This window comes from Chloroflexota bacterium (genome assembly GCA_020850535.1).
Taxonomy (GTDB): Bacteria; Chloroflexota; UBA6077; order UBA6077; family JACCZL01; genus JADZEM01.
The window spans coordinates 1-57,671 of record JADZEM010000063.1 but is presented as its reverse complement, the minus strand read 5'-3'; the positions used below and the strand labels follow the sequence as shown (position 1 = coordinate 57,671).

General features: G+C 67.2%; 29 protein-coding genes (1 of these 29 running past the window's edge). 20 read left to right on the top strand and 9 right to left on the bottom strand.

Features of this window, described 5'->3' with window-relative positions:
- The 5 genes from IT306_09480 to IT306_09460 all read left to right on the top strand — a co-directional run.
- Positions 1-1,107: the end of a type I polyketide synthase gene (locus IT306_09480; GenBank protein MCC7368643.1), read on the top strand. The gene continues 5,559 nt to the left of window position 1, outside the view; 1,107 of the gene's 6,666 nt are visible here — the last part of the coding sequence; the start codon falls outside the window, past its left edge; it ends in the stop codon at positions 1,105-1,107.
- Positions 1,108-1,117: 10 nt separating this feature from the next.
- Positions 1,118-5,581: an acyltransferase domain-containing protein gene (locus IT306_09475; protein ID MCC7368642.1), complete on the top strand. Its 4,464-nt coding sequence runs from the start codon at positions 1,118-1,120 to the stop codon at positions 5,579-5,581.
- Positions 5,582-5,661: 80 nt separating this feature from the next.
- Positions 5,662-13,578 (top strand): SDR family NAD(P)-dependent oxidoreductase, encoded by a 7,917-nt coding sequence (locus IT306_09470; GenBank protein MCC7368641.1) that lies wholly within the window; start codon positions 5,662-5,664, stop codon positions 13,576-13,578.
- Positions 13,575-20,441, top strand: a complete 6,867-nt coding sequence (locus IT306_09465) for an SDR family NAD(P)-dependent oxidoreductase (protein ID MCC7368640.1) — start codon at positions 13,575-13,577, stop codon at positions 20,439-20,441. Before IT306_09470 ends, IT306_09465 begins: the two co-directional genes overlap by 4 nt.
- Positions 20,442-20,539: 98 nt before the next feature.
- A complete protein-coding gene (locus IT306_09460; protein MCC7368639.1) occupies positions 20,540-21,346 on the top strand; it encodes a DMT family transporter in 807 nt (268 codons plus the stop codon).
- A gap of 42 nt (positions 21,347-21,388) precedes the next feature.
- Here the strand turns inward: IT306_09460 and IT306_09455 are convergent, their stop codons facing one another.
- Positions 21,389-22,378, bottom strand: coding sequence for a thioesterase (locus IT306_09455; protein MCC7368638.1), 990 nt, complete (start codon positions 22,376-22,378; stop codon positions 21,389-21,391).
- Here IT306_09455 and IT306_09450 point away from each other — a divergent pair.
- From IT306_09450 to IT306_09430, 5 genes are all read left to right on the top strand, one after another.
- Positions 22,377-29,027, top strand: coding sequence for a type I polyketide synthase (locus tag IT306_09450; GenBank protein ID MCC7368637.1), 6,651 nt, complete (start codon positions 22,377-22,379; stop codon positions 29,025-29,027). The genes IT306_09455 and IT306_09450 overlap by 2 nt on opposite strands.
- A gap of 32 nt (positions 29,028-29,059) precedes the next feature.
- Complete coding sequence (locus tag IT306_09445) at positions 29,060-32,473, top strand: amino acid adenylation domain-containing protein (GenBank protein MCC7368636.1); 3,414 nt, start codon at positions 29,060-29,062, stop codon at positions 32,471-32,473.
- A 71-nt stretch (positions 32,474-32,544) separates the two neighbouring features.
- Entirely contained in the window at positions 32,545-33,384 is an 840-nt protein-coding gene (locus IT306_09440; GenBank protein MCC7368635.1) for an alpha/beta fold hydrolase, read from the top strand.
- Entirely contained in the window at positions 33,375-34,364 is a 990-nt protein-coding gene (locus IT306_09435) for an alpha/beta fold hydrolase (GenBank protein MCC7368634.1), read from the top strand. The genes IT306_09440 and IT306_09435 overlap by 10 nt, the downstream gene beginning before the upstream one ends.
- A gap of 193 nt (positions 34,365-34,557) precedes the next feature.
- Complete coding sequence (locus IT306_09430) at positions 34,558-35,409, top strand: hypothetical protein (protein MCC7368633.1); 852 nt, start codon at positions 34,558-34,560, stop codon at positions 35,407-35,409.
- Positions 35,410-35,537: 128 nt separating this feature from the next.
- Here IT306_09430 and IT306_09425 read toward each other — a convergent pair whose 3' ends face one another.
- From IT306_09425 to IT306_09415, 3 genes are all read right to left on the bottom strand, one after another.
- Positions 35,538-35,816 carry a hypothetical protein gene (locus tag IT306_09425; protein MCC7368632.1) on the bottom strand — a complete coding sequence of 93 codons (279 nt, stop codon included), beginning with the start codon at positions 35,814-35,816 and terminating at the stop codon, positions 35,538-35,540.
- A gap of 92 nt (positions 35,817-35,908) precedes the next feature.
- Positions 35,909-36,985: an Ldh family oxidoreductase gene (locus IT306_09420; protein ID MCC7368631.1), complete on the bottom strand. Its 1,077-nt coding sequence runs from the start codon at positions 36,983-36,985 to the stop codon at positions 35,909-35,911.
- Between the two features lie 37 nt (positions 36,986-37,022).
- Positions 37,023-38,165: a mandelate racemase/muconate lactonizing enzyme family protein gene (locus IT306_09415; protein MCC7368630.1), complete on the bottom strand. Its 1,143-nt coding sequence runs from the start codon at positions 38,163-38,165 to the stop codon at positions 37,023-37,025.
- A gap of 224 nt (positions 38,166-38,389) precedes the next feature.
- On the opposite strand from IT306_09415, the gene IT306_09410 reads away from it, so the two are divergent.
- The 5 genes from IT306_09410 to IT306_09390 all read left to right on the top strand — a co-directional run bounded on the left by IT306_09410 (position 38,390) and on the right by IT306_09390 (position 44,073).
- A complete protein-coding gene (locus IT306_09410) occupies positions 38,390-39,067 on the top strand; it encodes a Crp/Fnr family transcriptional regulator (protein MCC7368629.1) in 678 nt (225 codons plus the stop codon).
- Positions 39,068-39,248: 181 nt separating this feature from the next.
- Positions 39,249-40,166, top strand: a complete 918-nt coding sequence (locus IT306_09405; GenBank protein ID MCC7368628.1) for an ABC transporter permease — start codon at positions 39,249-39,251, stop codon at positions 40,164-40,166.
- A gap of 91 nt (positions 40,167-40,257) precedes the next feature.
- Entirely contained in the window at positions 40,258-41,130 is an 873-nt protein-coding gene (locus IT306_09400; protein ID MCC7368627.1) for an ABC transporter permease, read from the top strand.
- Positions 41,131-41,279: 149 nt separating this feature from the next.
- Positions 41,280-42,971: a hypothetical protein gene (locus IT306_09395; protein MCC7368626.1), complete on the top strand. Its 1,692-nt coding sequence runs from the start codon at positions 41,280-41,282 to the stop codon at positions 42,969-42,971.
- A gap of 85 nt (positions 42,972-43,056) precedes the next feature.
- Positions 43,057-44,073, top strand: coding sequence for a 2-hydroxyacid dehydrogenase (locus IT306_09390; GenBank protein ID MCC7368625.1), 1,017 nt, complete (start codon positions 43,057-43,059; stop codon positions 44,071-44,073).
- Positions 44,074-44,093: 20 nt separating this feature from the next.
- Here the strand turns inward: IT306_09390 and IT306_09385 are convergent, their stop codons facing one another.
- Positions 44,094-45,038 (bottom strand): radical SAM protein, encoded by a 945-nt coding sequence (locus IT306_09385; GenBank protein MCC7368624.1) that lies wholly within the window; start codon positions 45,036-45,038, stop codon positions 44,094-44,096.
- A 534-nt stretch (positions 45,039-45,572) separates the two neighbouring features.
- Between IT306_09385 and IT306_09380 the strand changes: the two genes are divergently transcribed.
- A complete protein-coding gene (locus IT306_09380) occupies positions 45,573-46,298 on the top strand; it encodes a nicotinamide mononucleotide transporter (GenBank protein MCC7368623.1) in 726 nt (241 codons plus the stop codon).
- Entirely contained in the window at positions 46,295-47,311 is a 1,017-nt protein-coding gene (locus tag IT306_09375; protein ID MCC7368622.1) for an AAA family ATPase, read from the top strand. The genes IT306_09380 and IT306_09375 overlap by 4 nt, the downstream gene beginning before the upstream one ends.
- 213 nt (positions 47,312-47,524) lie before the next feature.
- On the opposite strand, the gene IT306_09370 is transcribed toward IT306_09375, so the two are convergent.
- From IT306_09370 to IT306_09360, 3 genes are all read right to left on the bottom strand, one after another.
- Entirely contained in the window at positions 47,525-49,210 is a 1,686-nt protein-coding gene (locus IT306_09370) for an MFS transporter (GenBank protein MCC7368621.1), read from the bottom strand.
- A gap of 335 nt (positions 49,211-49,545) precedes the next feature.
- The gene (locus tag IT306_09365) at positions 49,546-49,929 is read right to left on the bottom strand and encodes a response regulator (protein MCC7368620.1); all 384 of its coding nucleotides are present in this window, start codon (positions 49,927-49,929) and stop codon (positions 49,546-49,548) included.
- A gap of 59 nt (positions 49,930-49,988) precedes the next feature.
- The gene (locus IT306_09360) at positions 49,989-52,019 is read right to left on the bottom strand and encodes an esterase-like activity of phytase family protein (protein MCC7368619.1); all 2,031 of its coding nucleotides are present in this window, start codon (positions 52,017-52,019) and stop codon (positions 49,989-49,991) included.
- Between the two features lie 263 nt (positions 52,020-52,282).
- Between IT306_09360 and IT306_09355 the strand changes: the two genes are divergently transcribed.
- The 3 genes from IT306_09355 to IT306_09345 all read left to right on the top strand — a co-directional run bounded on the left by IT306_09355 (position 52,283) and on the right by IT306_09345 (position 55,467).
- On the top strand, positions 52,283-53,242 hold the full coding sequence (locus IT306_09355; GenBank protein ID MCC7368618.1) for an ABC transporter permease: 960 nt from the start codon (positions 52,283-52,285) through the stop codon (positions 53,240-53,242).
- A 55-nt stretch (positions 53,243-53,297) separates the two neighbouring features.
- Entirely contained in the window at positions 53,298-54,194 is an 897-nt protein-coding gene (locus tag IT306_09350) for an ABC transporter permease (protein MCC7368617.1), read from the top strand.
- 367 nt (positions 54,195-54,561) lie between these two features.
- Positions 54,562-55,467 (top strand): NAD(P)-dependent oxidoreductase, encoded by a 906-nt coding sequence (locus IT306_09345; GenBank protein MCC7368616.1) that lies wholly within the window; start codon positions 54,562-54,564, stop codon positions 55,465-55,467.
- A gap of 168 nt (positions 55,468-55,635) precedes the next feature.
- Here IT306_09345 and IT306_09340 read toward each other — a convergent pair whose 3' ends face one another.
- Positions 55,636-57,462 (bottom strand): hypothetical protein, encoded by a 1,827-nt coding sequence (locus tag IT306_09340; protein MCC7368615.1) that lies wholly within the window; start codon positions 57,460-57,462, stop codon positions 55,636-55,638.
- Between the last annotated feature and the right edge of the window lie 209 nt (positions 57,463-57,671).

Below are 57,671 nucleotides of genomic sequence, written 5' to 3'. Positions count from 1 at the left end.
GGGCGGCGCACCCCGTCGGAGCACGCGGCCAAGGAGATCGCGGCGCTGCAAAACGCTGGCAGCCGCGTCCTGGTCTGCCAGGCTGACGTGGCAGCGTTGGATCAACTTGCCGAGGTCTTCGCGCTGATCGACCAGACCGGCCTGCCGCTTCGCGGTGTGATCCACGCGGCCGGTGTCCTCGACGATGGCGTGCTGCAAGAGCAAACCTGGGAACGCTTCGCACAGGTGCTTGCACCAAAGCTCAGCGGGACGGTGAACCTGCACACGTTCACGCGTGAGCGTGATCTGGACTTCTTTGTCCTCTGCTCGGCCGGCGCGGCGTTGACTGGCGCGGCCGGGCAGAGCAGCTACGTCGCGGCAAACGCTTTCCTTGACGGGTTTGCACACTGGCGGCAGCGTCAGGGGCTTCCAGCGCTCAGCATCAACTGGGGGCCGTGGGCGGAGACGGGGATGACGGCGTCTCTCCGTTCGCAAGACCGGCAGCGCCTATCCGATGCCGGGCTGCTCAGCTTTTCAACTGCGGACGGCCTCGCAGCGCTTGAGCAGTCGCTCACGCTCGACGTGCCACAGATCGCCGCGCTGCCGCTGAACCAGCGCGCACTGAGCGAACTCGCCGCGCACGGCGGCGTGCCAACGCTCTTCCAGGACCTGGCGCAGTCCAACCCTGCTCAAGAGTCAAAGGCCATGCCCCCGGGTGTGCAGCAGCGGATCGCCGATGCGCCGCCGAGCCAGCGCCGCTCCCTCGTGCAGGTGTTCGTACGCGAGCATGTAGGGCGGGTCATGAACTTCGACCCCTCGCTCATAGTCGATCCGACCCGCCCGCTGTCAGAGCTCGGGCTTGACTCGCTGATGGCCGTCGAGCTGAGAAACAGTCTGGCTGCCGGCCTGGGACTGGCGCTCTCCCCGACGCTGCTCTTCGAGTGCCCAACCATCGACGCGCTGGTTGGACACCTGCTGACGGACCACCTGGACGGTGCGGCGGAGCTCCCGAAGACGCCTTCGTCCGCGGACGCATCTGCGCGAACGAAGGCTGTGCATGAACTGGCGCAGCTCTCCGACCAGGAGGCTGAGCAGGTGCTGCTGGCCGAGCTTGGCCTGGCTGGATAGGAACGGAAGCGTGCAACCGATCATCGACAGCGCCGACCAGTTGACTCCGATGAAGCGTGCGATCCTGGAGATTCGCGAGCTGCGTGCCCGTCTTGGCAAGATCGAGCAACAGCGCACCGAGCCGATCGCCATCGTCGGCGCGGGCCTACGTCTTCCGGGTGGCGTCCACGATCTCGAATCGTACTGGGATCTGCTGCGGTCTGGCCGGGACGCCATCACCGAGGTTCCTCCCACTCGCTGGGACATCGACCAGTGGTACGACGCCGACCCTGTCACGCCCGGACGGATGTACACGCGCCACGGCGGGTTTCTCGATGCGGTGGACGTGTTCTCGCCATCGTTCTTTGGGATCAACGGGCGCGAGGCCGCGAGCATGGACCCACAGCAGCGTCTGCTGTTGGAGGTGGCCTGGGAGGCGCTGGAGCACGCCGGGCAGTCAGCCGAGCGCCTGAGCGGGGCCAGGGCCGGCGTCTTCATCGGCCTCGGCAACAGCGACTATGGACGGATGCTCGCGCGCGATCCGGGGCGTCTCGACGTGTACTTCGCGACGGGCAATGCACCGAGCGTGGCGGCCGGCCGCATCGCGTATCTGCTCGGCCTCGAGGGGCCAGCCGTTACCGTCGATACCGCCTGCTCGTCCTCGCTGACCGCGGTGCACCTGGCCTGTCAGAGCCTTCGCGCTCGCGAGTGTGACCTGGTTCTGGCCGGCGGCGTGAACCTGATCCTCTCACCAGAGATCAACGTCACCTTCTCGAAGGCACAGATGATGGCGGTGGATGGGCGGTGTAAGACCTTCGATGCCCGTGCCGACGGCTACGTGCGCGGAGAAGGGTGCGGCGTCGTTGTCCTGAAGCGCCTCTCAGACGCGCTGGCGAATCGTGACCGCATCCTTGCTGTTGTTCGGGGATCAGCGATCAACCAGGATGGCCGGAGCAACGGTCTGACAGCGCCGAACGGACCATCGCAGGTGTCGGTCATCCGCGAGGCGCTCGCGGATGCTGGCGTCGCTCCCGAGCATGTTGGGTACGTGGAGACGCATGGCACGGGCACCTCGCTCGGCGATCCCATCGAGGTGCAGGCGCTTGGCGAGGTGCTCTGCCGGGGGCGATCCGCCGATCAGGTGCTCATGCTGGGGGCGGCGAAGACGAACATCGGTCATCTCGAGGCTGCGGCGGGCGTCGCCGGCCTGCTGAAGGCCGTGCTCGTGCTGCGGCATGGCGAGATTCCGCCGAATCTGCACTTTTCGACGCCGAATCCCTTGATTCCATGGGAACAGTTCCCGCTGGCCGTGCCGACGACCCATCAGCACTGGCCAGCCGGACCATCTGGCCGTATTGCGTCGGTCAGCGCGTTCGGATTCAGCGGCACGAACACCCATGTCGTGCTGGCGGCTGCGCCAGACAGCGGCCTCGACCCTGCCGATCGGGAGCGTCCGCTCCATATCTTGCCACTCTCCGCGAAGTCCGACACCGCACTCCAGGCGCTCGTGGAGCGCTACCGGCACACCCTGTCGCCCGGCGCGGTCGAAGCCACGCCAGCGCGCCTGGCAGATATCTGCTTCACGGCGGCCACCGGGCGCAGTCACTTCGAGCACCGGCTCGCGGTGAGCGGCTCCAGCGCCGGTGAGATCAACGCGCGGCTGACCGCATTCACCGCCGGCCAGGAACTACCGGGCATGGCGCGCGGGACGACCGCACGGCCGGAACCGCCCTCCGTTGCATTCCTGTTCACCGGGCACGGCGCCCAGTACGTTCAGATGGGGTATCACCTGTTCGAGACGCAGCCGACGTTTCGGGCCGCTCTCGAACGCTGTGATGCGGTGCTTCAGCCGATCCTCGGGCGGTCTCTGTTCGAGATCCTGTACCCGTCAGACGGCGATGGCTCCTGGTTGGATCAGATGGCGTACGGTCAGCCGGCGCTGTTCGCGCTGCAGTACGCACTGTCCGAGCTATGGCGCTCGTGGGGTGTCGAGCCGACCGTCGTCGTGGGTCACAGCATTGGCGAGTACGCTGCCGCTTGCGTGGTGGGCTTGTTCTCGCTGGAGGATGGGCTTCGGTTAACGGCTGCTCGCGGCCGACTTCTCCAGTCAATCCCCCAGCACGGCGCCATGGCTGCTGTCTTCGCCGACGAAGGTCTCGTGACGACTGCGATTGCGCGGCACCGGGGGCAGGTGACGATTGCAGCCGTGAATGCGAGTGACAGTACCGTGATCTCAGGGCCGGTGGCGGCGCTGGACGCTGTTCTCACCGATCTCAGGTCGGCCGGAATCGAGGTGCGCCGCCTGCGCATCGCACAGGCCTCGCATTCGCCGCTCGTGGATCCGGTGGTGGACGACCTCGTGCGCGCTGCGGCCGATGTGGCCTTTCGCCCGCCACGTCTCGCGCTCGTCTCGAGCATGACTGGGCAACTGGTTTCGGAACGAGAAGCCGGCCGTCCGGACTACTGGGGACAACATCTCCGTCAGCCAGTCCGATTCGCCGACGCCTACCGAACCGTCCTGGCGCAACGGTGTGACGCATTCATTGAGATCGGCCCGCACCCGGTGCTCATCGGTACGGTTCAGCGAGCCGACCATGAGGCTCGCGGTGTGTGGGCGCCGTCGCTGCGCCGTGGCCGGGCAGACTGGGAGCAACTGCTCGAGAGCGTCGGGGCGCTCTACGTCAACGGTGTGTCACTCGACTGGGAAGGCTTCGACAGAGACTACCCCCGTCGTCGTACGTCCGCGCCCACCTATCCCTGGGATCGGCAGCGGTACTGGGCAGACTGGATCGTCGACGCCGGCCAGCATCGAACTGAGGCGACAGACGAGCCTCCCGTGGCAGGCGCTGCGTGGACTGCGACTGTCTCCGCTGCTGAGCGACAGGCGGGACTGGCCCCGCTTGATCTGCATGTGGACCGCTTCAGTGAGATCTGGGCGCGGATGGATCGGCTGGCGACCGCGTACGTGGTGCAGGCACTGCGTTCGTTCGGCCTGTTCAGCCGGGTGGGCGAGTCGCTCACGCTCGACGAGGTGATGGCGCAATGTCGCGCAGCCCCGACGTACCGGTCGCTCATCGAGCGGTGGCTTGGTCACCTTGTCGAGGATGGGCTGGTGGTGGAGGTCGAGGCGCACTATCGCTGTCTTCAGCCCTTGCCGGCGCCGCCGTTGAGCGACCTCGATCGGGAGGCCGCCGCCGTCCTGGCCGACGCGCCACAGGTTCTCGACTGGATGCGCCGCTGTGGACAAAGCCTTGCCGCTGTCATCTCCGGGGCCGAGAGTTCACTTGAGACCCTCTTCCCCGCTGGCTCCTGCGAGACGGTTGACTTCATCTATCAGCAGTGGTCGCTGGCGCGATACTTCAACGGCATCGTCCGCTCCGTAGTGGAGAGCAGGCCTCGCCGGAACAGCGGCGGGATGCTCCGAGTCTTTGAGATCGGCGCCGGCACGGGTGGCACGACGGCGTCGCTGCTGCCCGCGCTTGATGGCTGGACGGCGGAGTACCAGTTCACCGACGTCTCGGACTTCTTCCTGACGCGTGCCCAGGAGCGGTTCGCCGCATACGGGTTTGTGCAGTACGGACGCTACGATCTTGAGTGTGTGCCAGCCGAGCAGGGGTACGCGAGTGGCAGCTACGATGTGGTGGTCGGCGCCAACGTGGTGCATGCGGCGCGCGATCTCGACGCGGCTCTGGCGCATGCGCGTGACCTGCTAAGTCCTGGTGGCCTGCTGGTTCTTTACGAGACCACCACCCATCCGCGCTGGATGGACGTGACAACTGGCCTGATCGAAGGCTGGCAGCGATTCGAGGATGCGTGGCGCGGTAACCATCCGCTGCTGACTGCCGAACGCTGGGACACTGCGCTCAGGACCGCCGGTTTCGACGAGGTTCTTGCGCTTCCTCGCTCGACCTCGCCGGCTGCGATCTTGGGGCAGCACGTCATCCTGGCGAGGTGTCCATCTGCAGCCCGAGATCGTCTGCAACCTCCTGCGTCGTCCGTGCCAGGCCCCCTCACTGCGCGTGTCGAGCCACCCCCAACGGGATCTGCCGCGAGCCAGGCGGAATCAGCCGTATCAGGCGGGCTGCAGCGCCTCAGGGAGATGCTGCCTGACGAGCGCCATGAGCAGCTCGTCACGACAGTGCGTGCCCAGGTGTTGCAGACACTACGGCTCGAACCGAGCCAGCCGCTCGACCGGCATCTCGGGTTGATGGAACTCGGGCTCGATTCGCTGATGGCTATTGAGCTGCGCGATCGGCTGACGCGCATGCTCGGCCTGGAGCGCAGGCTGCCGGCCACCCTCGTCTTCGACTTTCCCACAATCGATGCGATTGCATCGTATCTGGGAGGCGCTCTGGCGGCGCCGCACGCCGCGCCGGTCCCGCAACAAGGAGCCGCCGACAGATCGGCCAGTATGGCGGCCGGTCGGACCGACGTCGGCTCGCTTTCCGACGACGAGGTCGAGGCGTTGCTGCTGGCAAAGCTTGAGAACCTCTAGACCACTGCATCCGTACAACGCAGCAACCACCATGTGAGACGGTGTTTCTGCGAGACCTCGCCCCACCAGGAGCAGCTTGCATGCACCAAGGACAGCCGGGCCTGCCCACCGACGGACAGCCGGAGTTGGCGCTGTCACCGTTGAAGCGCGCCTTCCTCGCCATTGAGGACCTTCAGGCTCGCCTCGCTCAGGCCGAGCGGGCGCGGCACGACCCGATTGCGGTGATCGGGATCGGGTGCCGGCTGCCTGGCGGCGTCATGGGGCCAGCGGAGTATTGGCGGCTGCTCTGCGATGGGGTCGACGCAGTCACTGAGATCCCCGCCGACCGCTGGGATGTCGATGCCTACTATGACGCCAACCCCGATGCCCCGGGCAAGATGAGCACTCGGTGGGGCGGCTTCATCTCGAACGTGGACCGCTTCGACGCTGGCTTCTTCGGTATCGCCCCCCGCGAGGCCGCGCTGATGGACCCACAGCAGCGCCTGCTTCTCGAAGTGACGTGGGAGGCGCTCGAGCATGCTGGTCTGGCGCCCGATCGACTGTCTGGAAGCAAGACGGGTGTCTTCTTCGGTCTGACCGGGGTGGACTACGCCCGCCTGTATCACCAGAGCCATGGCCACGAGGGGCTCAACGCCTACTACGCCTCCGGCATGGCCGAAAGTGTCGCGGCAGGACGCGTTTCGTACGTGCTCGGGCTGCAAGGGCCTGGCCTCGCGGTTGACACCGCCTGCTCATCGTCCCTTGTCGCGGTTCACCTCGCCTGCCAGAGCTTGCGGTCCGGCGAGAGTGCCATGGCGCTCGCGGGTGGCGTCAGCCTGATGCTTTCGCCGGAGAACGGGATCACGTTCTCCAGGTATCACATGTTGGCGTCAGATGGCCGCTGCAAGGCGTTTGATGCTGCCGCGGACGGCTTCGGGCGGGGCGAGGGTTGTGGCATTGTCGTGCTGAAGCGGCTCGCGGACGCTGTCCGAGATGGAAACCGGGTCCTGGCAGTGATCCGTGGCTCGGCGTTGAATCAGGACGGGGCCAGCAGCGGCCTGACGGCCCCCAACGGCCCGTCACAGGTAGCGGTCATTCGACAGGCGCTTGCGGATGGTGGTGTCTCACCGCATCAGGTCGGGTACGTCGAAGCGCATGGGACTGGCACGGCGCTGGGCGACCCCATCGAGGCCGGTGCCCTCGGCGACGTGTTTGGGCCTGGACGCGCGTATGACAACCCGTTGCGTGTCGGGTCGGCGAAGACGAATCTCGGGCATCTCGAAGCAGCGGCCGGCATCACAGGTCTGATCAAGACGGTGCTGATGCTGCAGCATGGTGAGCTGCCGGCCACCCTCCACTTCAACACACCCAGCCCCCATATTGCCTGGGACGAGGCGCGGATCGCCGTCCAGACGGGCCACGACGTCTGGACGCCAGGTGGATCGCCGCGTATTGCTGGCGTCAGCTCGTTCGGCTTCAGTGGAACGAATGCCCACGTGGTGCTGGAAGAAGCACCGGCCCCACGGGACGCCTCCTCGGCGCCGGTGCGGCCCGTTCAGGTGATGGCGCTCTCTGCGCGGGACGGCGCGGCGCTCCGTGCGCTCGTGGCGCAGGTTGCGTCCGTTGTCGAGGCCGCTCCGGACAGCGGGCTCGGCGATCTCTGTTACACGGCGAATACTGGGCGGGCCCATCTGCGCGAGCGGCTCGCCGTCGTCGGTACGAGCCGCTCAGAGCTTGGCTCGGGGCTGCGCGCGTATCTCAACGGCCATGACAGCCCGGTGCTGACGTCGGGCCGGAGCGAGATGGCTGACCCGCCGAGGGTCGCGTTCCTGTTTACCGGACAAGGAGCGCAATACGCCGGCATGGGCTGGCAGCTCTACCAGTCTGAGCCTACGTTCCGGGCGACGCTCGATCAGTGTGCCGACGCGCTGGCCGGCGAGCTCGACCGTCCGCTGCTCACACTCCTGACGCCGGGCGATCCTGCCGGCGCGCTGCTCGATCGGACGGCCTACGCCCAGCCGGCCCTGTTCGCGGTTGAGTACGCGCTGGCCCGGCTCTGGGAAAGCTGGGGGATCAAGCCGGGCGCCCTGCTGGGGCACAGTCTCGGGGAGTATGTGGCCGCCTGCCTGGCTGGCGTGTTCACCCTCGACGATGGGCTGCGCCTGGTCGCGGAGCGCGGACGGTTGATGCAGGCGTTGCCGGCGGGCGGAACGATGGCTGCTGTGTTCGCGCCGGTGTCCCAGGTCGAACCGCTGGTGGCGGTTGCGGCCGATCACCTTGCCATCGCGGCAATGAACGGGCCGGAACACGTGGTGCTGTCTGGCGACCGTGAGGCCGTCCAGGCGGTTGTGTGCCAACTCGAAGCGAACGGAATCCGCACGCGCCCGCTGGCGACGTCTCACGCGTTCCATTCGCCGCTGCTCGATCCGATGCTCGACGCGCTCGAACGCCGAGTTGGCGAGATCGCGCTCGCTGCGCCCCAGATCCGGATGGTCTCAAACCTGACTGGACTACTGGCGAAGGGGGAACTGCTGCGGCCGGCGTACTGGCGGGAGCACGCTCGCCAGCCAGTTCGGTTCGCGGATGGAGTGGCGACACTGCTGCACGAGGGCTATCGCACCTTCGTCGAGATCGGACCGCATCCGGTGTTGGCGGGCATGACGACGGCCATCGGCGGTGAGATCGCGCTCACCGCCCTGCCGTCGCTGCGGCGTGGTCGCGATGCATGGCAGCAGATACTGCAGAGTCTCGGTCGTCTCTACACGCTCGGCGTCAATGTCGACTGGGCCGGCTTCGACCGCGGTCGCGCTCGCCGCATCGTGGACTTCCCGACGTACCCATTTCAGCGGGAACGTCACTGGTTGCCAGCCGCCCAGCCGCGCCCGGCTGTGCACTCCCCTCATGCTGGAACGCATCCGCTGCTCGGTGGGAAGTTGCGCTCTGCGCTGACGACGCGCCAATTTGAGGCTGAGCTCGCGTGTGAGACGCTGCCGTATCTTCGAGATCATCATGTTGGCGGACTTCCGATTCTCCCGGCCGCGGGCTTTATTGAGTTGGTACGGGCTGCCGCCGACGCCGCCTTCGGTGCGGGAGCGCACCTGGTGCGGGATCTGGCGATTCCACGCCGCCTGACCTGCACCCCGGGCGAGGTCCGCGTCGTACAAACGCTCATCGAGCCGGATGGTCAAGACCAAGCGGTCGTCCGCGTGTACGGTTCGACTGACGAAGACGACGGCTGGCAGCTTCAGGCCACCGCCAGCGTCGTGCGATCGGTCTCCACGAACGATGAGCGTGCGAGGCGCTACCGTGCCACGCCTGCCGAGATCCAGCGCGGTCTGCCGCAGTCGCTCGACCCGGCCGATCACTACGCCCGACTTGGAGCGCGCCGCATCGATCTGGGTGCGAGCCTCCAGGGCGTGCGGCAGCTCTGGTACGGCGATGGCGCGGCGCTTGGCCTCCTGGAGCTACCCACAGCGGCCAAGCACGGGGGTGCGTACGGAGTCCACCCTGCATTGTTGGATGCTGCATTGCAGGTTCTTGCCGCGGCGGTCTCCGATCCACAGACGGCGTATCTGCCGCTGGGGCTTCAACGATTCCAATTGCACTGCGAGCCGGGCGCACGAATCTGGTGTCATGCGCGCCTGCGGGACGGCAGCCAGGGCGCCGTGGCCTCTCGATCTCAGGAGCTGCTGCTGGCCGACCTGGAATTGATGGATGACGATGGCCGCCTGGTGGCAGAGATCGGCGAGCTTCAGTTGCGACGCGTGCACCTGGAGAAGCTTGAGGGACCGGCGTCTGACGATCGTCGAGATCTCTACTACGAGGTGCAATGGCAAGTCGGTGGCCGTGACGTAGCTCCGGACGACGGCGTGCGTGCCGCGCCGCCGGTCATCGAGCTACCCAGGATCGCCTCGGGTGTCGATCTGCGTGCACCAGCCGTGCGCGAAGCATGTGTCCTGGCGCGCTTCGAGCCGTTCGTGCTGCGCCTGGAACAGGTCAGCTTCGAGTACATCCTTCAAGCGCTGTCCGCGCTTGGCTGGAAGGCGCGCGAAGGTGACCGTTTTGCCACGGACGCGCTGGCGACGCAACTACGGATCGACGGGCGTTACGGTCAACTACTCGAACGGTTCTTGGCGATCCTCGAAGAAGAAGGCGTCGTTCGGCGTGACGGCGATGGCTGGTGTGTGCTCCGGGCTCCCCAAACACCTGATGACCCCACACGGGCCTGTGAGGCCCTGCTCTCCGAGTTTCCCGAGACGTCCAGCCAGATCGCGCTGACGCGTCGGTGCGGCAGCCAGCTTGCCGGCATTCTGCGTGGCGAGATCGACCCGCTTCAGGTGCTGTTCCCGGGCGGCTCGCTCGATCTCGCCGAGAGCCTGTACCTGAATTCGCCCTCGGCCGTGGCCTACAACTCGCTGGTGCAGGAAGCGGTGACGCGGTTCGTCAACCAGTCGCCCGTCGACCGTACGATCCGGATTCTGGAGGTCGGCGCCGGCACGGGTGGGACGACGGCGCACCTGCTTCCTCACCTGCCTGCCGACCGGACCGAGTACGCCTTTACGGACGTTTCGCCGCACTTCCTGAGCCGGGCGCGTGAGAAGTTTCGGGCCTATCCGCAGGTGCGATACGAGAGCCTGGATCTTGAGCGCGATCCCGAGGAGCAGGGTTTTCAGCCCGGCCAGTTTGACGTGATCGTCTCGGCAAACGCCGTCCACGCCACCGCCGACCTGGCCCGCAGTCTGGGATGCATCCACCGTCTTCTGCGGCCGGGGGGGCTGCTTGCGCTCCTCGAAGTTACAGAGCGACAGCGCTGGATCGATATCACCTTCGGTCTGACCGATGGTTGGTGGCGATTCACTGACCGGCATCTACGATCCGACTATCCATTGCTTGATCGCGCACAGTGGCATGCTGCGCTCGGAGCGGCCGGTTTCGAGGAGGCGGTGGCGCTGCCCAGGCCAGCCGCGTCCGGTCCGTTTGACCGGGCGGACGGTGCGCCGCGGCAGGCGCTGCTGCTGGCGCAGAAGCTGCTGGACGCTCGGCGCGCGCCGGCATCATCGAAGGGGGAGCCGGGTGCCTGGATCATCCTGGCCGATCGGGGCGGCGTCGGCGATGCCCTGGCCGCGGCGTTGCGGTCCGATGGACATCGGGTAACCGTTGTCGTGCCTGGAGCTTCCTACGGCGCGCACGGCGGGCAGCGGGTTGAAGTTGCCCCGGCGGCGCCCGCTGACTTTCGCCGGCTGCTGGCCGATATCCGCGTGTCACACGGGCCGTCGCTCGCGGGCGTGGTGCACCTCTGGAGCCTCGACAGCGCCGCGGATGAGCGGAGCAGCGAAGCCGACCTCGATCGGGCGATTGCACATTCCTCCCGGAGCGCTCTCCATCTTGTACAGGAGCTCAGCGCGGCTGGGTTTGCCCAGGTTCCACGCCTCTGGCTCGTGACCCGAAACGCCCAGGCTGTCCCACAGGTGGAGGATGAACGGCCTGTTGTTCATGTCAGCCAGTCGCCGTTGTGGGGACTGGGATGGACGATTTCACTTGAGCACCCAGAGCTTCGCGCCATCCGTATTGACCTGGACGATTCCCCGTCGAGGCAGTGTGCTGAGGTGCTCCTTGACGAGGTGACTCGCCCCGACGAAGAGGATCAGGTGGCCTGGCGCGCTGGCCGTCGGCTGGTGGCGCGTCTGACACGTCGCGAACCACCGGCATCGGAGCTGCGGACACGCGAGCGGCCGAACGACACGCCAGTGCGTCTCGGCTTCAGCGCACGCGGAACCATCGACAATCTTCGGCTCGCGCCGGCGGCGCGGCGGCAGCCCGATGCGGGTGAGATCGAAATCGAAGTCCTGGGGACTGGTCTGAACTTCAAGGACGTGCTCAACGTGCTCGGCATGTACCCGGGCGACCCTGGGCCGCTCGGTGGCGAGTGCTCTGGGTTCGTTGTCGCGGTTGGCGCGGGCGTCGAGGGGCTGATACCGGGCGACGCCGTTGTGGCGTTGGCGCCTGGGGCTTTCGGCACGTTTGTGACGGCCCCGGCGAGCATGGTCGCGCGGAAGCCGGACAATCTCACGTTCGCGGAGGCGGCCGGCTTCCTGATCCCCTTCATCACTGCCCAGTTTGCCCTGAGCCATCTTGGCCACATGCGGGCCGGCGAGCGAGTGCTGATCCACGCGGCGGCCGGGGGCGTCGGGCTGGCTGCCGTCCGACTGGCGCTGCAAGCCGGTGTGGAGATCTTCGCCACGGCGGGCAGTGTGGAAAAGCGGGGGTATCTCAGGGCACTGGGAGTCCGACACGTGTTCGACTCACGGTCGCTCGGATTTGCGCACGAAATCCGCGAGGCTACGGACGGTCAGGGCGTGGATCTGGTGCTCAACGCTCTGACCGGCGAGGCAATCCCGCTCAGCCTGTCGTTGTTGCGCGACGGCGGCCGGTTTCTGGAGCTCGGCAAGCAAGAGCAGGTAGCCGCCGAGCAACTACGCCAGCTTGGGCGGCGCATCGAGTACTTCATCATCGATTGGGGTGAGACAGCGCGTGAGCAGCCGCACGTGATCCGCGCGATGCTCGTCGATCTGCTGCGCGCGGCGGAGCAGGGAGCCCTGACGCCACTGCCGACCCAGACTTTCCCGCTCGATCAGGCCGTGGACGCCTTCCGCTTCATGGCGCAAGCCAGGCACATCGGAAAGATCGTCCTGAGTCAGGGCGCAGGCGCTGCGGCAGCGGGAGCGGCAATCCGCGCAGACGCCACCTACCTGATCACGGGGGGCCTGCGGGGACTGGGACTGGAGGTCGCACAGCTCCTGGTCGCACGGGGCGCTCAGCGCCTTGTGCTCATGGGGAGAAGCCTGCCTACGGACAGCGCTCGGGCAGAGATCGCGCGGCTGGCGCGGGCCGGGGCCGAGATCGTGGTGGTCCAGGGCGATGTCTCCTGTGAGGCCGATGTTGAGCGCGCGCTCACGCTCGCGCACACCCCCACGCGACCGCTGCGCGGCGTCGTGCATTCGGCCGGCGTGCTGCATGATGGCGTGCTGGGTCAGCAGACCTGGGAGCGGTTCCAGCACGTGCTCAGCCCGAAGGTGGGCGGGAGCTGGCTCCTGCATACCGCAACGCGGTCACGGCCGCTCGACTTCTTCGTGCTGTTCTCGTCGGCGGCCTCGCTGGTAGGGTCCGCCGGACAGGGCAATCATGTCGCTGCCAACGCCTTTCTGGACGCCCTGGCGCATCATCGTCACGGTCTGGGGCTACCGGCGACCAGCGTCAACTGGGGTGGCTGGTCGGAGGTCGGGGCGGCAGCCGGCACTGATGTGCGTGAGCGCCTTGCCGAGCGTGGCGTCGGGACTATCTCGCCGGGCGAGGGGCTGACGGCTTTCGAGCGTCTGCTCGCGGACGGAGCGGCGCAGGTTGGTGTGCTGCCGGTCGATTGGCCGCGATTCCTTGAGCGGTATGGAAGCCAGCCGCGGCCCCCGTTCTTTCGTCGAGTTCAGGCAGTCCAGATGCCAGTCGCCGTGGCCGATACGGCACCGGCGCCATCGAGCGATCTTCACGACCGCCTTGCAGCGGCGGCGCCGGAGCGCCGACGGCGTGTGCTGCTTGCCTACGTGCAGGAGCAGTGCGCTCGCATCCTGGGACTGCGGCCTGAGCAAGTCGGCGAGCGTGTGCCGCTCCATGAACTTGGGTTGGACTCTCTGATGGCCGTCGAGCTGCGCAACGTTCTGGCCCATGGGCTTGGTGAGGATCGTGCGCTCCCCGCCACCCTCGTTTTCGATCACCCGACCAGCGAGGCGCTGACGGACTACCTCGCGGCCAGCATCCCGCTCCTGCAGATGGCCGCCTCCCGGCTGCCGGACGCTTCGACGCTGCCCGGTCGTGAGTTCCTTCTCGGCGACGATCTGCCGAGCGACACCGGTTCTGATGTGGACGATGGACGGGCGATAGAGGTCTTGCTCGCGGCGCTCGAAGACCTCTCCGAGGACGAGGTCGAACGTCTGGGCGTGAAGCGGATGCTGGAGCGCGACCGATGAGTAGTCTGTACGAGCGGTTGACCAGGCTTTCGCCGAACCGTCTGGCGCTTCTGGTGCTGGACCTTCAGGCCAAGCTGGGGGCTGGCAAGCCGAGCCAGCCGGAGCCGATCGCGGTGATCGGCCTCGGCTGCCGGTTCCCCGGGGGCGTGCACGGTCCGGCGCAATTCTGGGATCTCCTGGCCGAAGGGCGGGACGCCATCGAAGAGACGCCACGCTCGCGCTGGGATGCCGATGCACTTTTCGATCCGAATCCGGACGCGCCGGGAAAGGTGGCGAGCCGGTGGGGTGGCTTCCTGACGAACGTGGACCGGTTCGACGCCGAGTTCTTCGGGATGTCGCCACGCGAGGCGCGTAGCCTCGATCCGCAGCAGCGGCTCACCCTCGAAGTCGGGTGGGAGGCGCTCGAGCACGCCGGGTATGCGCCCGACCGGCTGCATGGCTCCGCGACGGGTGTCTTCCTGGGCATCTGCAATGGCGACTACGGCCGGACGCTCCTTTCCCAGGAGCCTGAGTTGCTCGATACCTACGCAGCGACCGGGAACGCCTACAGTGTCGCCTCGGGCCGGCTGTCGTACGTACTCGGGTTGCAAGGGCCGAGTATCTCCGTTGACACGGCCTGCTCGTCGTCACTGGTCGCGGTCCACCTGGCCGTGCAGGGACTCCGTTCCGGTGACTGTCGGATGGCCCTGGCCGGCGGCGTGAACGCCATCCTATCCCCTGCGACGACCATCGCGCTCTCGCGCGCGCACATGATGTCCTCAGATGGCCGCTGTAAGGCGTTTGACGCGGCAGCGGATGGCTTTGTGCGCTCAGAGGGATGCGGCTTCGTGGTGCTCAAGCGCCTGGCCGACGCCGAGTCTGAGGGCGACACGATCCTGGCGGTGATCCGGGGCTCGGCGACGAACCAGGATGGCCGCAGTAACGGCATCACGGCACCGAACGGCCCATCGCAGGTGGCGGTCATCCGACAGGCGCTGGCAGACGCTGGCGTCGAACCATCTGACGTGAGCTATGTCGAGGCGCACGGGACCGGGACCGCGCTGGGCGACCCCATCGAAGTGCAGGCGCTCGGGGCAGCCATCGGCAGTGGCCTCCCGCAAGACCGGCCGCTGCTGATCGGGTCGGTCAAGACCAATCTGGGGCATCTGGAGTCCGCCGCCGGCATCGCCGGGTTGATCAAGGTGATCCTCTCGCTTCAGCAGGGGGTGTTGCCGCGCCAACTACACTTCCAGACGCCCAGCCCGCACGTCGACTGGGATCGTCTCGGCATCAGCGTCGTCGATCGGCTGACGCAGTGGCCGAACCACCCGCGGGGACGACGTATCGCCGGGGTCAGCTCGTTCGGATTCAGCGGTACGAACGCCCACATCGTGGTTGAGGCGGCCCCCGCATCGGATGTCCGGGTCAACCGTGTCGAGCGTCCGCGCCATCTCGTGAGCCTCTCGGCCAGAACCCAGCCAGCACTGCGGACGATGGCCGAGCAGTTGCACACATTTCTCGAGCGCAATCCAGACGTTGCGCTGGCAGATCTCGCGCACACTGCCAACGCCGGGCGATCAGACTTCGATCATCGAGCGGCCATCGTGGCAGCCTCGCACGCAGGCGTCCGTGACGCGCTGGCGGCGCTGCACACGGGAACCCCGTCGGACGGGCTGATCGTCGGGCATCCCTCTGGGAACATGCCTCCGGATGTGGCCTTCCTGTTCACGGCTCAAGGTGCGCAGTATCGAGACATGGGGCGACGTCTGTACGAGACGCAGCCCACGTTTCGTCGTGCGCTGGACCTGTGCGCGACGCTCCTGGAGCCACATCTGGACCGGCCGCTGCTCTCCATTATCTGGACCGCTGACGAGGAGTCAATGGACGCGGCGGCCGGTCTGCTCGATCAGACCATGTACACCCAGCCGGCCCTCTTTGCCGTCCAGTACGCACTGACCGAGCTCTGGAGAAGCTGGGGAATCAGGCCATCAGCCGTGCTCGGCCACAGCGCAGGCGAACTGGTAGCGGCATGCGTGGCTGGGGCACTCAGCCTTGAAGACGGGCTGCGTCTGGTTGCTGAGCGAGGACATCTGATGCAGACGCTGACCCCGCCAGGCGCCATGGCATCGGTGCGCACCGATGAGCAAACAGTCCGGCGCGCGCTGGCTGGCATCGGCGGCAAGGTTTCGGTCGCCGCGGTCAACGGCCTGGAGAACGTCACCATTGCCGGCGAGCGTGGTGCGCTTCGCTCGGCGCTGGCGGTGTTGCAGGCTCAAGGGCTCGAGGTGCGGGAGCTTGCCATCTCGATTGCTTCGCATTCGCCGTTGATGGATCCCATGCTCGATGCCTTCGAGCGCGCCGCGGCGAGCGTCACCTGGCAGGAACCGGGGATCGATGTCGTCTCGGGCATGACCGGCGATATGGTCCGAGAGGAGCTCGGGACGCCGTCGTACTGGCGGCGGCACGCTCGTGAGGCGGTCCAGTTTGCGCGGGCGCTCCAGACGCTCCGGGCGCAAGGGTACCGACACTTCGTCGAGATCGGACCCGCGCCGGTGTTGACCGGCCTGGGCCAGCAGGTGTTCTCCGGGGACTTCGGCGTCTGGCTCCCGTCTCTTCGGCGGGGCATCGATGACTGGGAGCAGTTGCTCACGTCACTGGGCGCGCTGTACGCGGAAGGGGTTGCCGTCGACTGGGCCGGCTTTGACCGTGACTATGAGCTACGGAAGATCGCGCTGCCCACGTATCCGTTCCAGCGCGAACGCTACTGGATCGAGACATCCGCGGCGCCGGCCGAGCGCACACAGCCGGCCTCATCCCGCGATGAGCATCCGCTCCTGGGAGGGCGGCTACGCTCACCGGCCATCAGCGGCGCCGTGTTTGAACGCGCCATGCGCGCAGACAGCCCGTGGTTCCTGGCGGATCATCGCGTGTTCGATGCAGTCATCCTGCCATCCCCGGCCTTTGTCGAGATGGCGCTGGCGGCGGGGGCGTCTGAGTACGGCTCGACGATGTTGCAGCTAGAGAACTTCACGATCCGCGAGCCACTGATCCTTTCGGATGAAGCGCCCCGGCTCGTGCAGACGGTGCTCCAGCAGATGCCTGACGGGGCCACGGCCTGTGCGGTGTACAGCCGGGATGATGGCAGCGACACCTGGCAGCTTCATACTGACGTGCGCATCAGCCGAGCCGCTGGCGACCTGCACAGTGCGTCCGTTCCGCCCCCGACGCCACTCGAAGAGATTCAGTCGCGGTGTCAGGAGGAGATCGACGGCCCCACCTACTATGAGCGGCTCGCAGGACTCGGCCTCGCGTTTGGTCCGGCCTTCCGTGGTATCCAGCGAATCTGGCGAGGCGAGGGTGAGGCGCTGGCCGATATCACCCTGCCGGAGTCACTGGAGGGTGAGGCCGGCGCATACTGGCTCCATCCGGCCGTGCTCGACGCCTGTCTTCAGGCGATGGGCGCTGCCATTCCCACCACGACGACGGAGGACGCGTACCTCCTGGTCAGTTTCGACCGGCTCCGCGTCCTGGGCCGGCCGAGCCGGCAACTTCGCAGCCATATTCAGCTGCGGCCGACGACGCTCGCCGGTGGTGATGCTTTCATAGCCGACGCCTGGTTGTACGATGTCGGCCGAGGCACAGTCGCCATCGTCGAAGGGCTTGCGATCCGCCGGGCGAGCCGCGCGGCGCTGCTGCATGCCTCCAGCGGCGCATGGAAAGCGTGGCTGCATCAGCTGCGTTGGGAGCCGGCGGACGCCGCTGCCGTTGACGGTGCGCTTGAGCCGCTGGCTACCTGGCTCCCATCCCGTGAGCGCCTCGATGCGAGGCTGGAGGAAGTTGCCACCGTTGCCTCGGCAGACGGCGCCCTCGCCGAGTTCCTCGCGGCGATGCCTCGGCTTGAGGCGGTGGCCGTCCAGTACGCCCGTCAGGCGATCCAGGCGCTCGGGCAGCGGCGGCTCCCGGCCGACGATGCGCCTGAGATGACGGCGCAAGCGCTTGGGGTGGCGCCCCGTCACCGACGCCTCTTCCACCGCATGCTCGGCTGGCTTCGCCAGGATCGTCACGCGCCCACGTCGGCCACGATGCCCGCAGGGAGTGTCGATGGTCACGCTGAGCCCGGCCCGGCTGGTGACGCGGCGCGCGCCGTTGAGGCCGACTTCCCATGCGTGGCGTCTGAGGCACGGCTGCTGATCCGTTGCGGCGAGCGTCTCGCCGATGTGCTACGGGGCGATGTCGATCCGCTGCACCTGCTCTTCCCAGATGGCTCCTCCGAACTTGTGCAGCCACTGTACGAATCCTCGCCGTCCGCACAGTTCAGTCACCGTCTGCTTCGCGCGTGCCTCGAAACCTCCCTCGGTGGGCTGCCGGCGGATCGACGGCTTCGCGTACTGGAGATCGGCGCTGGCACCGGCGCGACGACAGCGAGCCTGCTCTCGGTCCTTCCAGTGGATCGGACCGAGTACGTGTTCACCGATATCTCGCCGACGCTGCTGGCTCAGGCTGAGGCACGATTCTCCGAAGCGCCGTGCGTGCGCTTCCAGCGTCTTGACGCCGAGCGTGATCCTGAGCCGCAGGGGTTTGCAGCGGAGTCGTTCGACATCATCATCGCCGCGAATGTGCTCCATGCGACGGAGGATCTCGGGCGCACGCTGGGGCACGCAAAGCATCTGCTCGCCCCGGGTGGGCTGCTGCTGGTCCTCGAAGCAACGATGCCGTTGCACTGGGTGGACCTGACCTTTGGCCTCACTGAAGGATGGTGGAAGTTCGCTGACCATGATCGGCGGCCAGACCATCCGCTCTTGGCGCCAGATCGCTGGCTCGACACGCTCGCGGACGCCGGGTTCGTCGAAGCCCTGGCGCTTCCGCACGGCCCATCCCTCGGCATCGGGGTCGGACAGACGGTGCTCCTGGCGCAGCGACCGCCCGCCGAAAACCTTCCCATCGCACCGGCCACGCCAAAGCCGCACTGGACGATCTTTGCCGACGACAGCGGTGTGGGTGACACGCTGGCCGCCCTGATCGCCACGCGCGGCGAGTCGTGCCGGATCGTCGTTCGAGGAGCGCAGTACGCCGAGCTAGCTCCCGGCCGCGTACAGATTGATCCGTCCTCGAAAGCGGACTATGCGCGTGCGCTCAACGCGACGGGTCTGCCTGCTGGACAAGCGCGCCGCGTGGTGCATCTGTGGAGCCTTGATATCGCTCCTGGCGACCATGTTGACGAGCAGACGCGTACGTCGGCGAACGATCTCGGATGCGCGAGCGCGCTGCTGCTGACGCAGGCACTGGTTCAAATGGCCGGTACCAGCACGTCGTCTCTCTGGCTCGTGACCCGAGAGGCGCAGCCGCTCACGGTCCACGACGGCGAGGCCATCGGACTCGCGGTGGCGCAGGCTCCACTGTGGGGTTTCGGCCGGGTGATCGCGCTCGAACATCCCGACATCTGGGGCGGGCTGCTCGACCTCAGCGGCAAGGACTCGATGCAGACGTCCGCACGGGCGGTCTACGAGACGCTCGTGTTGGCGAGCGACGAGGACCAGATCGCCATTCGGGGCGGCCGACGGCTGGTGGCGCGGCTGACGCCGGACAGCGTGCAGGCCGGGCAGCCACTCCGTTGGGACGCACAGGCAAGCTATCTCATCACGGGTGGGCCTGGCGGCCTGGGCCTCAAGTTGGCCGGTTGGATGGCCGATCAAGGCGCACGCCACCTCGTGCTGCAATCTCGAACTGGTCTTCCGGAGCGCTCGGACTGGGCGGACCTGGACCCGACGAGTCGAGCGCATGCGCAGGTCGAGGCGATCCGCGTGATCGAAGCGCGGGGGGCCTCGGTGACCGTCGTCAAGGGGGATGTCGCCGACCGGGCGCATATGGTGGCGCTGTTCGACCGCTTCGGCAGCGATCTTCCACCGCTGCGCGGCGTCATCCACGCGGCGGCAGCGCTTGATCTCAGCGCGGTCCGCGATCTCACCGTGGACGCCCTGTCGCGAATGCTCCGACCAAAGGTGACAGGCGCCTGGCTGCTGCACGAGCTGACCGGCGCCCTGGATCTCGACTTCTTCGTCCTGTTCTCATCCACGGCCTCGTTGTTGGGCGTCAACGGCATGGCGCACTACGCGGCAGCGAACGAATTCCTGAATGTGTTCGCTCACTATCGTCGAGCACAGGGGTATCCAGCGCTCAGCGTCTGCTGGGGGACCTGGGAGGAGATGCGGGCGACGACTGCCGAGCAGCGGTCGAGCTATGGGTCTGTTGGGCTGCGTCCAATGCCGACCTCCGCGGCGCTGTCCGCGCTGGGGGGATTGCTCTCCGATCCTGCCCGCTGCCAGGCGACGGTCGCGTCCATCGACTGGAGCGTGTTGAAGCCGGTCTATGAGGCCCGCCGAAGGCGGCCCCTCCTGGCGCACTTGACCGTGGACAAGCGCGCCGCTCGGGAGGCGCCAGCATCCGCCGTATCGACGTTGCTCGATCGACTCGTTGGGGCCCCAGAGTCCGAACGGCGCCCGCTCGCACTCGCGTTTGTCGCACGCACCGTGGGGCGGGTGCTGCGTATCGATCTGACGCGGGAGATCGATCCGAACCGGGGGCTTTTTGACCTCGGCATGGATTCGCTCATGGCGGTGGAGCTGCGCGCGCGCCTGGAGGAAGCCGTCGGTCAGCCTCTGCCGACGAGCCTCACGTTCAACTACCCGAACATCTCCGCGCTGACGGATGTCCTGCTCACGAAGGTCGCACACCTGCTGCCGCAGGCAGACGCCGGCGGGTCTGGCGAGGAGATGCACGCGAAAGACGCTGAGACCACGTCCATGCATGCCGAGACGGATCCGTACGATCTCTCCGAGCATGAGCTTGCCGAACTCCTGTCGGCCAGACTGGCGCGCATGCCATGAGTCTCCCCGCGATGTCAGCGGTGACAGCCGACCAGCCTGCGGGCGTGTCTCCCGATTCGCGGCGGCTCTGGCTCGCGCGCGGCGCCATGTGTCTTGCCATGGCGATCTGGGCGTTCATTGAGGTCGGCGCGGCGCAGGCGCTGGCAGGCTACTCCGGCTTTGAGGTTGTCTGGGCTCGGTACGGCACACACCTGGCCCTCATGCTCGTGGTGTTCGCCCCACGAAGGCGGACAGCGTTGGTGCGAACGTCCAGATTGTGGCTGCAACTTGGACGTGGCGCCCTGATGCTTGGGATGCCAGCCTGCTTCCTGTTCGCCGCCAGGCTGCTGCCCCCGAACGACATTCTCGCTGTCTTCTGGATCTCGCCGTTGCTGGTCGTGTTGTTCGGGGGGCTGGTGCTTGGAGAACGGGTGCAGCCGGGCCAGTATCTGTGCGCCGCGATCGCATTTGTCGGTGTCGTCCTCATCCTGCAGCCCGCGTCTCACCTCTTCTGGCGGCCGCTGCTGCTGGCGCTCGGCATGGCGCTCTCGTTCGGCGTGTATGTGATCTGCACCCGCATCCTGCGTAACGAAGCCCCGACGACCAACCTCTTCTACACGGCGGCGGTTGTGTTTGTGGTGCTCAGCGCGGTGCTTCCGTTCTTCTGGCGCGCGCCAGACTTCGACGCACTGATCGCCATGATGGGGGTCGGCAGCATGGGATTCGTCCTGCTCTGGATGCTCGACTATGCCCTGAGCGTCGCGCCGGCCAGCACGGTGGCGCCACTCGCATTCACGCAGCCGCTCTGGTTTGTGCTGCTCGGCCTACTGACCGGCCGGACACCCAACCTGTTCGTGGCGGTTGGGGCATTGACGGTTGCGGCCGGAATCGGGGGCTACGTGGTGATGGAGATGAGACGAGCGTGAACACCGCAACGAGTGCCCACGCGGCTGCGACTGCCCCTGCCACTACGGCTGCTCAAGCAACGGGGTCAGGTCGCGCGTCAGCGTATCCACCAGGGCGGTGCGCTCGGTCTGCAAGTAGAAATGGCCGCCAGGAAACGTCTCGACGCGGAACGTGTTGCACGTCTGGCGCTGCCACTCCTGGAGCGACGGAATGGGGGTGTGCTGATCCTGGCGACCGCCGAAGACGGAGATGGGGCAGGGCAGAGGCGTTTCTTGCGCGTAGTGGTACGTCTCGAGCATGGCAAGGTCCGCACGGAGCGTCGGCAGGAGCAGCCTCAGGAGCGCGGGCTCCGCAAGCACAGCCCGTGGGATCCCGTCATAGCGCCGCACGATCTCGGCAACAAAGGCCGCCGGGGGCAACTGGTGGATCGGGGGGGCAGTGGACACGATGTGCGGAGCCGCTCGACCCGAGACGAACAACCACTCCGGCATCGGGAGCCCCGCGCGACGCAGCGATTGGGCCGTCTCGAAGGCAACGAGGGCGCCGAGACTGTGTCCGAAGAACGCGAACGGCCGGTCCGTCAAGGGCAGGAGCGTCTGCGCCAGCATCGCGGCAAGCGCCGTCAGCCGCGTCGCGGGCGGTTCGCGTAAGCGACTCTCACGCCCCGGCAGCTTCCACGCGCACAACTCAACTCGTGGCGGCAGCAGCGCTCGCCATGGGAGGTACTGCGCGACGCCGCCGCCTGCGTACGGGAAGCAGATCAGCCGTACCGCTGGATCGGGCAAAGGCTCTGGGCGAGCCATCCAGTGCGCGAGATCACCCGAGTCAAACGGCAGTGTGGACATTGGAAGCGGAGTGTTGCACAGCGAGCCTGGCTCAGCCAAGGGCTTCGCTTGCAGGCGGTCCCCAGGGTCAGGCGAATGCCGGGCTCGTGACGGCCCCAGGGTGTTCGTCAGCGACTGCCCTGTCATCTCACCGTACCTCGCGACGACCTCGGTTCTGTTTTGAAGGGCGTGAAAGATCTCACCGATGAGTACAGTACAGCCGAGCATGACTGCTCCCGCGGATCGTCGTAGTCTCTTGCAGGATGCCCTCCGCGCCATCGACGAGCTGCAAGCGCGCATCGACGCCTCGGAGCACGCTCACCATGAGCCGATTGCTATCGTCGGCATGGGCTGCCGTTTTCCTGGCGGCGCCGACAATCCGGAAGCGTACTGGGACCTGATGCATCGCGGGATCGACGCGGTCCGCGAAGATCCCGGTGACCGCTGGGACGACGCGGATCGATTCGGAACCGACACGCCGATTGTCGGCGGCTTCCTGGATCGAGTCGACACGTTCGATCCGCAGTTCTTTGGCATCTCTCCGCGTGAAGCCTCGACGATGGACCCGCAGCAGCGTCTTCTCCTTGAGGTCGCCTGGGAGACGCTGGAGCGAGCGGGCCAGGATCCGCGAGAGCTTGTCGGAAGCAAGACCGGTGTGTTCGTCGGCATCACGGCCCAGGAGTACGGGCTGATGTCCCACGAACGCGGTCCGCAAGACAACATCTATGTTGCCACGGGCACCGCCTTGAACGCGGCGGCAGGCCGCATCGCGTACACGCTGGGGCTTCAGGGACCGTGCTTCGCGGTCGATACCGCCTGTTCGTCGTCGCTCGTCGCCGTCCACCTGGCGTGTCAGAGCTTGCGGACGCGGGAGAGCGACGCGGCGTTGGCCGCTGGCGTCAACGCCATGCTGCTTCCGAACGCGTTTGCGATCATGAAAGGGTGGGGGGCGCTGTCGCCGACCGGGCGCTGCAAGACCTTCGATGCCAGCGCCGACGGATTCGTGCGCGGTGAGGGCTGTGGAGCTTTGCTTCTGCGCCGGCTCTCGGATGCCGTCGCGCGGAACGACCAGATCCTCGCCGTCATCCATGGGTCCGCCGTGAATCAAGATGGCCGCAGCGGCGGCCTGACGGTGCCGAATGGGCTCGCACAGCAGGCGCTCGTTCGGCAGGCGCTCGCCAGCGCCCGGGTGGCCCCGTCCGCCGTCGGCTACGTCGAAGCGCACGGCACCGGCACCATGCTCGGTGACCCGATTGAAGCTGAGGCGCTGGGTATCGTGTATGGGGAGGGGCGGCCGGCAGACCGGCCGCTGCTCATCGGATCGGTCAAGACGAACCTCGGTCACCTCGAATCGGCCTCGGGCGTTGCCGGCATCATGAAGGTGGTGCTGGCACTTCAGCACGGCGAGATCCCTCGTCAACTGCACTTCAGCGAGCCGAATCCGCGCATCGCCTGGGACACGCTGCCGCTCGCCGTGACGAGCGACCCGGTGGCGTGGCCGCGCACGGACCGGCCACGCCTGGCTGGCGTCAGTGGCTTTGGCTTCAGTGGAACGAATGCCCACGTCATTCTTGGAGAGGCTCCGGCCAGTACTCCGTCCGCCCTGAATGCCGCTCTGCCTGAGCGGCCGCGCCACGTGCTGACACTTTCGGCGCGGACGTCTACCGCCCTGAACGAGCTGGCGAAGCGCTTTGCCGCGCACCTGGCAGCGAACCCGTCGATCGGACTGGGAGATGCCTGCTACTCGGCGAATACCGGGCGCGCGCATCTGAAGCATCGGTTGTCCGTGACCGGCAGCTCATCCGACGAACTGCGGCTCGCCCTTGAGTCGGCGTCAGTGCGTGGCGCCGGGGCCGCGGCGCCGAGCCAGCCGGCGGTGACAGCGCCGCCAAAGCTCGCCTTTCTGTTCACGGGTCAGGGCGCCCAGTCAGTCAACATGGGGCGTGAGCTGTACGAGACGCAGCCGACGTTCCGCCGTACCCTGGACCGTTGCGCGGAGCTTCTCGATCTGCACTTGCCGGCGCCGCTCTTCGACGTGCTCTTTCCCACCGACCCGACAGATCGACGGATCGACCAGACGGGCTGGGCGCAGCCCGCCCTTTTCGCGGTGCAAGTGGCGCTCGCGGCGCTCTGGCGCTCGTGGGGCATTGAGCCGTCTGCCGTGCTCGGGCACAGCATCGGCGCGTTCGCGGCGGCCCATGTGGCCGGCTCCCTCTCATTGGAGGATGGGTGCCGCGTTGTGGCTGCCAGAGGGCGGCTCATGCAGGCGCTCCCAGCGGGTGGCGCGATGGCGGCCGTCCTGGCGGATCGTGAGACCGTGGGCTCGCTGGTGAGTGGCGAGCCGAACGTCGAGATCGCGGCGGCAAATGCGCCGCGCAGCACCGTGATCTCCGGCCCGGCCGCAGCGGTCGAGTCCGTGCTGGCTCGGTTGGCGGCGCGCGGGATCGAGGCTCGCCCACTGACAGTGTCGCACGCCTTCCACTCGCCGCTGATGGAGCCGATGCTGTCCGCGTTCGAATCGGAGCTGGCAGGCGTGCGGTTCGCCGAGCCGCGCATCGCCTTTGTGTCAGATATGACCGGCCGTCAGGTGGGGCGAGGAGAGCTTCTGGAGCCGTCATACTGGGTGCGGCACGTTCGCCAGACCGTCGAGTTCGCCGCGGGGCTTCACTCGTTGGGCGATCTCCATGCCACGGCGTTCGTAGAGATCGGACCGCACCCGACGCTCACGGGCTTCGGGCGGCAGATCCTCCCTGCGGACGATCTGCTCTGGCTGCCGTCACTCCGACGCGGGGCCAGCGATTGGCAGACGCTGCTCGACAGTCTCGGCGCGCTGTACGTCCATGGCGCCGACGTCGATTGGGTTGGGTTTGATCGCGACCACACGCGGATGCGGTGCGCTCTGCCGACCTCCCCGTTTGAGCGACAGCGCTACTGGCTGCCCACGGACACCGCGCGCCGGCGCTCGCAGGTGTCATTTCAGGTGGCAGACGGGCAGCCACGGCTGTTGGGCGCACGGCGTGCATCGCCGCTCGTTCGCGAGCGTTTCTTCGAGACGACTGTCAGCACCTCGTCGCCGGCGTTCCTGAACGATCATCGGCTGTTCGGCGTCGCGGTGTTCCCAGGCTCTGGGTACATGGAGATGGCGCTGCAAGCGGCGGCGACACTCAGTCTGACGGATGGCTGCGTCGAGGGGCTCAGCATTCAGCAGCCCCTTATGCTCCCAGACGACGAGGAACGGAGACTGCAGGTCGTTCTCACGCCAGAGGCGGCCGATGTCGCTTCCTTCAAGATCATCAGCTTGTCTCACCAGGACGACGATCCGGCGAACGAACCTTCGGCGTGGACACTGCACGCGAGCGGAACCGCCCGCAGGATGAGCCGGCAAGGCGCACCAGCCGCGGAGGACGACACGCTCGCACGCTTGCTCGACCGCCTGACGGAGGAGCTGTCCGTCGCGGACTACTATCAGCAGCTTGCGGAGCTTGGTCTTGAGTACGGAGAGAGCTTTCGCGGAATCACCGCGCTCCGCCGAGGGACACGCGAGTCTCTGGGGCGAGTTGCGCTGCCAGCGGGCTTCCAGGCAGACCTCGCGGCGTATCGGCTCCATCCGTCGCTGCTCGACGCATGCTTCCAGGTGCTCGGCGCGGCGCTGCCCGGCGAGAACGATGCTGAGGCGCCAATCTATGTGCCGATTGGCCTGGATGCGCTCCAGGTACACCAGCCCGGCGTCGCGGATGTCTGGTGCCACGCGACCGTGGACGCCGACCCGTCAGCCGATGCGCCGATCCTGCGGGGCGAGCTGTGCCTGTACAACTCGCAGGGAGGGTGTGTCGCGGAGGTGCGCGGGCTTCAGCTCGGCCGAGCGAGCCGCGCGGCGCTCCGACTCACCGACAATACGCGGCTGACTGACCACACCTATGAGGTTGCATGGCGGTCGGCCCCGCTGCTGGAAAAGGCGGCGGGCATCGCGTCCGTTGAGGGTGCTGGGTCTGTTGATGGCGCCTGGCTCATCGTATCCGGCCGCGGTGGCCCCGGCGCCGACCTGGTGTCGCAGTTGATGGCGCGGGGAGACGCCTGCATCCTGGTGGATGCGTTCGCTGGTGATCTCGCGACTGAGAATACCGACGGCACGGCGCAGCCACGGGCAACGAGCGAGTTCGGCAGCCTGCGCGCCGGCATCGTCGAGCGGCTCAAGGCGGGCCCGACGGCGATCCGTGGGCTCATCTACGTGCCGGGCGCCGGCGCTCAGGATGGCCTCCAGCGGGCGGAGCGGGATCCCTCCGTTGCACTCTCGTGGCTCCTTGAACTGGTGCAGGCGGCCGCCAGCGAGAACATTCAGGCGCCGTTGTGGGTTGTCACTCGTGGCGCCCAGGCCGTCGTCGAGGACAGTGCACCCGCGTGTGCATCGCAGGCAGCGCTCTGGGGGATGACACGCGTCGTTGCTGCCGAGCATCCCTCGCTGCATCCACATCTTGTCGATCTCGATCCGGACGCGGCGGCCGACTGGGCCGCTCTGATTCTGGAGCTGGACGCTGTCGATCGCGAAACCCAGGTTGCCTGGCGTGGCGGGAAGCGATACGCGGCGCGGCTGGCCCGCGCAGTGGTCGGCGCTGATCGGCCTGCCGCGGCGTCACGCACGCCCGGCGAGCCGTACCGTCTGGAGATCCTGGCGCGCGGCACGTTGGACGGCATGCAGCTGGCGCCGCTGACACACCGTGCGCTGGAGCCGCACGAGGTCGAGATCGAAGTCGAAGTCACCGGCCTCAACTTTCGCGACGTGCTCAATGTCCTCGGTATGTACCCAGGCGATCCAGGGCCGCCGGGCCTGGAATGCACGGGCCGGGTGGTGGCTGTTGGCAAGGACGTCACCACGCTCGTTCCTGGCGATGCCGTGCTCGGGATTGCGCCCGAAGCGTTCAGCTCCTTCGTGGTGACGCCTGCGGAGCTGGTGACGCGTCGGCCAGCAAACCTCTCGCCTGAGGACGCGGCGACGATCCCAATTGCATACTTGACGGCGATGTACGGGCTGCAGGAGCTTGCCGGCCTCAAGGCTGGCGAGCGCGTGCTGATCCATTCCGCGGCCGGTGGCGTCGGTCAGGCGGCGGTGCGGCTCGCCCAGAAGCTGGGCGCCGAAGTGCATGCGACGGCCGGCAGCCCGGCTAAGCGCGAGTTCCTGCGCGCGATGGGCGTTACGCATGTCTACGACTCGCGGTCGCTTAACTTTGCCGACGAGATACGCGCGGCGACCGGCGGGCAGGGTGTCAACATCGTCCTGAACGCTCTTTCTGGGGAGTTCATTCCGAAGAGCCTCTCAACGCTGGCGCCCGGTGGCCGCTTCCTGGAGATCGGAAAGCGTGACGTCTGGACCGCTGAGCGGATGGCGGATGAGCGGCCGGATGTCGCGTACTACCTGTACGACCTCGGCGATGCGCTGGTATATCAGCCCGGTCTGATTGGCGAGATGCTGACCAGCCTGGTCGCCGACCTCGCGGACGGCACGCTGGCGCCGTTGCCGTATGACACCTTCTCGATGGACGACATGGAGGCGGGTTTCCGATTCATGGCGCAGGCCAGGCACATCGGCAAGGTGGTTCTGATCCACGCATTCGCACCTGCTGACGCCGAGATACCAGCGACGCCGCGCTTCCGCGAGGACGGGACGTATCTGATCACCGGCGGGCTCGGCGCCCTGGGCTTGCAGCTTGCGACCTGGGTCGTGGAGCAGGGCGCACGACACCTTGTGCTGACCGGCCGGCGGGCGCCCGCTGAGGACGCGCAGCAGACGATCGGTCGGCTCACCACTGCCGGCGCTTCCGTGTTGACGCGTCAGGTTGACGTGGCCGTCCCCGAGGAGATGGACCGCCTCTTTGCAGAGCTGCGGTATTCCCATCCCCCACTTCGCGGGATCTTCCATGCCGCGGGGCTGATCGACGATGGCCTGCTGTTGCAGCAAGACGCTGAGCGCTTCGCGGCAGTACTGCGGCCCAAGGTGGCGGGAAGCCAGGCGCTTCATGCGCTGAGCGCCGACGCTTCCCTTGACTACTTCGTCCTGTTCTCGTCAGCGTCGGCGGTCTTCGGATCTCCTGGCCAGGGCGCCTACGCGGCCGGCAATGCGTACCTCGATGCGCTGGCGCATGCCCGACGCGCCGCCGGGCTTCCTGCGCTCAGCATCAACTGGGGCGCGTGGGGGCAGTCTGGTATGGCGGCCCGCATGGACACGCGGCAGCAGACGCGTCTGACGGGTCGGGGCATCTCCCTGATCGAGCCAGAGCAAGGTCTCTCGGCGCTCGGTGAGATGTTGCGGGGCGCGCCGGCGCAGGTCGTCGTCATTCCGGTGGACTGGCCTCGGTTCCTGAAGCAGTATCCGCCCGGGAGCGCGCCACCGCTGTTCGCCGACGTGGCTCGCACGGCGACCGGCGCAGGCAGCGGCGACAGTCGGGCTGTCGATCCCGCCGAGCGTCTTCGTGCGTTCAGGGAGGCATCCGACGAGCAGCGGACTGCCCTCCTCACCGAAACCGTCTCGCGGCATCTGTGCGCGGTGCTCGGGCTGAGCGACACGTCAGCCATCGATCCAGGCCGCTCGCTCAGCGACTACGGCCTCGACTCGCTGATGGCGGTCGAGCTGCGGAACCGCCTCGAGGCAGAGTTTGGCAGTGCGCCGCCTCTCAGCGACTTCCTTGCCGGTCCGACGTCACGTGACCTCGTGGTCGTCTTGCGTGAACAACTGGAGGAGCGCGGCGACGGCGGGGAGGTTGACCAACCGATTGACGCCGACGCGGAGGCGCTCCGCCTTCTGGCCGAGATCGATCGTTTGTCCGACGATGAGGTCAATTCGCTCCTCAACACCATGCTGACGGAAGCGAAGATGACGCCATGAGCCCTCAGCAGGACTCCGCCAGCGATCTCACCATGATTGAGCGCCGAGCTCTGCTCGCGAAGCTGCTGCGGGAGCGGGTAGACACGCCAGCCTACCCGCTGTCCTACGGCCAGCGGGCGCTCTGGTTCATCCACCAGTCCGATCCGATGAGCGCCGCGTACAACGTGGCCTACGCGGTACGGATTGAAGGCACCGTCGCGGGGCCGGCGCTGGAGCAAGCCGTTCGGCAGCTTGTTGACCGGCACGCCGTGCTCCGATCCACCGTCCAGATTCGCGATGGTCAGCCGCTCCAGCAGGTCCACACTGAGATGTCTATCCCGCTCTGTGTGGAGGATGGCGCCTGGAGTGATGAGGAGCTGCTCGCACGCATACGCGAGCTGCACGCTGTGCCGTTCGGTCTGGCGGAAGGCCCGCTGCTGCGCGTCTATCTGCTGCGCCGTGCTGCGAGCGACGCGGTGCTCCTGTTCGTCGCGCATCACATTGCGATCGACGCCTGGTCGCTCGGCATCCTTATGGACGAGTTCAGCAGCCTGTACCGGTGTGCTCTGGACGGCGACCAGGCGTCCCTGCCTGTGCCTCGCAAGTACGCGGACTTTGTGCATTGGCAGGCCACAACGTTGAGCGGGCCGCGCGGCGCCGAGCTGTCGGCGTACTGGCTTGCGCGGCTGGCGGGAGATCTTCCACGCCTGGACCTGCCGCTTGACCATGCGCGGCCGGCCGTGCGCAAGTCCGTTGGAGCAACCGAGTTTCTCTCACTCGACGGGGCCGTGACCGGGCGGCTGCGAGAGGTGGCCCGAGGCGCGCACGTCACGGTCTATTCGCTGATGCTTGCCGCGTTCCACGCATTGCTCTACCGCTACAGTGGTCAGACTGATCTGCTGGTGCTTGCGCCGATGGCTGGCCGTGGCCGTTCGGAGTTTGAGCGCACCGTCGGCTACTTCGTGAGTCCGAGTGTGCTCAGAACGCCTTGTTCAGGCGATCAATCGTTTCGTCAGTTGCTTCAGGATACGCATGACACCGTCCTCGGGGCGCTCGAGCATCAGGACTTTCCGTTCCCGCTCCTCGTCGAGCGGCTGAATCCACCACGGGATGCGCGTCGCTCGCTCATCGCCGACGTGATGTTCAACATGCTCTCGCTCAGCCGGGTGTCCGCGCGGAACTCGACAGGCGCATCTGCGTCGGCCCAGGATCTGCCAGCGAACGGCTTCCGCCTGACGCCGTTTCCTGTGCCGCAGGACGAGGGCCTGCTCGACCTCGCGCTGGATGTCATCGATGTCGGTGAGACGTTTGTCTGTGCGCTCCGGTACGCGACGGACCTGTTCGACCGTGAGACGGCCGTCCAGATGCTGGCACACTACCAGGTGCTGCTTCAGGGCATCGTTCTGGACCTGGAGTGTCCGGTCGCGGCATTGCCGCTGCTCACGGACTCGGAGCAACAGAAGATCCTCCGCACCTGGAACGCCACCGACGCCCCGTACCCGAAGGATCAGACCATCCACGGACTGGTCGACGCGCAGGTGCGGCGCACACCGGACGCGGTCGCGGTGCTCTGCGGTGACATCCAGCTCACGTATCGGGAGCTACAAGCTCGGGCCGAGGTACTTGCTCGGGCGCTCAGGCGGCGCGGCGTTGGTCCAAGCGTCCTGGTCGGCCTGAGCGTGCAGCGCACGGAAGCGCTGGTGGTCGGACTCCTGGGCATCTTGAAGGCCGGCGGCGCATACCTCCCGCTCGATCCGGCGTATCCGGCCGAGCGCCTTGGGCTGATGCTTGAAGATGCTGGCGTCGCCGTCATCGTGACCGATGCTGAGACCGCCCCCAGCCTGCCAGTCTCATCGGACCGGACGCTGCTGCTCCACGGGCCTGGCGATGGGGAGGCCGAGGAATCGACGGAGTCGGGCCGGCCCGACGGAGCGCGTTCGACGGACCCCGGTGCCGATGACCTTGCCTATGTGATCTACACGTCCGGCTCGACCGGGCGGCCGAAGGGTGTGATGATCCCGCACCGAGCGGCTGTCAACTTCCTGACGTCGCTCGACTCGGCACTGCCTCACGCTACCACGGATGTGGTCTGCGCGGTGACCAGCGTCTCGTTCGATATCGCTCTGCTCGAACTCTTCTGGCCACTCATCCGTGGCGCCCGCACCGTCGTGGTGTCAGATCCGATGGTGCGCCGAGCCGGGCGACAGAACGCCGGCGACAGCCGACGTCAGGACCGTTCGTTGACCCGGGCCCTCCGCGACGGCGCCAACATTCTTCAGTGTACGCCGTCCCTGCTCCGCTTCATCTTGGAGGACGAAGAGCGTGCGCAGAGCCTGCAGCGCCTCCAGTTGCTCTTGCTGGGGGGTGAGCCGGTCACCGAGCTGCTCGTTCGCGACGTCACGACGTTCACGTCTGCGCGCATCTTCAACATGTACGGACCGACAGAGACGACCGTCTGGTCCGCGGTTCGTGAGGTTGAGGACGCGGCGACCGCCAGCTTGATCGGGGCGCCGCTTGCGAACGAGCAGTTGTACATCGTCGATCCTGCCGGGCAGCCGGTCCCCGTGGGCGTGGCCGGCGAGCTCCTGGTCGGAGGCGATGGCCTCGCACGCGGCTACCTCGATCGCCCGAACCTGACGGCTGAGCGCTTTGTTCCCGACCGCCTCAGCGGCCGTGAGGGTGCGTCCCTCTATCGGACGGGAGACCTGGCGCGATATCGTGCCGATGGAACCGTCGAGCTTTTGGGGCGCCTTGACCGTCAGGTGAAGCTCCGTGGGTACCGCATTGAGCTGCCTGAGATCGAGGCGGCGCTGTTGCGCCACGATGGGCTGAAGCAGGCGGCGGTCATCGTTCGTGAGGACACCCCCGGTGACGCCCGGCTGGTCGCGTATGTCGTCGCGTCTGGCGCGCCTGACCCGTCGCCGCCGGCGTTGCGCCGGTTCCTCAAAGGGCAGCTGCCCGAGTATATGACGCCCAGCGTTTTCGTCAGGCTGGATGCCCTCCCGCTCACGCCGAATGGAAAGCTCGACACCCGGAGTCTGCCCGTCCCCAATCTCGGCAGCCTGGGCGTGGATCGGCCGGTGGTTCGCCTACGGACGCCGCTTGAGGAGCGCCTTGCGCCGATCCTGGAGCGGGCGCTCGGTGTCCCCCGTGTTGATCCCGACGATTCGTTCGTCGATCTGGGCGGACACTCGCTGCTGGCGGCACAGGTGGCAGCCGCCATCAAGCAACAGCTCGGTGTCGAGCTGAACCCGACGCTCGTACTCATGCAATCGCTGGCACAACTCGCCGACTCGTGTGGCGGCCTGCTGCCGGACCATGAGGGCGAGTCCACGCCGCTGCCTGCGCGGACATCAACTCGTGACGAGGAGTCGGCGGGGACCACGGAGGTGATGGCGCCTCGGGCCGCGCTGCGTTCACGTCTGTTCGGCGCGGCACGACGGCTTCTTCCCGGCGGATCTGGCTAAGCCCTCCGCATTCATGCAGGGATGTCGAAGCCGCAGCCAGATGAAGAACTGCCAGAGGAGCGCCACAGCCAATGACTGATCTCGATCTGACACGCATCGGCTCGACATCGCATCCGGGCGATACCGAGTACTTCTTCTTCGGTGCGCCGGGCCAGGAGCTTTTCGGCAGCTATCATCCGCCGCGCTCGGACCGAACTCGAGATTCCGCCGTGTTGCTCTGCTATCCGTGGGGTAAGGAGTATCTGCCGTCGCACCGAGCCTTTCGGCAGCTTGCTGAGCTGCTGTCGGGACTCGGGTACCCCGTGCTGAGGTTCGACTACCGTGGCACTGGTGACTCGGCGGGGGACGGCGCGAGCGACGGCCTGTCAACCTGGATCGACGATATCGCCACGGCGCTGGATGAGCTTCGCGAACGAGCCATGCCTGAGCAGATCTGCCTGATCGGGCTGCGGCTCGGCGCCTCCCTGGCCATGCGAGCCAGCACCGAACATGATGATGTCAGCGGCCTGGTGCTCTGGCAACCGGTGCTTGACGGCGCCGAGTATCTCGCCGAGCTGCGAGAGCATCATCGCGCCATGCTCTGGCAGCATTTCCCATCCGTGCCAGACGCCGCGACCGGGGACGCCGTTCACGAGTTGTTGGGATTTCCGGTGTCTTCCGAACTGTTGCAGGATCTTCAGTCGTTCCGGCTCAGTTTGGCGCCAGCCTGGGCCAGTCCGCTGCTGATCGTCGACAATCTGCCTGAGTCTCGCCTGGACGCCTGGCAGCGGCAACGTGGCGACGATGGCCACGCTGTTGAGTATGCCGTGCTGCCCACGTTCACGATCTGGGGCGAGGACATCGATAAGGGGCTGGTGCCACGGCCCACGCTGGAGCGCATCGCGATGTGGCTGGAGGCCCAGTGTCCATAACAGAGCGCGTGGTCCGTTTTGGCCCTGGCGGGGCGCTCGTCGGCGTTGTGACGCACCCACCGGGCGCTGTGCAGCCGGGCTTTTCGCACGGCGTTCTCCTGCTGAGCGCCGGGCTCGTGCATCGGGTAGGCCCCAACCGACTGTATGTCAGTCTGGCGCGTGATCTCGCGGCGATGGGGTTGCCAGTGCTGCGCTTCGACTTTGCAGGTCTGGGGGACAGCGCGCGGCGCGACGAGCAGATGGCGCTTGAGAGCAGTGTGCTCGCCGACGTGGATGATGCGCTCGCCTTCATGCGGATGTCTCTCGGCGTGGATTCCTGCACGCTCGTCGGGCACTGTTCGGGAGCGTTCCTCGCCTGTTACGTTGCGCAGCAGGCTGCACAGGTTCGACAGGTGATCGCGCTGAACTATACGTCGCCGCTCGCGCCTGACTGGACGTCTGTGGACCGCGAGGAGAAAGCAGCACGGCTGTACTTTCGATACTACCTGGACGGAGCAATGAAAAGCCGTGAGAAGTGGCGCCGCTTTCTTTCCGGACAGGTTTCGTATCGCCGTATCTCCAGCAACCTGATACGCGGCATCCTACGTGGGGCTGCGCAAGCTGCGACGTTCAGGCTGAGGGCGGGCATCGCGGCTCGTCTTGGGCGGTCCGCACCGCTCACATCGTCGCAGGCCGCGGAGGCCAGCCCCCACGAGTCGCTCGATCTCGAGCGGCTGCTGGCGCGTGGTGTCGGCGTCTCCTTCGTCTTCTCCGAGCAGAATCCAGGGCGGGCGTACGTCAGTGCGAAGACGGCAGGACGCTTTGACGCGCTCGTTCGCGCGGGGCGTGTCGGCCTCCGCACGATTCCCGAGTCCGATCATGGTTTCAGCTCGCTGGCGGCGCAGCGCATTGTGCGTGATGCGGTGCGGCAGCTCGTGACCGAAGCGCGGACGCCTGCCTCTCCACAGTCGATGGCCTCAGCGCACTATGCGATTGGGTAGGGTGCTTCCCATGCTGTTTCTCGCGGTTGGAGCGACGATGCTGTTGCTCGGGAGCCAGTGGGGGAGCATACCCCTGCCCATCCCCGGCCGCGCACACCTCGCGGCGGGGGCAGACACTGCATCCGTCCGACCCACCGCCCTGCGAGCGGCGTCGGCTGCTTGCCGACCGGTCGGGCCGGATGTCGGGTTCGGCGTGCTCGGCGACAGCAACTCGGACGAGTACCGTGCTGACGACGCGCGCGGCGGCCCCTTCGCCTCGACCACGCTGAACTGGGTTGAGCAGCTTGTGCAACGACGGGGCCTGAACTTCGGGCCGTGGGGCGTCTGGGGTGAACCTCGACGGACGGGGTACGCATACAACTGGTCGCGCTCTGGCGCCACGACGGACGATATGATCCGCGGCGGACAGCACACCGGACTCGCCCAACAGATTGCCGCCGGACACGTTCAGTACGTGATCGTCCAGATCGGCGTGAACGATTTCCAGCTCTGGAGCGGTGGCTACGCTCGGGTTTACCATGGAACGCTGAGCGGCGCGGCGTTGGATGCCAGGCTTGACCGCATCGTCGAGAACTTCACCGTCGCGCTGGATACGGTGCTGGCCGCAGGCGACATCCATGTACTGGTGACCAGCATCCCAGATATGGGGCAAAGTCCCGAGGTGATTGCGTCCCACCCAGTTGCGAGCCAGCGACGTCTTGTCACCCAGGCAATCGACCGCGTGAATAGCCGTCTCGCCGGCCTGGCCGCGGACCGGACGGTACCGCTGGTGGACATGAATCGCTTTGGGCAGTCGTTGCTTCAGCAGGCTGACGGCACGTACCAGCTGCTGGTCGGAGGCGTTGCCGTTGACGCACTAACGTCGGGCAACGATCCCCGGCACTTCCGCCTTCAGGATGGCGCCGGCCATCCTGGGACGATCGCCAGCAGCATGATGGCGAATGAACTGGTTGTTCGCCCACTGCGTGAGCACTTCGGTGTGTGCATCGAGCCGTTTTCCGAGCAGGAGATGCTGGACATCGCCGGGCTTGGCGCCGGTCGCTGACCTGACGGCGCTGGCGAGCGCCCACACCGGCTTGCGAACCCAGATGTCTGGGACAGCGGTCGCGCGCGAGCCTGCCAGGCCCGTGCGCACTCCTCCAGCAGCAGATAGAACCCCGACGTGCCGGCCGGCTACGAGATCATCGGAAGCAGCAGTTGCGGCCCGACGCGCCGCGGGAGCGGATCCGCAGGCAGCGGCTCGGCCGCCGAGCTGAGGCCAGCCTTCCGCATCGAGCGCTCCGCGAAGCCGTAGCGCTCGCGGATCCGCTCGACGCGTGCATCCAGCGCCTGCTGGTACGCCTGGGGCGCCTCGCGGCCCGGGTAGGCGCGCTCGTAGCGAGGCAGCAGATCCGGGTGCTCGCGGTCCACGAACCCGAGGTACTGCTCCTTGACGACGGGCGCAAGCCGCAAGGTGCTGGTGCCGCCGTGCCGAGCGGGTTGGCACAGTCGGCCAGTGGGGGCGCCCTGAGTTCAATAGAGCCGAGATTCTGACACCCGACCGCCTACGATGCAGGAGCCACAGTGACCTCATCAACTATCTCGTCTACGGGCAGTCCTGCCGCCTGCACCGCCTTCAGAACGGCCGCCCAATCCGGCTCTGGTACCGGGATGCCCTGGCTTGACCGGCCTGCCGCCGTGCGGGCGCCGCGCATCCCGGGGGACAGCACCTCTTCGAAGCCTGGCAGTGGCCGTGCTGCCTGGATGTATTCGATCTGGCGGTCGGCCAGGCGCTCGAACACCTCACGCGACGCGAAATGCTCCGGGTCGATGGCGAGGTAGAAGACCGACTGCCCCCGAACATCGGGATCAGAGTTCTCGTGGGTAACCTCGCCGCCGACCGTTGTGCCCCCCAGCATGCCAGTCAGCACATGTACCAACAGCGCAATGCCTGACCCTTTGTGCCCACCAAATGCCAGCATCGCCCCATCGCCCGACCGCATCGGGTCTGTGATCCAGGCGCCATCGGCGTCGACGATCCAGCCCTCGGGCAACTGCTCCTGTCGACGACGAGCGCTGGCCAGTTTGCCGGACGCCGCCACGCTCGTGGCGATGTCTAGGAGGAGCGTCGGTGCGGATGCCGCAGGCGCAGCGTAGGCAAACGGGTTCGTGCCGAATACCGGCGTGCTGCTCCCGTAGGGGGCCACATTCGGCGACGTGTTGGCCGCCACCATGCCGATCAGTCCCTGCCGAGCAGCCAGATCCGCGAAGTAGCCGAGCATGCCGAGCGGGCCACCGTTGATCGTGACAACCGCTCCGACGCCCTGCTCGCGTGCCTTCTTCACCGCGACCTGCATCGCCTCGTAGCCGAGCATCGGCCCGGCCTGTCCGTTTGCCTTGAGCAAGGCTGACCCGCCGCTCTCGCGGACCACCACGTGGCGAGCACCTGGCGTTGTCTTCCCCTCCTGAAGGCTCTTGAGCATGCGGGGGACGATGTAGACGATTCCATGCGTCTCGGTGCCACGCAGGTTTGCGAACACTGCCGCCTCGGCGCAGTGCCGAGCCTCGTCGGCCTGCAGCCCAGCACGGGTCAGGACCGTCTCGATAAATGCGCCGAGTCGCTCGGCAGTGAACGTGGGCACGGGCATCCTCCTCCTGTGTGGCTCTGTAGACGGTGGGTTAGCGCCAGATTCGCTCGGTGCCGCCACGCAACGGCGTGGCTCGCGCCGCCCGAGCCTCGGATTCGAGCAGCACGTCGAGCTTGAGGTCGGTGCCTAGGCCCGGTGCCGTCGGCAGCTCGAACGACCCGTTCTCGAACTTCAGCGGCACAGTACAGATGGCATCCCGCATGCTCCGCTCCTCCTCCATCTGTTCGAGGATGAAGAAGTTCGGAATCGCGGCAGCCAGGTTGAGAGCCGCGAGCGTGCCGATGGGACCCGCCGAGTTATGGGGCGCCACGCTGATGTAGTAGGTGTCCGCCATGGAGCAAATGCGCTTGACCTCGGTGATGCCCGAGCAGTGGGTCAGGTCCGGCTGAATGATCCGGCAACCCTGCCCTTCGAGTAACTCGCGGTATTCCCACCGCGTGACGAGACGCTCGCCGGTGGCGATGGGGACGGGAAGCGTGTGCTGGAGTTCGACCATCGCCTTCGCGTTCTCGCAGGGGATTGGCTCCTCAAACCAGCCAGGACGGTATGGCAGAAACGCCTGGGCCGCGATTGGGGCCGTTCGCAGTGAGAGTTTCTCGCCGCACTCGACAAAGATATCCATCTCCGGACCAGCTTCATCGCGCGCGACCTCCATCAACTGCCGCGCCTTCTCGATGGCGGCGTTCTCATTCTCGCGGAGGCTCCGCTGATCGAACGGACTCCACTTGAAGGCATCGAAGCCGCGCCGCTTGACCTCGCGGACCTGCTCGCGCACCTTCTCAGGGGTATCCGCGCCGATGAGCCAGTGGCTGGCGTATGCACGGATGCGATCCCGGTATGGCCCACCCAGCAGCCGGTATGACGGCACGCCGAGGCGCTTGCCTTCAAGATCCCAGAGGGCGATGTCGAGCGCGGCCTGGGCCGTCGTCTGGATCGCACCGCCCCGCCAGCGCCAGGCGTGGTACATCCGGAGCCAGTGACGCTCGACGCCGCCGGGATCCTCCCCGATCAGGACCGCTCCCAGTTCGTGGACGGCGCTCTCGACCGCCTTGACGGCGCCCGCGAGCGAGGCCTCGCCCCAGCCGTACAGGCCATCGTCAGTCGAAACTTTGACGAAGACCCAGTTCTTCCACTCACCCCAGAAGGTGAGTGTCTCGATGCGGTCAACTTTCATGACTATCCTCCTCCGCGTCGCTGCGGTCGGTTGCCAAGCAGCGTGGGAGCCCTCGTTGGCCGGCACTGGCTCGCCGGCACGCTCCTGGGAATAACGTCCGCCGTGGACGATAATCGTAGGGCCGCTGTGGGGGGCGTTCTGTCGGCCGGCCGACAAACGCCGGTGGCACAGGAGACGCAGCACCAGGGAGGGACGGCGTGAACGCCACGAGGGCGCTACGTCCGGTGAGGGACAGCCTTGTCCGGCCCGTCGAGGTGTGGCGACAGGTCGCCTACGAGAGCTTCGCCGAATTTGGGCAGCTACGCCCGTATCGACGCAACGCGTTTATCTTCCTTCAGGGCGAGCAGCCCACGGCCGCCTACGCCGTCAAGTCCGGCCGTGTCGAGCTGCTGAGCATCTCGGAGTCTGGGCGCGAGATCGGACACTCGATCCGTCATCCACACGAGGTGTTCGGCATCGCGGAGATCCTGCTCGGGCACGAGCGGGCGCGAAGCATGCGCGCCCTCGACGATATCGAGCTGTGGGTGGTCCCAAGAGATGTGCTGTTCACGCTCATCGTCGACCGGCCCGAGATCACGCTGGCCCTGCTCAACAGCGCGCTCCATCGGGGCATTGAGCAGCAGACGATGAAGACGAGCCTCATCGGGACCTCGGCTCGGCGACGGGTGGCGGCGTCGCTGGTCTATCTGGCGCGGCGCAGCGGAGCGGCGCTGGACCATGCAACGTCCATCGACATTCGGGTGACGCACGAGCAGTTGAGCCGCCTCTGCGGCATGACGAGGCAGACGGTTACCAGTGAGCTTGACCGTCTGGAATCTGAGGGATTCCTGGCCCTCAGGTCACGGGCCATCGTCATTCAGGAGTGGGTCGGCTTGCAGGAGTGCGCCGAGCTCCGCCCGTGATCGCCTGAGCCTCCGGGGCGGCGCCGCCAGGAGGCATCCAGCGGGTCGGCAGGCGCTAATTCGACGTATCCGCGTGTTTGTCGGCGCGACGACAAACGGACGCTGACCGGTACCCGTATGCTGGGCTGGTCGCTGGGGCCACGACGAGCCTCGGCTGTGGTCAAGGAGCCACTACGTCCGTATGACTGCCTACATTGCTCGGCGCCTCGTGCACTCGGTGTTTGTGCTGCTGGGGCTGGCAATCGTCATCTTCGTGGTGACGCGCACCGTCGGCGATCCCGCGCGACTGATGCTCCCCATTGAGGCCACCGAGGAGCAGTACCAGAGCCTGCGGGCTGAGCTTGGCCTGGACAACCCGCTGTACGTGCAGTTCCTGGGCTTCGCCGGAGACCTCGTGCGCGGCGACTTTGGTCTCTCGATCTGGCAGCGGGTGCCAGCCCGACAACTGGTGCTGGAGCGGATTCCGGCCACGCTGCTCCTGGCCGTCTCAGTGATTGGCTTCTCGCTGGTTGTGGCGGTGCCGATGGGCGCGATGTCGGCGTTTAGCCCGCGCTCGTTCGTCGACCGGCTGACCACGACGCTGGCCATCGTCGGCGTCTCGATGCCGACTTTCTGGCTCGCGCTGATGTTGATCATTCTGTTTGCCGTCCAGCTTGGATGGTTCAAGACGTCTGGCTACGGCGGCGTGGAGTATCTCGTCCTGCCAGTCCTGGCCCTGGCCGTCAACCACATCGGCCGGATCGCCCAGGTGGTGCGGTCCTGCATGCTGGACGAATTGAGCAAGGCGTACGTGGTGACGGCGCGCTCAAAGGGCCTGCCGGAGCGGATCACCGTCTATCGTCACGTGTTGCGCAACGCGGCCATCCCGGTCATCACGCTCGCCGGCGACGAGATCGCGGGCCTCGTCAACGGGTCCGTCGTGATCGAGGTGATCTTCGGCTGGCCAGGGATCGGATTGCTGGCGATCAGCGCCATCGAGCGTCGGGACTTCCCGCTGATTCAGGCCGACGTCTTGATCGTGGCCACGCTGGTCGTGGCGATCAATCTGGCAGTCGACCTGACGTACGCCTACCTCGACCCGCGCATTCGGTACAAGTGATGGAGGCTGCGCGACGATGAATCCGACAGCCGAGATCCTGACTGAGCCGTCCTCAGCCCCGCGCCTCGAAGGCGCCAGTCTGGCCGCTCGGCTGTCCGTGTTGCTCCGCGCGCTCGTCCGTGAGCCGATCAGCCTCCTGGCAGCCGTCTTTCTCATCGTCCTCCTGGCCATGTGCGCCAGCGCCGACCTGCTGGTGTCCGTCTGCGTCCTCCCTGCACCCAACGCCCAGAGTCTGCTTCTGCGTAACTCGGCGCCCGGCTTTGCGCGGGATGGATCGTTCCACCTGCTCGGCACCGATCAACTGGGACGTGACGTGCTGTCTCGCGTGCTGGTTGGCGCGCGGGTGTCGCTGAGCGTCGGGCTGGCCACGGTGATCTGCTCAGGTCTGATTGGCGTCACAGTCGGGCTGGTTGCCGGCTTCTATCGCGGGAAGGTCGACGATCTGCTGATGCGCCTCGTCGACATTCAGATGGGGTTCCCGTCGCTGCTGCTCGCGCTGATCGTGCTCTACACGGCCGGGCCGGGCTTCCAGAACCTGATCATCGTCCTGGCCCTGACGCGGTGGATGGTCATGGCCCGGGTGACGCGGGCGATGGCGCTGTCGGTCCGAGAGTCGCCGTACATCGAAGCGGCACGGGTCGTCGGCGCGAGCGACGGGCGGCTGATGCTGCGACATATGCTGCCCAACCTTCTCTCGCCGATCCTGGTGCTGGGCACGCTGGAGTTTGCTCGCGCGATGCTCTCGGAAGCGGCCCTCAGCTTCCTGGGCGTCGGCATCCAGCCGCCAGAATCGTCCTGGGGCTTGATGCTCTCTCAGGGCCGTGAGTACATCACGACGGCCTGGTGGCTCGTCGGCTTTCCGGGCTTCGCCATCTTCCTCACGACGCTCTCGGTGAACCTGCTCTCGACGTGGCTGCGTGCCGTCAGCGATCCCGTCCAGCGATGGCGCTGGCTGAACGTCTGAACGCCGCGCTGGCCACGCCAGCCCCGACAGGAACCGTCAACTCACGGCAGACCTCCTCGTCAGAGTTGTCGGCCGGCCGACAGAAATCGTCCCCGACCCCCCCTATGCTCACGGCAGGAACCGAAACCTCGCTTCAAGGGAGAGGCAAGATGCGACTGTTCTCGCCGCGCGCTCGACGCGTTGTTCTTGCGGCGCTGGTCGCGACAATGGTGACCGGCTGCGCTCAGCCCACACCACCCGCCGCAACAACGGCGCCCGCGAAACCCGCCGAGGCGGTCTCGCCGGCCAGGCCGACCGAGGTGGCGAAGTCTGCCGAGGCCGCGAAACCCGCCGAGGCGGCGAAGCCCACGGTGGCTCCCGCCGCCGCGAAGCCAGCCGAAGCGGCCAAGCCAGCAGCCGCCCCGAGGGGCCAACTGGTCATCGCCGTCGAAGGCGAGCCTGAGAACGGCTTGATGCCGAAGATGGGCTGCTCCCTCCTTGCCGACTTCACCGTCCGCAACATCTACGAATCGTTGACCAGTATCGACAACGACGGCAAGATCGTCGGGCTACTCGCTGAGAGCTGGCAACAGACCAGCCCCACGACCTGGCGCTTCAAACTTCGGCAGGGGATCAAGTTCCAGAACGGTGAGCCGATGAATGCCGACTCGGTGGTGGAGACCGTCGACCATGAGCTGAACCCGTCGACGCGTACGAACCGCTGCAACGGCGACTATTCGACGCTCGGCTTTCCGGCCACGAAGGTGGATGACTACACCGTCGATCTCACGACCACTGCTCCGGACCCGATCCTGCCGAATAAGCTCATCAAGTTCAAGATCGCGCCGGCGAAGTGGCTCAAGGAGACGTCGGAAGACAAGATGTCGGTGACGGCCGTCGGCACCGGCCCGTACTCCCTGAGTGACTGGCAGCGTGGCAGCTACATCACGCTCAAGGCCAACCCCGAGTACTGGGGCACGCCAAAGCCGACTATCGCCGAGGTCAAGATCATTCCCCGCAAGGAAGCTAGCGTCCGCGCTTCAATGGTCCAGGCTGGCGAGGCGCAACTGGCATTCTCGATCCCGACAGAGATGGCGAAGCAGATGCCGAAGTCGGTGGTCGAGAAGACCACCGAGATGGTCGGTATCCGCCTCAACACCGAGCACCCGGCGCTGAAGGACATCCGTGTTCGCCAGGCCATTGCGTACGCCATTGACACCAACATGCTGATGGAGGCGTTCTACCCGGGTTTCTCCACCAGCGCGAATGGTCAGATGGTGCGCGGCCAGTCGTTCGGCTCCAGCCCGACCCTCAAGCCGTATCCGGTTGATGCTGCAAAGGCGAAGCAACTGGTGCAGGAGGCCGGGGCAAGTGGCACGGCACTCGAACTGGTGATCCGTGAGGCGAACTTCGCCCGCATCTCGGAACTGGGCGAGGCGGTGGCGAACGCGGTGAGTGCGAGCACCGGCCTCAAGATGACGCCTCGGATCATGGAAGCCGGCCAGTGGCGGGAGACGCTGTTCGCAGTCAAGCCGGGCGAGAAGCGATCCGACACGTTCATGACGGCAGCGTCCAACCCGACGTTCGATTCATCGCGCGTGATGGACGCCTACTACGGCTGTGAAGGTCGCTTCTCCCACTTCTGCGACGAGGCATTCACCAAGAAGATGGCCCAGGCATCTGCTGCCAGTGGCGACGAGCGGCGGAAGTTGTACGAAGAGCTGTGGAAGACCGCCTACGACAACTACTGGGTGCTGCCGCTCTTCGGGCTGGACTACATTCACGGTGCGTCGGCGAAGCTCGTCTGGACGCCGCGAACCGACAACCTGTGGAAGTTCAACGAGATGCAGCTTCAGGACTGACTGTAGCGTCGCCGACGCTCACGTCGTGGTCCCGCTTGCCTGGCGCGAGCGGGACTGCCCCGTGTGTGCAGGAGGGGAGGGTGCCATGCGTCTCGCGATTGACGAGCGCTATCGAGAGGCGGTAGACGGACGCTTCGTCGGCCACGATATCGTGTTCGTGCGGACCGAGACGACCGCGGCTGATGTCTTGATCGACCAGATTCGGGATTGCGAGATCCTCCTGTCGGGTCGGTCTGGCCCGTACGTGCTCAGCCGCGAGATGATCGAGCAGCTTCCGAACCTCCAGTTGCTGGTCAAAGGTGGCTCCGGAGCGGACCATTTTGATGTCGAGGCGCTCAGCGATCACGGCATCCTGCTGACGCTGAATGTCGGGATGAATGCGTCGTCGGTCGCCGACCACATTCTGATGCTCACGTTACTCTGCCTGCGAAATGCGGCGCGCGACATCATCAACATGCGGATGGGCATCTGGGACCGTGTCGATCCGCCACGACCACCGTATGAACTGGCCGGCAAGACGGTTGGTATCATCGGGCTGGGGCACATCGGCCTGCACGTCGCGAAACGCGTGGCAGGCTTCGGCGCCCACTCCATCTCCTACCAGCGGACCTCCCGACCGGACGGCATGATTCTGGCGGGCATCCGCTCCGTGTCCCTTGACACCCTGCTCCGAGAGTCAGACATCGTGGTGCTGTGCGTGCCGCACACCAGGGACACCGACCGTATGATCGGCGAGCGTGAGCTGAGCCTGATGAAGCCAACGGCCATCCTGATCAATGCCGCCCGTGGGCGAGTCATCGACGAGTCGGCCCTCTACCGAGCGCTCGCCGAGCGTCGCATCCTGGCGGCCGGACTGGACACCTTCGAGGTCGAGCCGACTCCACCGGACAATCCGTTGCTCGCACTCGACAACGTCGTCGCGACGCCCCATGTGGCCGGTGGTTCTTTCGAGAGCGAGCAGTACAAGACCCCGTTGACGCTCGACAACATCGACCGTTTCCTGGCTGGCGAGCGCCCACACCGGCTTGCGAACCCAGATGTCTGGGACAGCGGTCGCGCGCGAGCCCGCCAGGCCCGTGCGCACTCCTCCAGCAGCAGATAGAACCCCGACGTGCCGGCCGGCTACGAGATCATCGGGAGCAGCAGTTGCGGCCCGACGCGCCGCGGGAGCGGGTCCGCAGGCAGCGGCTCGGCCGCCGAGCTGAGGCCAGCCTTCCGCATCGAGCGCTCCGCGAAGCCGTAGCGCTCGCGGATCCGTTCGACGCGCGCATCCAGCGCCTGCTGGTACGCCTGGGGCGCCTCGCGGCCCGGGTAGGCGCGCTCGTAGCGAGGCAGCAGATCCGGGTGCTCGCGGTCCACAAACCCGAGGTACTGTTCCTTGACGACGGGCGCAAGCCGCAAGGTGCTGGTGCCGAGAAAGGCCGCTCGGTGCTCGGCGGCCGCCTGCGCGACCGCCTCCAGCGAGGCCGACGAGTCCGTCAGCCCGGGCAGGATCGGCGCGAGCAGCACCCCCGCCGGCACGCCTGCCTCGTTGAGCCGCTGCATCACCGCGAGCCGCTTGAACGGGTTTGCCGTGCCCGGCTCGATGGTGCGCCAGAGGTCCAGATCGACGGTCGTGATGGTGAAGAAGATCCTGACCTTCGCCTGCCGGGCCAGCGGGGCCAGGATGTCCAGGTCGCGGAGGACCAGCGGCGACTTCGTCACCATGCCGAGCGGGTTGGCACAGTCGGCCAGGGTCTCCAGGCAGGCCCGCGTGACTCGGAAGCGCCCTTCGGCCGGCTGGTAGCAGTCCGTCACCGTCCCGAGCGACACCAGCTCGAACGACCACGACGGCCGCCGCAGCTCGCGCCGCAGCACCTCCGCGATGTTGGACTTGACCAGGATCCGGGTCTCGAACTCCCGCCCGGCATCACCGTGCCCCGCCAGTTGATAGTGCGAGCGGGCATAGCAGTACACACAGGCGTGCACGCACCCCGCGTACGGGTTCAACGACCATTTGAACGGCATCCCCTGGACGCGGTTGAGGGCCGATTTGCACTGGATCGGGACGTACTCGGGGCGAGGCATGCCTCCAGCATAGCACAGATGTTCTGAATGCGCGACACTGTTGGCGCTCTCGTGCGTGCGACATCCTCATGCGGATCGTCGGCGTGTCACAATGCCGTGCACGGTGAGCAAGGGGGCACAGGCGTGGCCGCGGCGGGGAGCAGCCTCGGCGACGGTCCCGAGCAAGCAGGCGACCGTGCGCTGCATCGGCGGCTGCTGCTCGCCGTCGCCCGCCGGCCCGCGTAGTACGATCCGACGAAGGCCTCGCTCCTCGGCTACCTGCACATGGCCACCCGGCGGGACGTGATGAACGCCGTCCAGAAGGAGCGGCGGCCGGTGGACTGAGCGAGCATACACTGGCGACGGGCAGGGGCTGGCGTGGGGAGCTGGCGGAGGGTGTGCCTGACGATGCCCCCGTCGATCCGATGCCGACGGCCGTGCCGCGGCCAGGGCGAAGCGGGCAGTTGACCTGTCAACCAAGTTAGACTAGACTAGAGTTGAATTCGGCGAGTGGTGGGTGCGGCGCCTCTGCTGCTCGCGTCGGGGGCCTTGCTCATGCCTGTGTCTCGCTCGCCCTCACCTCAACTCACGGTCGCGCTCTACGTCCTGGCCGCCCTGCTCTCGGTCGGCGTCGTCGCCGGGCACTGGCTCGGCCTGCTGCCCGTCCCGCTCGACGCCACCGAGCTGCTGGCCTTCGTCACGGGCGCCTGGACGGTCTGGCTGGCGGCCCGCAACAACGTCTGGAACTGGCCGATTGGCGTCGCCAACTCGGCCCTCTTCGTCGTCCTGTTCTTCGGCGCGCGCCTCTACTTCGATATGAGCCTGAACGTCTTCTACGTGCTCTCGGGCCTGTGGGGCTGGTGGGCCTGGACCTACGGCGGGGCCGGCCGCACCGAGAAGCCGATCGGCCACGTCGGCCCGCTCGAAGCGGTCGGCGTCCTGGCTGGCGGCGCGGCCCTGACCGCCCTGATGTGGCACGGCGGCATCCTGCTCGACAGCGCCGCGCCGGCCCTGGACGCCATCACCACCGGCATCAGCGTGGTGGCGCAGTGGCTGCTGATGCGTCGCTTCGTCGAGAACTGGTACGCCTGGATCGCCGCGGACATCATCTACGTGCCGATGTACGTCTCCCGTGAGTTGCCGCTGACCGCCGTCCTCTACGCCGTGTTCCTGCTGGTGTGCCTGCGCGGGCTGGTGGAGTGGCGCGCCATCATGCGGCGGCAGCAGTCCGCGCGTACGACTGTCATCCCGGCCCTGGCCGTCCGGGAGGCTGGCGCATGACGCGCTGGCAGCACGGCCTGATCGTCGGGAAGCTGCGCCCGCCGCACACGGGCCACAGCTACCTGATTCGCACCGCCCTGGAGCAGGTCGAGCGGCTGACGCTGGTGGTCTGCCGCCACGCCTCCGACACGATCCCGGTCGAGCTGCGGGCCGACTGGCTCCGCGAGCTGTTCCCGACGGTGGACGTCCGCATCTGGGACTCCGCCGACCACGACCCGCACGACTCGGCGCTCTGGGCGCGGCTGACGCGGGAGTGGCTGCCCGGCGCGCCGGACGTGGTCTTCACCTCCGAGAGCTACGGCGAGGCCTACGCGGGCTACCTCGGCTGCGATCACGTCTGCCTGGACCCCGACCGTACGACCGTCCCGATCTCGGCCTCGCAGATTCTGGCTCGGCCGCTGGCCCATCTCGACTACCTGGAGCCGCCGGTACGGGCCTATTTCGTGCCGCGCGTGGTGCTGGTCGGGGCGGAATCGACCGGCAAGACGACCCTGGCTCGAGCATTGGCCGCCCACTACCAGACGGCCTGGGTTCCCGAGTACGGCCGGCCCTACTGGGATGGCCTGCTGCCGTCGGCCGCCACGGCCTACAGCACCCAGGACTTCGTGCACATCGCGCGGACCCAGCAGGCGATGGAGGACATGCTCGCCCGACATGCCAACCGTGTCCTGATCTGCGACACCGACGCCTTCACCACCTGGCTCTGGCACGAGCTGTACATGGGCCAGGATGCGCCGGCCGTCCGGCAGATCGCCGAGCGCCACCGCCACGTCCTCCACATCCTGACGGGCGAGGAGATCGCCTGGGAGGATGATGGCACCCGCGATCAGCCGCACCGCCGCGCCTGGTTCCAGAGCCGTTTCCGCGAGGAGCTGACCCGCTCGCACCGACCGTTCGTCGAGGTGCATGGCCGCCCCGACGAGCGGCTGGCCGCCGCCACGGTCGCCATCGACCGCCTCCTGTCCGACGCCGACCCGGAGACGCCTCCTGGCTGCACGCCAACCCTGGAATAGAACACGCTGGCTGAGAATCATCGGTAGTTGCGTCCGGTAAGACCTCACTCCCAACCCGCTGCGCGGCGCACATATCGACTTCGCCGACATCATCTCCGACGCGGAGAGGGCAGCACACGGAGAACGGGTCAGCCTCCCACCCGTCCGTCGGGTGGGAGATCTGGAGCGCCGCGGTAATTCGTCACTCGTCGTCAAGCCCCGACCCGGGGAGCGCTACCGGTTCAGCTCCCGCGCGATCAGGTCCGCCGCGATCTCGACCGTCCGCCGGACCGGCCAGCTGCCGCCCAGCGGGCTCAACTCCCGCCCGATCATCTCAGGATCGCCGCCGTTCCGCATCTGGTAGAGGATCGCCGGCACCCGGTCCGCGTACCGCCCCACCTCGCGGAACGCCTTCCGTGGCTCGGTCGGCATCCAGCGGGCGGTCTGGGCCGCCATGTCGAGCGCCGACTGGGCCCGGGACCCGTGCGAACGCCCCAGCAGCGCGGCCTCGACCTCGGCGGTCGTGAAACGCGGCTGCTGCACCTTGCGCGCGGGCATCAGCGTGGCCGGGGCGTGGAGACGGTCGAGCAGGCCGCGCGGCCCGGCCAGGCTCGGGCGCAGCGCGGCGAGGCCGGCGCGTGGGAAGCTCGGCATCCCGCGCCCCTCCACCAGCGTCCCCAGCGGATCGAACAGCCCGCGCTGCCCGCCGATCAGCAGCAGCGCCACGATGCCGAAGATGCCCATGTTCATCAGCACCAGCAGGGCCGGGCTGATCTGGATCAGTGCGCCGGCGATCAGCGGGCTGGCCGCCCAGCCGAGCGTCGCCGCGCTCGACGTCAGGCTGACCATCTGGCCGCGCCGCTCCGGCGAGCAGCTTGCCGCTACCGCCGCGTAGGCGAGCGTCGGGCCGGCGCCAGCCAGCGCCGCCAGCAGCACCCGCAGCCCGATGAACTGCCAGTAGGTCGTCACGAAGAGCATCGGCGCCAGAATCAGGACGGCCAGTGCCGCCATGCCGGCCATCAGGGTCATCGCGGACCAGCGGCCGGTCAGCCGGCCGGCCACCGCTGCCGAGATCGTCGCGGCGAGGTATACCAGCGAGAGGCCGACGCCGAACACCATCGCGAAGTGCTCGTCCGCCACGCCCAGCCGCTCCAGCTCGATCGGGAAGAGGATCAGGAAGCTGCCCTCGATGAACTGGAGCAGGAAGGCGGCCGTCAGGGCCACTGCGATGCCGACGCCGAGCGCGCCGGCCGAGCGGGACTGCTCGCGGGTGGTCGGGCGCACGGGCGGCTCGACCAGGGCCGGCATGTCCGTGAACAGCACGTGGATCAGGCCGAGCGCCAGGACGAAGATCAGCGCGGCCAGGACGAACGCCTCGCGCATGCCGAGCATCGAGCCGAGCACGCCGCCCATCAGCGGGCCGAACATCGCGCCGGCGGTCTGCGCCGCCTGGAGCGTGCCGACCGCCGGGCCAAGCTCGCGCCGGGGGGTGGTTGCCGTGATCGCCGCCAGGGCCGCCACCGAGACGCCGCCGAGGCCGCCGACGACGGCCCGCAACGCCACCACATGCCACGCCGTCGAGGCCACCGCCATCAGCCCGATGCCGATGCCGATGCACACTACCGACCGCTCGAGCATCGCCTTGCGACCGAATCTGTCGCCGATCGCCGTCCAGATCGGGGCGGTCAGCGCCGTCATCAGGGGCGCGACGCTGATCGCCAGGCCCAGCCAGAGGCCGGCGCTGGCAGCATCACCGCCAGTGACCTCGCGGAGGAGGACCGGCAGGAACGGCATCACGACCATGAAGCCGACGGAGGCTAAGAACGAGACGACGCTGATGGCGATGAGATTACGGCGCCGCTCGGCTGCCGCTCCGGTCGCACCGCGCCCGAGCGAGAACGCCGAGACCATACGTACCATGAGGGGGAAGACCTACACCCGTAAAAGTTTGTGCCTGCAAAACAGGGCCGGTTCAACCTAGGAGCTGAACGCCCCTCTTCGCAGGCCTACGGGGTAAGCATTGGGCTCGGACGGAAGAGGCTGCCCTAGACGCTTGCGCGTCATTCGCCCTGGAGTCGGTTCCCCCGCCCCTTGCACATGCACATCATCGTCATGAGAAAGGGCTCGGCCGTAGCGGGTGGGTGGACCCGCCACAGGGAGTATAACGCGCGGATCGTCGAAAAAGTTCCGGCCGGATGGGGTTGTGATGCCGTCCTGCGCGACAGGCCGTCGATCCGGCGCGGCGCGGGCAGCCGTCACCAGCAGCTCTGGCTGCTCCAGACGGCCCGCCGCACGCTGCCGATCAGGTCTTCCAGCTCGAACGGCTTCGGCACGATCTCGCAGCCGAGGCTGGTCAGCTCCTGCCGGTAGATGCTGGTGAGGTCGTCCGCCCCCGAGCAGATGACGACCGGCGTGCGGCGCAACTGCCGGTCCGCTGCCAGCAGCCGCACCAGCTCCATGCCGCCAAGCCCCGGCAGCCTGAGGTCGAGGACGATGGCGTTTGGCGCGAGCACCCGCACCTGATCGAGCCCCAGCGGTATCCGCCGCAGCTGATGAACGTCGTACCCTTCGAGCGTGAGCAGGTCGCCGAGGAGATCGAGAATCTCGGGCTCGTCCTCAATGATCAGGACGCGGGCCACGCGCACCTCCAGTGAGCCGATCCGCGCAGACTCCAGCCGGAGCCTGCGCTAGTATCGGGCTACTGGATCGGTTCTGGCACGCGGACGATCACCAGCCTGGGCGCCTGCCCTTCGCGGACCACCTTGCCCCGCGAGTCGATGGCCGAGACGCCGAAGTCGTTGTCGTTGACGACGGCGAGGGTGGTCGGATCGATGAACGCCAGCCCCTCGAACTTGTCGGGGCTGAACCCGAGCCTGGCCAGATCCACCACCATCGACTTCTTCAAGTAGGCGACGCCGGCCTTCTTGAGATCGGACTCGCTGGCCTGCTCGACGGTCTTGCCGTCGATCTTGTCCTTGTCGGTAATGTCCGTCGCGCCCTCGATATCGACGAGGTAGACCTTCTTGTGGCTGCCGCCCTCGGCGCTGTCGCGCTCGCCGACCAGGAAGCGGGTCCGGCTCACGGCTGCGATATCACCGATCTTGATCTCGTCCTGGTCTTTTGCGCCAACTTCTGATGCCGACTGCGACTGGTAGATGTAGATGCCGGCCAGCTTCGGGTTGTCCCCGTCGGACGTATCGAAGACGGCCACCCGGATGTGGCGGGATGCTTCGCCGGCCTTCGCGTCAGGGTAGAGCAGCGGGCTCTGGAGCATCACGAAGAGGCGCGTGCCGTCTGGCGAGATCGAGATGCCCTCGAAGCCACGATTCGGCTTGCGCTTGCGGAAGGTCTCCGGCAGCAGCTCGCGCACGGCCACGCCGGGCATCGACAGCCCCAGCCCCTTCGGCGTGATCCGCATCAGCAGGGTGCCGTCCGCCGCCACGTGCACGATGCTCGGGCCGTACTCGTCGCCCAGCCAGAAGCTGCCGTCACGCGAATCGTAGGCGATGCCCTCGGTGTCCACGCCGTACGGGTCGGTGCCGTACGCCTCTTTGCCGTCCGGCGAGTACGCTTCCTCACCCGCGCCGTCGAAGGCCGGCAAGCCGGTGATATCCTGGGTCTTCGTCACCGGATCGGTGTAGCCGTTCGGCGTCTTGAGGGTGATCTGGTCCGCGACCTGGAGCTTGCCGCTCTCCAGCTTGAGCTTCAGGATGCGCGGCGTGTAGTGAGGCAGCGGGAAGGCGATCTCCTTCTTCCCGTCCACCTTGATCTCGCCGTTCGGGCCACGGTCGGTGGTGGTGAAGAAGACGGTCCCGCTCGGGTCGGGCGCGACCAGCCCCGAGAAGCCGCCGATCTTGAAGCCGTTCTGCAGCTCCGGGGCGTTCTCCAGCCGCACGTCCGTGGAGACCATCGCCGCCGTGACGGCCGGGCGGGTCGAGGGCGGCACGGCAGCGGCGGTCGAACCCTCGGCGGCCCCGCCGGAGCGCGCGTTGGCCGTGGTCCCGCCAGAGGCCGGCGCGCTGGCGGCCGAGGCGGCGCTCGCGGCCACTGACGGCTGCTGGCTCGCGGCGGGCGGCGGGGCCGCCGCCACCACGGTGCCGGCCGGGGCCGGATCGGGGTCCGGGACGGGCGCGAGTGCCAGCATCGCGTCGAGCCGCGCCGACATCTGGACGGCGTACCCGAGCGCCTGATCGAAGGACGTTGCGGCGGACGGACCGGAGAGGACCGCGCCGATCAGGTGGCGGCCGAAGCGGAAGACGTAGCCGTAGCCCGCGTTCGACGGGCCGCCGGCCGCTGTGCCGCTCGCCTCGAAGCCGATGGCCTCGTCGCCGAGCAGCGGCACGTCGCGGAGGGTCCAGCCGGCCGCCTGGAGGGCGTCGCGGGTCGCCACGAGCGCCTGGGCGCTGGCCTTGCCGGAGGCGGTGCGGGCGGCAGCCATCCGGATCTCGGCCGGCCCGGAGCCGGTGGCAGCGCTCTGGCGCAGGAAGACCGCGTCGTACGTGGCGGTGCCGTCGGGGCGCTCCTGCAGCGCCGTGCGGCCGGCGTCTGACGCGTAGCCGGGCAGCTCGCTGCCCTGCAGCACGATCGAGCGCAGGTCCGGCATCGGCCCCGCCGCGAACGTCGTCTCGGCCCGCCCAAGCGGGCTGCTGACCGTCCCGAGCACCAGCAGCAACGCCACCGCGAGCCGCCAGACCAGCGGCGCGCGCCGCGCCGCACCCCGTGCACCCACTCGTCTCGCCTGCTTCAATCCCGACCTCTCCGTGATTCGCCTGCCCTGCGCCGTCACGGTGCCCGCCGTGTGTCCTGGCGCCCCTGGTCTGTCTGCTTCCCACGATCTGCGCCCCTTCCCAGGAGGCAGAACGCTGCTGGAACCAGATAGCCCATCACCATACGGTAGCCGGTGGGCCGTGTCAACGTCATTCATGTCCAGACCCGGTCTTCTGATGGTTGTTGCTGGCGTCCCTGGCCCTGGCCGGCTGGACGTGTAGTACCATGCCGGCCGTGAGAACATATCTCCTGAAACGGTCCTTGTCCCTCGTTCCGACCCTGGTTGGCGTGACGATTCTGGTCTTTTTGATGGTGCGGATGATCCCTGGCAGCATCGTGGAGCAGATGCTCGGGGCGGAGGCCCGCGCCACCGAGGAGACGAAGGCGCAGATGCGCGCCTTCTTCGGGCTGGATCAGCCGCTGCACATCCAATATGCCCACTGGGCTGGCGGCATCGTGCAGGGCGACCTCGGCAAGAGCTGGCGGCTGGGCCTGCCGGTCTCGCAGCTGCTCGGGAACGGTCTCAGCGTGACGCTGCAACTGACGCTCGGGGCGCTGCTGATCGCGCTGATCGTCGGCATCCCGCTGGGCGTGCTGTCGGCGGTCAAGGAGAACACCCCGCTCGACCATGTCGCGCGGATCGCCAGCCTGTTCAGCCTCTCGATCCCGATCTTCTGGCAGGCGGCGATGCTGATCCTGGCGTTCTCGATGTGGTTCAACTGGGTGCCGCCCGTCGAGTACGCCTCGCCGCTCAAAGACCCGGTCGCCAATCTCAAGCAGATGATCCTGCCGTGCATCGTGCTGGGCACGGTCGTGGCGGCCCAGGTGATGCGGATGACCCGCTCCTCGCTGCTGGAGATCATGCGGCAGGACTACGTACGGACGGCCCGCGCCAAGGGGCTGGCCGAGCGGATCGTGGTGAGCCGCCACGCCTTCAAGAACTCGCTGATCCCGATCATCACCGTGATCGGCGTGCAGGTCGGCTACCTGCTCGGCGGCGCGGTGGTCACGGAAGAGGTCTTCACCCTGCCGGGCGTCGGCCGGCTGATGCTGAACGCGGTCTACCAGCGGGACTACCCGCTGATCCAGGGCGCGATCCTGTTCATCGCCGCGCTGTTCATGCTGAGCAACCTGCTGGTGGATCTGTGCTACGCCTATCTCGACCCGCGCATTCGGTACGACTGATGGCCGCCGATCACACGTTTCACCCCACCAGCGTTCACCCCCCCGAGGTGGCAGCATGGTGACGACGGCCTCCGCGGCAGCAGTGGCCGGGCCGGTCGGCCGCATGCAGCGCACCCGGCTCCAGCGGACGATTCGCATCATGACGCGCAATCGGCTGGTGCTGGCTGGCGCGATCATGGTCGTCGGCCTAATCGTGACGGCAGCGCTGGCTGGCCTGATCGCGCCGTACAGCCCCATCGCCAACAACGTCCGAGCAGCCACGCAGCCTCCATCCGGTCTCTACCTCTTCGGCACGGACCGCTTCGGCCGTGACGTCTTCAGCCGGGTCATCTGGGGTAGCCAGACGACGCTGCTGGTCGCGGTGTGCAGCGTCACGATTTCGGCGCTGTTAGGTGTAACGCTCGGTCTGGTCAGCGGTTTCTACGGCGGCTGGACCGACACGATCATCGGCCGCATCTTCGACGTGCTGTTCAGTTTTCCGGCCTTGCTGCTGGCCATCGGCATCGCCGCGATGCTCGGCCCGGGCCTGACCAACGCGGTTATCGCGATCTCGGTGGTGTACGCGCCGCTCTTCGGGCGGGTGATTCGCGGCCCGACGCTGGTGGAGCGGGGCAAGGAGTACGTCGAGGCCGCGCGGGTGCTCGGCGCGCCCTCCTGGCACGTGCTGCTCTTCCACGTCTTCCCGAACGTGCTGTCGCCGCTGACGGTCCAGGCGACGATCACCTTCTCGCACGCGATCCTGCTGGAGGCGTACCTCAGCTTCCTGGGCCTCGGGCCGCAGCCGCCGACGCCCTCCTGGGGCTCGATGCTGCAGGAAGGGCGGACGTTCTTGGAGACGGCGCCCTGGATGAGCATCTTCCCCGGCCTCGCCATCGTAACCGCCGTGCTGGCGTTCAACCTGCTGGGCGACGGCATCCGCGACGTGCTGGACCCCCGCACCCGCGCGGAATAGGTGCTGGGTTTCGTGGATCGTGGATCGGGGATCGTGGATCGTGGATCGTGGATCGTGGATCGTGCGAATGTTGGGGTGAAAGCATGCAAATCGCAATTGTCATCCTGAGCGCAGCGAAGGATCTCACCCGCTGACGTGAGCGTTGAGCGCTAACGGATGTTGCGAGAGTTGACGGTCAGCAGATGACGCGAACTTGACGGTCAGCGGGTGAGGTCCTTCGCTGCGCTCAGGATGACATGGGGGAGTTGCGTGTTTGCTACGATGCCGCAGCGCGCGTCAGCAGGCATACTTCCACGATCCACCCCCGAAACCCGAAACCCGAAACCCCAAATCCTGAAACCTGAAACCCAGCATCCACGGAGGGACCATGGCAGAGGGGCCGCGTCTCGGATTCATTGGCACCGGCAACATGGGCCGCCACATGGCTCGGCACCTGCTGGAAGCCGGCCATCCGCTGACCGTTCACGACACCCGCCGCGCCGCCGCCGAAGCGCTCGAAGGGGCCGGCGCAGGCTGGGCCGAGTCGCCGGCCGAGCTTGCCGAAGCGAGCGACATCGTCTTCACGTCACTGCCGGGGCCGCCGCAGGTCGAAGCCGTCGCCCTGGGCGAGCGCGGCGTCCTGGCGAATCTGCCGGACGGCGGCATCCTGGTCGATCTCTCGACCAACTCCCCGACCGTCGTGCGGAAGCTGGCCGAGGCCGGCGCAGAACGCGGCGTCGCCGTACTCGATGCGCCGGTCTCCGGCGGGGTGTTCGGCGCGGAGTCCGGGCGGCTGGCGATCATGGTCGGCGGCGACCGCGCAGCCTTCGACCGCTGCAAGCCCCTCTTCGACGCCATCGGCGACCACGTCGTCTACTGCGGAGCCTCGGGGACGGGATCGGCCACCAAGCTCGTGAACAACATGATCTCCCTGAGCTTGAACATGCTGCTCGGGGAGGCGTTGGCGCTCGGCGTGAAGGCCGGGGTGGACCTCGCCACGCTGGTGGACGTGGTCCAGAGCAGCAGCGGGGCGACCTGGAAGCTCGGCAACAACTACCCGAAGTTCCTGTTCAAGGGGAACTTCGAGCCGGGCTTCGCGCTCGATCTCGGGGCGAAGGACTTGCGGCTCGGCACCTCGCTCGCCAAGGAGCTGGGGATGCCGCTCGACATCGCCAACCTTGTCGAGCAGCGATTCATCGAGGCGCAGTCACGCGGCTGGGGCGGCCTGCACGCCGACGTGGTGGTCAAGCTGATCGAGGAGCGCGTCGGCGTGGAGCTACGTTTGCCCGAGTAGAGGCCCTCACCCCCAGCCCCTCTCCCTGTGCGCGGGAGAGGGGAGTTGGTCGGGGCTTGCGCACCATTTCCAGGCATTGTCCAGGCGAGCGACGACCATCGTTTGCGCGCGCTCCCCCTCTCCCGCGCACAGGGAGAGGGGGTCGGGGGGTGAGGGCTTCGCCTCCGGCTACGCGTCCAGCCAGGTTGTGACCAGGCCCTGCATGAACGTGGACGGATTTGACTCGTAGCCCTTGACCCGCTTCTTGGTGACGGTGATGACGTCGCCCGAGAAGAGCCAGATCTGCGGCACCCGCTCGACGAGGAGCTTCTGCACGCGGGTGTACAGATCCTTCCGCTTCGGGATGTCCGTCAGCCCCTTGCCCTCGTCCAGCAGCTTGTCGACGTCGTCATCCTTCCAGTTGTTCTGGTTGACGCCCGAGACGTCGGCCGGGGCCGAGCGGATGCGGTTGTAGAGGAGCGTATCGGGGTCGGCGTTGCCGCCGGTGATGTTCATCGTCGTCGTGAACTGCTTGCGGTTGAACCGCTCCAGCCAGACGCCGTACTCGTACTGCTTGATCTCCAGCTCGATGCCAGCCTTCTTGACCTGATCCACGATCACCTGCGAGCCGGTGACCATCGTCGGGAAGGTCGGGATCACTTCCAGCTCGGACTTGAAGCCGTTCGGGAAGCCGGCCTTCGTCAGCAGCTCCTTGGCCTTGGCGATGTCCGGCTTGTACTCCGGCAGGCTGGCCGGGTCGAGCGCGTACTCCGAGAGGGCTGGCGGGATCGGCGCGATCAGCGAGCCGAGGCCCGAGGCTGCCACCTGCATCACCTCGGCCCGGTCGATGGCGTAGGAGAACGCCTGCCGGACCTCCAGCTTGCCCCACGGCTCCATCGCGTGGTTGATGTTCACGTAGTCGTAGCCGAGGCGCGGGCCACGGACCACGTCCAGGGTGTTGATCCCCTTGACGATCTCGAAGTTCTTGTTGTCCTCCAGCATCGCCATGTCCACATTGCCGCTGCGGAGCTGGGCGATGATGGCCGACTCTTCCGGGATGACCTGGAAGGTGATGCCGTCCAGGAAGGGCTGGCCCTGGATGTAGTAGTTCGGGTTCTTCTTCAGCTTGAGCGTCTGGTTCGGGATCCACTCTTCGAGCATGAAGGGGCCGCTGCCGCCATCGGCGTTGGCAAGGTCGCCGTTCGCCTTCTCGACGACCTCCTTCGCCACGATGCCGCCCCAGGCGGAGGCGAGGCTCGCCAGCAGGCCGGAGTCCGGCGCCGAGAGGTTCAGCACCACGGTGTACGGGTCTGGCGTGTCCACGCCGGTGATGGCGCGCAGCAGGCCCGCGCCCTGTGAGGCCGTGGCCGGATCCTTGATCCGCTCGATGGAGTACTTCACGTCGGCGGCGACCAGCTCGCGGCCGTTGTGGAACTTGATGCCCTTGCGGAGGTTGAAGGTGTACTGCTTGCCATCGCCAGAGACGGACCACTTCTCGGCAAGATCCGGCTGGATGCGCATGCCGGCGTCCGTCTGCACGAGGTAGCTGTAGATGTTCTGCGTCACGCGCTGGCGGGAGACGGCGTTGACGCGGTGCGGATCGAGGCTCGGGGCCTCCGTCGTCTTGGCAACGACGAGGATACCGCCACGCTTGCCAGGCTCGGCGACGGGCTTGGGCGCAGCAGCGGCAGGCGCGCCGGCCTGGGCGGCCTGGGCGGCCGGCGAGGCTGCTGGCGATGCAGCCGGGGAGGCCGCGGCGGCGGGTGACGCGGCTGCAGCCGGCGAGGCTGCTGCTGGAGCAGCGGCGGCCGGGGAAGCGGCAGCAGCCGGGGCGGCCGGCTTGGGCGCTTCCGTAGGCTTGGCAGCCGGGGTCGGCGGGTTGGGCGGGGCGGCTCCCGAGCCGCACGCCTGAAGAAGCCCGGATGCCAACAGCGTGCCGGTCAGCAGCAGGCCGCCGCGCAGGAACTGGCGACGCGGCAGCCGGCCGCGCAACTCGACACGTTCGGAGCTCGCCATGCTAGGCCCCCCACATTCATCGACGGCAGGGCCGCCGGAAGGGCGGTTCGTCCCTGACCGTTAGGCGGATGATAGGGGCGCGGCGAACGAGTGTCAACGGCCGGCAGAATGGGTCGTGGGTCGTGGGTCGTGGGTCGTGGGTCGTGGGTCGTGGGTCGTGGGTCGTGGGTCGTGGGTCGTGGGTCGTGGGTCGTGGGTCGTGGGTCGTG

What these genes read in the sequence shown, in the direction of transcription:
- IT306_09470 (MCC7368641.1), top strand. Translation starts at nt 5,662, where the DNA reads ATGCACCAAGGACAGCCGGGCCTGCCCACCGACGGACAGCCGGAGTTG.
- IT306_09465 (MCC7368640.1), top strand. Translation starts at nt 13,575, where the DNA reads ATGAGTAGTCTGTACGAGCGGTTGACCAGGCTTTCGCCGAACCGTCTG.
- IT306_09460 (MCC7368639.1), top strand. Translation starts at nt 20,540, where the DNA reads ATGGCGATCTGGGCGTTCATTGAGGTCGGCGCGGCGCAGGCGCTGGCA.
- IT306_09450 (MCC7368637.1), top strand. Translation starts at nt 22,377, where the DNA reads ATGACTGCTCCCGCGGATCGTCGTAGTCTCTTGCAGGATGCCCTCCGC.
- IT306_09455 (MCC7368638.1), bottom strand. Translation starts at nt 22,378, where the DNA reads ATGCTCGGCTGTACTGTACTCATCGGTGAGATCTTTCACGCCCTTCAA.
- IT306_09445 (MCC7368636.1), top strand. Translation starts at nt 29,060, where the DNA reads ATGATTGAGCGCCGAGCTCTGCTCGCGAAGCTGCTGCGGGAGCGGGTA.
- IT306_09440 (MCC7368635.1), top strand. Translation starts at nt 32,545, where the DNA reads ATGACTGATCTCGATCTGACACGCATCGGCTCGACATCGCATCCGGGC.
- IT306_09415 (MCC7368630.1), bottom strand. Translation starts at nt 38,165, where the DNA reads ATGAAAGTTGACCGCATCGAGACACTCACCTTCTGGGGTGAGTGGAAG.
- IT306_09405 (MCC7368628.1), top strand. Translation starts at nt 39,249, where the DNA reads ATGACTGCCTACATTGCTCGGCGCCTCGTGCACTCGGTGTTTGTGCTG.
- IT306_09395 (MCC7368626.1), top strand. Translation starts at nt 41,280, where the DNA reads ATGCGACTGTTCTCGCCGCGCGCTCGACGCGTTGTTCTTGCGGCGCTG.
- IT306_09390 (MCC7368625.1), top strand. Translation starts at nt 43,057, where the DNA reads ATGCGTCTCGCGATTGACGAGCGCTATCGAGAGGCGGTAGACGGACGC.
- IT306_09385 (MCC7368624.1), bottom strand. Translation starts at nt 45,038, where the DNA reads ATGCCTCGCCCCGAGTACGTCCCGATCCAGTGCAAATCGGCCCTCAAC.
- IT306_09380 (MCC7368623.1), top strand. Translation starts at nt 45,573, where the DNA reads ATGCCTGTGTCTCGCTCGCCCTCACCTCAACTCACGGTCGCGCTCTAC.
- IT306_09375 (MCC7368622.1), top strand. Translation starts at nt 46,295, where the DNA reads ATGACGCGCTGGCAGCACGGCCTGATCGTCGGGAAGCTGCGCCCGCCG.
- IT306_09370 (MCC7368621.1), bottom strand. Translation starts at nt 49,210, where the DNA reads ATGGTACGTATGGTCTCGGCGTTCTCGCTCGGGCGCGGTGCGACCGGA.
- IT306_09355 (MCC7368618.1), top strand. Translation starts at nt 52,283, where the DNA reads ATGCCGGCCGTGAGAACATATCTCCTGAAACGGTCCTTGTCCCTCGTT.
- IT306_09350 (MCC7368617.1), top strand. Translation starts at nt 53,298, where the DNA reads ATGGTGACGACGGCCTCCGCGGCAGCAGTGGCCGGGCCGGTCGGCCGC.
- IT306_09345 (MCC7368616.1), top strand. Translation starts at nt 54,562, where the DNA reads ATGGCAGAGGGGCCGCGTCTCGGATTCATTGGCACCGGCAACATGGGC.
- IT306_09340 (MCC7368615.1), bottom strand. Translation starts at nt 57,462, where the DNA reads ATGGCGAGCTCCGAACGTGTCGAGTTGCGCGGCCGGCTGCCGCGTCGC.